This is a genomic window from Microcoleus sp. MOSTC5 (genome assembly GCF_036701825.1).
Lineage (GTDB): Bacteria > Cyanobacteriota > Cyanobacteriia > Cyanobacteriales > Microcoleaceae > Microcoleus > Microcoleus asticus.
Map to the genome: position 1 here is coordinate 1 of NZ_JAUBRK010000021.1, position 57671 is coordinate 57671.

The window sequence follows — 57671 nt, forward strand, 5'->3', positions numbered from 1 at the left end:
AGAGGTACTGGAATAAAAACTAATCCTCCTATTTTTAAAATCTTAAAGCCTCCCAAGCCTTAAGTAAACCGTATTGACCTATAATCCGCATTCAAAATTTTGAAAACAGCCAAAAAATCTGCCTCGCGTCCTACCAATCTACAGTCTATAGATAGAGTTCAACCCAACTAATTGTTACTAATATCGAAAACGACTGATGTGTGAGGAAACTTCATGAAGACAGAGATATCCGCAGTCTGGGTAAAGATGGAGAGCATGATCGACGGCTTGATTATCATGTTGCCCAATATTGTGCTGGCGTTAATTGTCTTTGCAATCTTTTTCTGTGTGGGCGGGGCAATTAAGAGAGCGGTCAGGCGGGTAACCCGCAACCACCACCAAGCACGAAATTTGGGGTTGGTGTTAGGACGGTTGGCGCAGGGTACGATCGTTCTAGTTGGTCTGTTTGTTGCGCTTTCGATTATAATTCCCACATTTAAAGCTGGGGATTTGATTCAATTGCTGGGAATTAGCGGGGTGGCGATAGGTTTTGCCTTTCGCGATATCTTGCAAAACTTCTTAGCCGGTATCCTAATTCTGTTGACTGAACCTTTCCGAATCGATGACCAGATTGTGTTTAAAAACTTTGAGGGAACGGTAGAAAATATTGAGACCCGCGCTACAACAATCCAAACTTATGATGGTCGTCGGATTGTCATTCCCAATGCCGAATTGTTTACGAATGCGGTGACAGTGAATACTGCTTTCGATAAACGCCGCACGGAATACGATTTTGGTATTGGTTACAACGACGATATTGACCGCGCCAAGCAGTTAATGCTGGAAGCATTGTACACCGTAAATGAAGTGTTGAAAGATCCTGCACCCGATGTGCTGGTGGTTCAGCTAGCAGAAAGTACCGTCAATATTCGCGTTCGATGGTGGATTGCTCCGCCGCGCCGAATTGACGATATGCGATCGCGCGACAAGGTAATTTGTGCTATTAAAAAAAAGCTTGTGGAAAACGGCATCGATTTGCCTTATCCCACGCGACAAATTTTGTTTCACGACCAAACCGAAGAAACAGATGGCGATCGCTCCCAGCAGCGCGAAGGATGGCCTGCGGGTAAAAGTAAAGTTCCGAAACCTCGCAGTATGGGCGGATCTGTGGGAAAACTGGTCCAAGGGCGATCGCAACTTGACGACAACGGAAAATCTTAACAGCATCACCAGTCATGAAAAATATCAAGTTGAGAAAACGGCGTTGCTGAATACAGGTATGAATTCAAGATTTCCCAATGGCTATAGGCCCGCTTGAGGGTGAGTTTTGTAACATCAAGCGAAAAGGTGATTCATACCATGAATCAGCAACGCCACAAATTGGTTGTTTGAGGCAAGCGAGCTCAAAGTCTATCCAACAGGAGGCTGTGGAGTAATCGCTACAGAATTACAATCAAGCAATTAGTGAGCAGCAGGTGCTTTGGCTCCAGCGCCTCCCTTGCCTAGAAACAGCAGCAATGGCAGTGAGCAGAGAAAGACAATGCCGACAAAGCGAAAAATGTCTGCGTAGGATAGAACGGCTGCCTGCGTATTGACTAATTGGGAGAGCGCGGCGAGGGCTTGCTGTTGGGCAGTTGCGGCATCAGAACCGCGACTCTGAAAAAAACCAGTGAGTGCGCTGAGCCGTTCAGTTGTTTCTGGATCGTAAGGCGTTAACTTTGCCAACAAAATCGCTCGATGAAAAGCCTCTCGTCGAGCCAGTAATGAGGTCAGAATGGCAATGCCAATACTACCGCCGAGCTGACGAGTCAAGTTATAGAAGCCAGAGCCAGCCGATACATCTTCTTTGGGGATGGAACCCAATGTTGCCAAACTCAGGGGCAGGAACATCAAAACCGTAGTTGCACCGCGCCAGATTAGGGGCCAAAACAAATCATCAGTTCCGGTTTGGGGCGTGATTTTTGCAAGCTCGAACATGACGGCTGCCGTTCCACCAGCTCCCAGCGCAATTAAAATGCGGGCATCCACCTTAGTCGAAATTTTGCCCAGTAAAACCATGATGATGGCGGACGCTAAAGCTCCAGGAGCGAGTAGAAATCCGGTTTGCGTTGCCGAAAAGTGCAGCACGCCTTGAGCAAACAGCGGTACAGCAAACAAGGCTCCGTACAACCCCATGCCCAAAATACCAGAGTAAAGGCTACCGGCTGCCAGGGATTTATGCCGCAGAACCCGCAAGTCAACTGCTGGTGCTTTTGTGCTGAGTTCTCGCCAGATGAACAGAAACAGCCCCACAACCGCCACAAACGCCAGAAGCGCAATGAAACCCGATTCAAACCAGTTTTCTTTTTCCCCTTCTTCCAAAAATGCTTGCAAACTACCTACCGCAATACACAGCAGTACAATTCCTGTCCAGTCCACTTTCTGCTGGCTCCGTCCGTGTTGCTTCGAGTCAGGTCGGAGAAACACGACCGCCATGATGACAGCCACAATGCCGACAGGCAAATTGATAAAGAAGATCCAGCGCCAGCCTAATGTATCGGTCAGATAGCCGCCTAGCGTGGGACCAATAGCCGGGCCTGCAATCACCCCAACTCCAAACACCGCCTGCGCTAACCCCTGTTCCGCAGGGGGAAAAGTTTCAAACAGAATCGCTTGCGCTTTTGCCAACAGTCCGCCTCCGCAAAAGCCTTGAAGAATTCGAGCTACCACCAGCACCGGCAGGTTGATGGATAGACCGCATAACATCGAGGCGGCTGTGAACCCGATCATTGAAAAGACAAAGTAGGTTTTCTTGCCGAAAAAGTCCCCCAACCAAGCAGAGAGCGGAATCATCACAACGTTGGCGATCGCGTAACCCGTTACGACCCAAGCAATTTCGGTCACAGTTGCGCCTAATGTCGCCTGCATATCTGTTAAAGCAACGTTCACAATGCTGGTATCAATGACTTCTAGAATGGCTCCCAGAGAAGCCGTCAGGGCGATCGCCCACTTGAGCGGTCCCTGCACGTACCCGGCTGCATCGCTGGCAGATTGTTTCAATTTTTTTAATGGTTTTGCTCGCTTTTGTTGAGCGTTTTGTCGAGCGTTTTGCTGGTCTTGAAGCTCAGACTCTTCCAAATCAATAGAATCCGGTTCAGTTGCATGACTCTGTATTTGAGGGCGTTCCATCTTTAGTCTCTATTTCTGCGATCGCTCACGGCAGGTGCTTCGCACCACCGCAACGGGTTAGGGTGCTTCAATCGGAAAATGCCAAGTTCAGACGAAAATTGTCAGGAACTTTCATTCTGGAGACGGAGTACGACTTACAGAAGACGCTGCTGTGCTGACTCCCCGCACAAATAAATCCACGCACCCTTCGATGTATTGCTTACGGCTGTAGCCCCGGTTTACTTGAGAAACATGGCGGCGAATCATACCAGACAGCAGCATTCCAGTCAGTTGATCCGCTGCCAGCGGCAGGTCAACATTCGGACGAATACTGCCGCGTTCAACACAGGTTTGTAGGTAGGAAATTAGTTTTTCACGCAGCGGTAAAAATGATTGCTGAAGCACCTCCAGTGCTTCTGTCGGATGCCGGTGAGCTTCCCCAATAAACATCCGAAATAGAGCTTCGTACTCCTCCAGCGTATCGTCGTGGAGCTTTGCATAATGCAGGAGATCGCGGCGCAGGTCATAAGTCCATTCGTCTTGATGCGCCAACGCCTCCGTCCGCAATGCTGTAATGTGGCGGGCAACCGCACTCAACACTTGCTCTTTGCTCTGAAAGCGGCGAAACAAAGTGACTTCACTCACATCTGCAACACGAGCAATTTCGCGAGTTGTCGCTCCAACGTAGCCTTCTGTAGAGAAAACTTCAATCGCAGCTTTCACCAGGCGATCGCGGGTTTCTGCTGCACTTCGATTCGTTCTACTCATCTCAATTAATGTAAGCACTAACTTACATATTCTAGATCGCCAAAGGGCTGTAGCTTCAGCAGAAAGACGGATTTTTGAAACACAGGAGGGTGGGATTTACGCTTATATGCCGGGAAACTCGGAAAAATCGTCGCGCAAGGGAACTAGAGATCGCAGCAAGAAACCCGGTTTCTAGGGTAAAGCCGAGAGGTAGAGTTGAGGGGAGTGTTGCCACTCCACCCCTCTGTTTCGGAACCGTGCTTACGATTGTTCACCGCAGAGGTTGAGGGGTGACTATTCCGTCAAAAGCCTTACCTGTAGCCCAGGAGCGAAACTCGCAGCTCAAAAAAGACGGGCTAAAATTCACTCATTCGCCCTATTCACTAATTCTGTGCGTGCCGAGCGGTGCGATCGCGCGCACAGAATTTTAGAGTTCTGATTGCCAGTCTGAATATACATATCGGCAATCTATCAGAGTACGTTTTAATTTAAGCCTTTTTAGGTGTTCTAATATTGCTTGAACATCTTGAGATGAAGCAGGTTTCACAGCAAACTGCTGTACTCTTTTGTGAAAGATTGCATAGTACCCCTGATCACCGCTATTATTTTCATCTAAATCAACCTATTTGACATATAGTTCCTCACGAACAGCTTTTAATAATCGCAAGCATTGCTTCTTTCTTGATACGTCTTGCTTTCGCAAGGCAGCCTCAATAGCTCCTGTTTGTGTCGTCACAGCCGGAAGTTCGCCATAGTAAACCAAGCGCTGACTCAGGAATATCTGACCGATCTAAATTATCGAATTAAATTTGTTGGTAATTCGCTTAATATTTCTGATTTCACACTGAAGTTTAGGCAGCTCGTAAAACATGATGCTACGGCTCAGTTATCCGCGAATGAGAATTGTTTGAGAGCAGGCATTCTGGTTTTGGCGTTGCTGATTCATGGTATGAATCACCTTTTCGCTTGATGTTACAAAACTCACCCTCAAGCGGGCCTATAGCCATGGGGAAATCGTGAATTCATCCCTGTATTCAGCAACGCCGAGAAAACTTTGGGGTTCGCTGCACTGGATCGTGCAACCGGAATTTATATTAATCATCGAGCGATCGAAGGAGTAACAAACCAGGATTGATGTGATGCCTAATTTTCAAGCAAAAACCACAGTCCGATTGCCGTAAACTAAAACACGATTTTGTAAATGATATCGCACGGCTCTTGCTAAAACAACCCTTTCTAAATCTTTACCTTTGCGAACCAAATCGGACACTTCATCGCGGTGACTGACGCGCACAACATCTTGTTCGATAATCGGGCCCGCATCTAAATCGGGTGTAACGTAGTGGGCTGTTGCACCGATAATTTTCACCCCTCTTTCATAAGCCCTTTCGTAGGGATTTGCACCCACAAACGCGGGCAAAAATGAATGGTGAATATTAATCAGATTGGGAAATGCGATCGTAAAGTCTTGACTCAAGATTTGCATATATTTCGCCAAAACTACTAAATCAATCTTATACTTCTTAAGAATTTCTAACTGTTGTGCTTCTTGAATAGTTTTATTGTCTTTAGTAATGGGAATATACTCAAAGTCGATACCGTATTGTGCGGCAATGGGCTTTAAATTTTGATGGTTGCTGATAATCAGGGGGATTTCACCTCTGATTTCTTGCGATCGCTGTCGCCAAATCAAGTCTAATAAACAGTGTTCTTGACGGCTTACAAAAATGGCAATCCGCCGAATTTGATGGGAAAAATGCAATTGCCAATTAGCTTCTAAATCCTTGGCAATTTCACTAAAAGCAGGTGTTATTTGTTCGGTGGTTAAGTCAAAATCATCTAATTGCCATTCTAGTCGGCTCAGAAATAATCCGGCGGTAAAATCTGTATGGTGATCTGCGTGGATGATATTGCCGTTGTGGGATGCGATAAAGTTAGCAAGTAAGGCGACGAGTCCTTTGCGATCGGGACAGGCAATTAACAGGGTTGCAGTAGGCTTAGTCATAATATAATGACAAAATTGTCTCGCTGACTCGAGCAAGAACAAGTTATCTCACAGGGGTTTATTGATACGTTTAGGGGCGGGCTAGATGCCCACCTCACAAGAGATTTTAACTAAGAGTGGAACAGGCATCTTGCCTGTTTCGATGGGCTTACGGGCGGGCAAGATGCCCGCCCCACAAGAGATTTTAACTAAGAGTGGAACAGGCATCTTGCCTGTTTCGATCTTCCCTCTTCCTTCTTCTAAAATCCCATCGCCCCAGCTACTGCATCCAAAGTCGGAGCAATGCCGCTTTTAAACTGATTGTTGCTGTGATTAATTGCCGTATCCGGGTCTTTCAAACCGTTACCAGTCAACACGCAAACTACCGTCGCCCCAGTCGGAACTTGGTCTTTTACCTTCAGCAAGCCGGCCACAGAAGCTGCACTCGCCGGTTCGCAGAAAATCCCTTCCTGTGATGCTAACAAACGGTAAGCGTCGAGAATTTCGGCATCGGTGACTGCTGCAAAACTGCCGCGGCTGGCTTCGGAAGCTGCGATCGCCTGTTTCCAGCTAGCGGGGTTGCCGATCCGAATCGCCGTCGCCAGGGTTTCCGGGTTCGCCACGGGCTGTCCCGTCACCAAAGGTGCAGCCCCAGCGGCTTGAAATCCCATCATCCGCGGCAGGCGCGAACATTTTTTTGCTTGATGGTATTGACAAAAACCCATCCAGTATGCTGTGATGTTTCCGGCATTTCCCACGGGAATGCACAGCCAGTCGGGCGCATCGCCCAAAGCGTCCACCACTTCAAAAGCGCCGGTTTTCTGGCCTTCCAAGCGGTAAGGATTGACAGAGTTTACCAATGTCACCGGATAATTGACAGCCATTTCGCGGACAATTTCTAAGGCTCGATCGAAATTTCCCCCAATCGAAATTACTTCCGCACCGTAAAGCAAAGCTTGCGCCAGCTTGCCCAAAGCCACGTAACCTTCGGGAATCAACACGAAAGCTCGCATTCCCCCGCGTCTGGCGTAGGCGGCCGCCGAGGCCGAAGTATTGCCGGTACTGGCGCAAATTACTGCCTCCGCACCAGCTTCCTTTGCCTTGGAAATCGCCATTGTCATCCCCCGGTCTTTGAAACTACCAGTGGGGTTGAGGCCGTCGTATTTGACCAAGACGCGCACGTCTCGACCGATGAGAGAGGCGATCGCAGGTGCTGGAATCAGAGGAGTATTGCCTTCTTGGAGCGTCACTACCGGCGTGGTTTCCGTCACCGGCAGGTAGGGGCGATAAGCTTCGATCAAGCCGGGCCAGCCGTAGCGTTTCGGCTCGGCTGCGCGGGCAGCGGAGTTAGCAGCAGAGTCAGTAGCAGGTAGAATCAGGGTCACGATGTCAATGGTTTTAGGCAATGGCCAAGGAATTTACACTAATTTTAGCTCGATCGGTTAATTTGATGTTTAATACGATCGGTTCAGGTTAAAGTAACTTAATGGTGTGAATGTGTAGATATGTCTACCCAATTACTAATGTCAAATAATTCATCCACTCTTTCCCGGCCTCAAGTTACCGCGAGCAATCCCGAAATGGCTAGTTCTTCTACCCTATCGACCACTTTTGCCCGCAAAGTAGATTCGGTGAAGTGCCCCTACCAAGCCGACCAGCAAGTTAAGTTCCTGCACTTGCAAGCGGAAATCGAATCCTTGCTGCTGGAAGTGCAAAGCCTCAAACAGCAACGCTCGATCGCTGGCTTGTCGGCTCTCGACCCCATTTCTGGCAGCAACAGCAATTAGCAGACAACAGTCGCTAATGCTAACTGTGCTGCCCCTGTGTTATAGAAACAAAGGTTTTGCTACCCGCAGTATTTTTTGCCGAAAGTGCCAGAAATTCCTAACTGCGGATAGCGATCGCTAGCATTTGCTAAAACGCGCTTGCCTACTGCTCAACTCGTCTGCCACAAGCTGGCAACGAGCTGACATTTTACTGCGCTTTTTCATTGCGCTAATTTGTTAAGCCATGCTCATAGCATACGGAGAATCGAAATCAGTTTATGACAGCATCGATCGAAAAACCACTAAATTTGATATCCGCAAGTGACACTTCCAACCTGCGCCTCAAAGATATTCTCAAAACCCTGCCGCGGGAAGTATTCGTCAAAAACCCCCGCAAAGCTTGGACAAAAGTTATTGTCAACGTTTTGCTAGTTGCTGTCGGTTATTGGGGCATAGCAGTCTCTCCTTGGTTTCTACTACCCCTGATGTGGATTTTCACAGGAACCGGATTAACCGGTTTTTTTGTGATCGGTCACGACTGCGGTCACCGGTCATTTGCTAACCGCCGCTGGGTTAACGATTTAGTCGGACATCTCGCCTTTTTGCCGTTAATTTTCCCGTTTCACGCATGGCGGCACGGACACAATTATCACCACAAGCACACCAACAAAATTGGCGAAGATAATGCTTGGCAACCCATGACAGCGGAAGACTACGCTGCTGCTCCCAAGGCTTTACAAATAGCTTATAGTTTAATTTTCGGTCGGATGTGGTGGATCGGCTCGATCGCCCACTGGGCAAAAGTGCACTTTATGTGGTGGCGCTTCAAAGGCCAACAAAAACAAGAACAAGTTCGGTTTTCTGTGTTAGTGGTTTTAATCGGTGCTGCGATCGGATTCCCGATTTTAATTGCAACCACAGGCATTTGGGGATTTGTCAAATTTTGGTTGATGCCCTGGCTGGTTTACCATTTCTGGATGAGCACTTTTACGATCGTTCACCACACAGCACCAGACATTTCTTTTAAAGAACCGGAAGAATGGAACGAAGCCCAATCGCAACTATCGGGAACAGTTCACTGCGATTATCCTCGCTGGGTAGAGTTTCTGTGCCACGACATTAACGTCCACGTTCCCCATCACCTTTCAACTGCTATTCCCTGGTACAATTTGCGCCTCGCCCACAGCAGCTTAAAGGAAAATTGGCAAGATCATCTCTACGAAACAGAATTTTCTTGGTCTTTAATGAAGCGGATTGCCGACAACTGTCACTTGTACAATCCCGCTGGCGGCTATCAAACATTGCAGGAATTTAACGCTAAAACAAAGTAAGTTTTAAACGCGATAAATGCCCGAAAAACCCGGTTTGTCAAACACAACCGGGTTTTTCGATATTACACTCCGTAGCCTTTGTCAGGGACGGAATGCGCGCCCTACTGTCAATATCACAATCCGTACCATTATTAAATCAGTCATTCCCAATCTAAAATCTAAAATCTAAAATCTAAAATCGAATGACTTTCAATCCCAATAACTGTCGCAACGAAAGCGAAGTAGAAAGCAAACTCATTGTCAGCTATCTGCTACCAAAGTTAGGCTATACGCCCGACACTTGGCACCAAGAAATAGCATTTGGGAATATTCGTCTAGACTTCCTCTCATTTGCCACGCAAGTTATCCCCATAGTTGTCGATGCAGACTCGCCGATGAGTGTAGTTATGGAGGCTAAACATCCGAAGGAAAATTTAGACCGCCACCTGCGAAAACTCAATCGCTATTTAACAAGTTTGAGCATCCGCTACGGCCTCATAACTAACGGTAAAGAAATTAGAATTTATGCAAGAATCGCCGATGATATTCAGCTAGTATTTAAGTGTGCTGGACAAGACTTAGAAACTAGAATTGAGGAAATTATAGCTTTAATTGGCAGAAATACTTTAAAACCTATAAAAAATCCTGATAATCTCGAACTGGAAGATAATAAAATTAATTTAGTTAGTCCTGAGTTAATTAGCGAAGTCCCAGTAAAGCAAAACAATCCCGCCCCCGCAGAACGGGAGCAAAGCCAAATCTCTGAACTGGAACAATTACCTGAAAATTATCCAGTTAAGCCTCAAGTTAAATCCGATGTAACCGTTCCCCAAAAAACTCAAAATACGATGAAAATCATTGCAGTTTACCACAATAAAGGCGGCGTTGGCAAAACTACAACAGTAGTCAATTTAGCTGCGGCGCTAAGCAAGAAAGGTAATAGAGTCTTGGTAATCGACTTAGACAGTCAGGCAAATACAACCTTTGCGACAGGTTTAGTAAAATTTGAGGATGAAGAACAAGATGATTTGAAAGATAATAATATTCTTCAAGTTTTGCAATCAGAAGACTTTTTCTCGATCGAAGAAGTAGCTCGCAAGTCTAATTTTTGCAATCCCGAAATAGATGTGATTCCTTCCCACATTGATTTAATGCAATATGAAACGGAACTCAATCAACTAGATTACAGCCGCATGATTTTAATTCAGAAACTAGCAGAAGTACAGGATAAATATGATATTGTACTGATCGATACGCCACCATCTTTGAATTTTTATGCTAGAGTTGCCCTAATTGCGGCGGATTATTTAATTATTCCTTCTGACTTAAAACCTTTTGCAAATCAAGGACTGATTAATGTCAAGGATTTTATTAAAAAAGTTAATGGATTCAAAAAACAAATTGGCAAGAAACCTCTAGAAGTTTTAGGCGTACTCTCTTGCAAAATCTCAACTAATAGTAAATTTGTACAGTACAGTTTGCCCAAGCGGAGGGAGGCAATTCCCAAACGCTACGGCTTTGAAATCATGGACAGCGTAATTTACGAGAGAGACGATTTAGCAAAGTGTGCAGAACAATTTCAAATCGTGGGAAATATGGAAATCGCCGATCCTATTTCAGTGCTAGACTTTAAGCCTGATTGCATCGCATCCCAAGAATTTGAAATGCTAGCACTCGAAGTTTTGGAAAAAATAGGTAAAAACTAATGAAAAAATTATCTCCGTCACTGGTTGCAGTTAAAAAAATTACATCCGCAGTACCCCGTTCCAATTTTGCAGACCCTGATTTGGATAAATTAGCGAGACTGATTTTAGAGTCAGGAGGATTGATTAATCCGATAATTGTCCGCCGAAACGGTATGGATGCTTACGAAATAGTAGACGGAGATTTTGAATACTATGCGGCGGCGAGAGCAAAGGAAATAGATGCTCCCAAAGGCGAGACAATCGGAGCATTCATCCTGGAAGAAGAAAATGAAGAACTTCTCCTCAAACAACTTGAAATTCTCAGAAAAACCGCAATCACTGAGAATCAAAGTGTAACTGTGGTTCCGCAACAGTCCTCCAGCTTTGAACAGCGACTGACAAATATTGAAAGTAGATTGGAAAACAGAATTAATGAATTGAAAGCCGAGTATATGCGGGAAAAACAGGCGCTGATAGAGAGGGTTAAAGAAGTTGAAAGCCGCATTCCCAAACCTGTTCCGCTGTTGGAAGCACTCAACACTCAAGATAAATTCAAATTGGCTACAAATTTGAAAAATGCTGGCATGAAAGCTCAAATAATAGAACAAATCATCAAAGAGCGAGATTTGGAGCAGTTTGCATCTTTTGAAAATGTGTTGGAACGCATTAAAGGGTTAGGGGAGAAAACAATGATTAAGCTTATTGACAAGTGGCAAAAATATTTATAAGCTTTCAGCCATCTCAATTGCATTTTTGGGGCGCTCAAAGCCCACCCGACAAAAGTTGAAAAACCCGATATGACTCGGCGGTTGAAACCCATCCTACACAAACTTTCGTCCCTCTCGCTTGAGACTAAAGAATAAGGGCGATATTAAAGCTGGCTTTCGTATAAATCGCAATTGCGCTCGCAACTCGCAACGCCAGCCCGATCGCCCTGACGCAAAAAAAAGTAAAGATGAGTAAAGCAGTGTATCATTGGTGCCCCACAGCCAGTTAAACTCATCACAGTCGCTTTTTTTAGGAATTGCAGTAACTTTTGGCTATCGCCCGGGCTGTCACCGCACAGGTACAGCAGCAAGGCGATATCTCCCCAGATAACCGAGTTCGATCGCAGTTTTGGTAAATTGCTTGTGGCGCACCCGACAATTAGAGTTCTTGGGTTAGTTCAGCAGCACTTAAAATTGAGGCTGTAAAGTACAAATATACATAAATACATACACACCAGATTTAAATGACAAAAGGGGACTTGTAACAAGATGGATCGATCGTCCGATCAAAACCGAATAGTTGAATATTTGCGGATTAAGCCAATTAGTCACAGTCAGATTTACACTTCCCAAATTGCAGTACCAGAGCCTCAGAGGGGGGAAATTCCCCGCAAACGCCGCGAAGATCTCAGGAGAAGTCTCATCGAACAAGGCAGCAACTTGATTCCTTTAATTGTGCGCCGCACTGAAGCTTACAGCAATGAAGAAGAATATGAAGTTGTCTGCGGCTCAGATTGGTGTATTGTTGCTAAAGAACTCGGCATCGAGCAAATGTGGGCTTGGGTATTTGAAATGACCGACGAGGAGGTAGCTGTTGCTCAAGCAGAAATGGAACATTTAGCTCCGCAACCGACTCATAAAGCTGCACAAATTGAGACTCTACTGCAACAATTTGAGCTATCATTTCAAAAAAAGGTAGAGAGTTTAACAAAACAAATAGAACAATCTGTTAAAAAAAATGAAGAACTACTAAAAAAGCACGTAAAAGCTCTAACTGAACAGAACTTGGAGCGCAACCAAATAGAACAGATTAAGCATTTGCTCGAACAAGTGGAAAAAGCATTTCATGAAAAGGTAGATAAAATGGCTAAAAAAATTGAACAATCGAGCAGCAACCGTCCGCCAACATCGGCGGTTATTTCTGAGGTAAATCTTGAAGCCGCTTTGAGACAGTTGGATGAACTGGAAAAACTGCTGTCAAGAAAACTAGAACGCACAGTCCAAACCATTAATCAGTTTGTTTCTGACGCCATTGAAGACGTAGAAAATGACCTAAAAAATCAAATTGAAACGCTCCGCCGCCAACTCGGAGGCGCAGCGACGCACTCAGAAATACAGCCCGAGGCAGAACCTAAAACGCCGTCAAAAACACAGTCCAAGAAGCAGTCGAAAGCACAGCAGAAACCTCAGCTACCGCAGTTGCAGTTGGAGTTGCCGTTTCCGTCCCCAACGGAAGACTACGAAACTCTTTCGCTGAGGGGCTTGAAGGCGATCGGCAAAGACCGGAAAATTCGGGGCTACGCGCGCATGAAACGACCGGAAATTTTGGCTGCTCTCAGGGAAGCTGACGGCCAATAAAGCGGTAATTGCTAATAGTTAAAGACTAATTGTTCGGTGTTCGATCGCATTTTTGGGCAAAAAGTGCGATCGGGCTTTCAGAATAGTCCTCAGCAGAGATATGAAAAGCTTGCTAAAATAGACAGACAACCTCTTACTCCTCAGCCAGCAGCCATGTCCGCAACCGCAGAATTAGCTACTACCCAAGAAATACCAGAACAAGAGATACCAGAAAATGTTATCTTTCCTTCAGGCGATTTATACAGTGACGAACCTCCGGTGGAAACAGAACTGCATCTCCGACAAATAATCCTACTCCTCAACTGTCTAGAATGGCTGTGGCGAGATAGAAATGATTTCTATGCTGCTGGAAACCTCACCATTTATTACAGTCCCAAGCAACTCAAATCGAAAGACTTCCGGGGTCCAGACTTTTTTGTGGTACTCGGAACAGAACGAAAAACTCGGAAAAGCTGGGTAGTTTGGGATGAAGAGGGAAAGTACCCCAATATTATCGTAGAAATCCTGTCTCCCAAAACAGCGGATGTAGACAAAAACTTTAAGAAACAACTATATCAAGATACTTTTCGCACTCACGACTACTTTTGGTTTGATCCAGAAACTTTAGAATTAGCTGGGTTTCATTTAGTTGACGGGGAATATGAAGCAATCGCACCGAACGAATTCGGGCATCTGCGGAGTCAGCAGCTCGATTTGAGTCTCGGAATTTGTGGCGGAAAATTGCGTTTCTTTACAGCAGAAGGAGAGCTTGTCCCTACTCCTGAAGAGGTTGCAGAAAGGGAGACTCAACGAGCCGACGGAGAGGCTCAACGAGCCGGACAAGAAGCTCAACGAGCCGAGCGCCTGGCCGCGAAACTGCGAGAATTAAATATTGATCCCGATACAATTTAGTGCACCCCCTACTCACAAAAACACGGTTTACTGCCGCGTGTATCGGTGCTTCACCCCAATCGGAAAATACTCCGCATCGCCCGTCTCCGTTAATGTCACCACAGGTAACTGATATTCGGGCGGAACGTAATTAGCAAATTCGCTATTTAGCCGCCGCAATTGCGCGAGAATTGAAGATGCGATCGCCTGCTTCATCTCCTCGTCGCCCTCCACCCCCGCTGCTAATTCCACAACCACCGATAAAAACCGATTTTGATCCGCATCTTCCTTGACTTGCAGTACAAATTTTCCCGTCACCCATTCCCGAATAATCGGAACTTCTAAACCTATGGTGACGTTTTCCGGGTAAATGTTAGCACCGAAGTAGGAAACGGTAAAGTGCGATCGCCCAAATACATAGACAAATGGCAAGCAGCGAATTCCTCTGGGGAACTCAGAAACTTTCATACCTGCTTCTTGCTGCAAACGTGCCACAGGGTTAAATCCCCATTCTGCCAAAAAATTGAGCATGGCTTCGTAACAAATTAAACCGCCGTTATCCGAGATGTGATAGCGTATTAGCGGGATGCCGTTGTCGCCAGAAAATAACAGCGTGCCGTCTTTATTCACTTCAAAAAAGCGGCTTTTCGGATCGTACTGCACCAGCGTTGGCAACCGCGATTCCCCGAATAAATTGCGTGCTGCTTCGGGATTGTTTGCTAAAAAGCGGCGGATGCAAATGCTCAGCGGTGTCTCGTTGGCCAAAACGCCCGCATCGGCAGTACCGTAAAGGCTCGCAGAGTTGTAATATAGATTGTCAGAATGAGTACGATCGCTAACCAAACTCCGCCATTCTTCGCTAAACACTTCCCCCGCAAACACCATCTTAATTCGATATTTTTGCCACTCCACACCCCCAGCAATTCCGCTATCAATCACATCTTTGATAAACGGCGGATATCCCAACAAGACTACTTGCTCGAAATGCTCCCCAAGTTCCTGCACAACTCGGAATATCTCAGCCTTATTATTCCCAGGCGTCACAACTGTAACTGGATAGCCTTTACTCGCTAGATAGCGGCAGCAATTTGCCGTGTACATTCCGCCTACCCAAGTCCCCAACGCAAAGCAAATGACAGCTAAAGTTGAGCGATTGTCGGCGGAAAAACTGTCGTGAAATATTTGTTCAAAACGAGCGGCAATTTGCAACTCGTCGCTGATAAAACGCGGCCAAAATGTCGGGTTTCCTGTCGAACCAGATGAAACAGCAATGAAATCGCAAGTTTCTAATTTGCCCTGATAGCACAACTGAGGTAGCGGGTGACAGCGTAAATAATTCTCTTTGGTAATTAGCGGCAATTTTTGGAAGTCTTCAAAGGTTTGAATTGAGGCGGGATTGATGTTGAGTGCAGCTAGGAAAGTCTGGTAAGCTGGTACTGTGGCCGCGACTCTTTGAAAAAGCGCGATCGCCCCCGCTTCGGCAACTCGATTCTGCTGGTGTTGCAATCGTTCCTCAAGCGGCGCCCTCAAAAACTCTTCAAACGCCCCAATTGCTCGCTGCCGCTGTTCTGGCTGCATGATTTGCTCCTTAAAATGGGTATTTTGCACCTCGATCGCTCAAGATTCAATTAGTAGCGCTAACGACCCGATCGCACATTGGGCTGGACACTAAAAATTTGAACACACTTTGAGGTCGAGCGAATCGAAAAGATGGCGCAGTAGATAAACTTCAATACCACGAAACCGCTTTTTTAACAATAACCACAGGGGATAGGCAAGCTGCCGATCGACTAATAAACACAGACACACTATGTCAAGATTAATTCAGCGATCGCCCAAAATCCTCAGTCTCAGTCAAGCGTGAAAATCCGACGCAGCAAGTTCCAATGAACAATCCCATCTACCCCGGCATAACTCTCAACAATCACTACCGCATCGTCCGCGAATTGGGACACGGAGGCTTCGGGCGCACCTACCTGGCTGAAGATGCCCACCGATTTAACGAACCCTGCGTTTTAAAAGAATTTGCGCCCCAAGTACACGGAAGTTACGCTTTACAAAAATCCGAGGAACTGTTCGAGCGGGAAGCGGGAGTGCTCTACAAGCTGCAACACAATCAAATCCCGCGCTTCCGCGAACTCTTCCGCGTCAGTATCAGCGATCGAGGCTACCTATTTCTCGTTCAAGACTACGTTCCCGGTCAAACTTACCGCTTCCTGCTGGACGCCCGCAAGCGTCAGGGTTTGCGGTTCATAGAGGCAGAAATCAATCAACTGCTGCTCCAGATTTTGCCCGTGCTCGAATACATTCACTCTTTGGGAGTGATTCACCGCGACATCTCCCCGGACAACCTGATTCTGCGGAGTTCTGACGGGATGCCGGTGCTGATCGACTTCGGCGGAGTAAAACAACTTGCCGCCACCGTAGAGTCTCTGTTCGCTGAGGCTAACGGCACTCCCGCCCCCGCGACTCGCATCGGCAAGCTCGGCTATGCTCCCGTCGAACAAATGCAGATGGGCATCGTCTATCCCCAAAGCGATTTGTACGCTCTGGCGGCGACGGTTTTAGTGTTGCTGACGGGGAAGGAACCGCATCAGTTGCTCGACAGCCAGACGCTCAATTGGAACTGGCGGGCGGAATGTTCTCTGTCTCCGAATTTGTCCCTGGTGCTGGATAAAATGCTTGCTCAACAGCCGAGCCAGCGTTACTCCTCGGCTCGCGAGGTAATGCTCGCTCTCTCCGGCAATCCGCCTTTACAGCCGCCTTTGCCACCAGCCCCGGATTTTGGACCCACGCAGCCACCGGAGCACTCGCCTATACCCGTGCCCGCCCCCACGCCAAAGCTGCCGGGAACTCCGGTGCGTGCTGCTATTGGCAATCAACAAAAGATGCCTGCTTGGAAAATGGTTTTGTTCGTGGTGGCGGTGCTCTCAAGTATGGGGGGAGTTGGCTGGTTTGCGGGCAATTATTTGTTAAATCTGCAATCTAAAGTGCAGAAAATTCCCCAGAGTCCGAGCCCGAAGCAGCAGCAAGAAGATGCTTTGCAAGATCGCTTTGTAAAGCTCAAAATTGACGATCGATTCTATAGCGGTTACGTCAACCTTGTGGACGAGACTTTTTATGCCAAATACCCGGAATTGGGCGGACGGCTGTTAAAAGAAGGCGATGACGATCGCCAGTGGCGCGAAAGGTGGCAGAAAATCGGCGACGAGTTGCTCGACAAGCTGGAAAACCTCAGCAGCGACGCTAGAGCGCGGTTGGGCACTTACGACACCGCCGATATCGATCGCTGGAAAACTGAGGTTAACAAGCTGAATTTGAGCAGTCGGGCTTTGTACGATTTGGCTGATGCCAAGTTCTTTTATTGGTTTCCACAACAGCCGCGCGATCGCAATATCATCGGTTTGCCGATCGGACAAATTTGGCAAGCAATTACCGCCGACGCCCTCGCATCTTTGCAAGCAGGAGCAACTGTCGAAAGCGTTGAATTTGACCGCCTATCGAACAGCAAAAGCCTCACAGGCAATCTCAAACCCGGAGAAGGGAAAGCTTACATTGCCCGGTTCGCTCAAAATCAAACTTTGCGCGTGAATTTGCAAGCACCGCGCAAATCTACTCTGCTGTCAATTTATACTCCGGGGCGGACCAAGGGCGCGCGAGCTTTGCTGCAAGATGCAGATGGGCTTAGTTGGTCGGGATTGCTGGATGATGCTGGTTATTATGAATTCGTGGTCGTTTCTCAGGCATCTGAGCCGATCGCTTACGAGTTGAACCTGACTGCGGAATAACTGCTATTGACCGAAAGCATCCAGGATACAAGCCCCCGGATTCATCCGTCCAGAAATAAAAAACCTGTATCCGATGAAACTTGCCCCCCGAATTTATCCGTGGGGTCAATCGAAAATCTAAAATCTAAAATCTAAAATCTAAAATCGATTGACGCTCTCGATCGACCCAGGCAATAATAAGGTAATACCAATCACGTAAGTTTTCCGTTTCAAACAAAGAATATGCTGAGATTCGCGATCGTAGCTTTAGTAACTTTAGGATTAGTATTGGTGACTGCACTAGGTTTACATCCCGCCAATGCGACAGTCAGCACTCCCGAATTTTATGCTTGGAACTTTGCCTCTGTAGGCAGTAGCGAGCTTGTTTGTAAAAAGACGGTGGTAGTTCCGCAAGACCTAATCATTCCGTCATCTATGCAGGCTGTCAGTATCACTTCTGCAATTGTAGATGAAAAATATTGCGCGAATTCCACTAAGCCTGTGAATTAAAACAGTGCATAATTATGATGTCCAGTTATACAACCATAATTAAGATCTCGGTCAGTCGATTTTAGATTTTAGATTTTAGATTTTAGATTTTAGATTTTAGATTTTAGATTTACTTCACAGATGAATCTGAATCTGGGAGCTTAAACTAGGGTCTAAAATTTTGATCTCTCCACGAGTGTTGCTGTTGGCAAGTATCCGTTTTTGGGGTGAGGAGGCAGCCTCCTGATTCATCCATCGAGAGGAAACCAAAGTCCTAATTACAAACAAGGGCTAATTATGAGCAATTAACCGGACATCATATAAGTGATTGCCTGAGTGATTGCGGCTATCCGCGCAGTGACAGTGTTGGTGGCATTCTTTTATGAGAAACTACAGTTATTTTATAAGAAAAGTTTATCAAACGAGTCGGGCGGAACATTTTTATGCTATTGAAAGATATCGAAGTCTTCCCTATTTGGGCAGTTATTTTATTGTGACTTAAGAACCGAGGGAAAAATTTCAGCCATTTGGCTAATTATTTATTGGCTAATTGGCCGAATTACTAATTCGTTAGTTTGAGTATGCTAAAGTTAGTCAGGTTCAGATATATAGTGCCATCTGTTATCTAATTATCATGCTCAAAATTTTGGTGATTGAAGACGACGAATTAATCCGGGAAACTCTTCTGCAACTCCTGGAATCTCACAGCTACCGGGTCATTGCGGCCGAAAACGGTCGAGCTGGGGTGCAGATGGCACTTTCGGAGATACCTGATTTAATTTTGTGCGATGTCCAGATGCCGGAACTCGACGGTTATGACGTGTTGCGGACTCTGCGGCAAAACTCGCTAGCTGCAACAATTCCATTTATTTTCCTCACGGCTCAAAGTGATAAAACCGATTTTCGTCGGGGGATGGATTTGGGGGCAGACGATTACCTGACAAAACCGTTTACCAAGGCTGAATTGCTGGGAGCGATTGCTTCTCGCGTCTTGAAACGGCAAACTATTACTCAACCGCTGACAGTCGCGCTTCACCAAGCAGAAGCCAGACTCAAAGATTTAGTTAACGACTCGACCAAGGTTACGACTCTATCTCCTGAAAAGTTTGCTCTCGAAGCTTTGCTGCGCCATGCTTTGGCACAAGGTGAGTTTCAGGTATACTATCAGCCCCAGGTGAATATTGCTACCGGCAAAGTTATCGGCGCCGAAGCTTTAGTGCGCTGGCAAAATCCCGATCGAGGAATAATTTCTCCCTGCGAATTTATTCCCTTAGCAGAAGAAACAGGTTTAATTATTCAGATTGGCGAGTGGGTACTGCTTTCAGCTTGCGCTCAAGCCGCTAGTTGGCTGGCTGCGGGGTTTTCGCCCTTTACAATATCAGTAAACTTGTCGGCCCGGCAGTTGTCCGACCCGGAACTCAAGGCGCGAATCGTTCAAATATTGGAAACTACAGGCTTGGAGCCTGCTAATTTAGAATTAGAAATGACCGAAAGCGCTTTGGTAGAAAATGCGACAGTAGCAGGCGCTACTTTAAACCAACTTAAAGCTCTAGGAATTCGGATTGCTATTGACGACTTCGGTACCGGTTACGCTACTTTAGGATATCTCAAGCAATTTGCTTTTGACAGTTTAAAGATCGATCGAATTTTCGTCCGTAATGCCAATGAAGATACTCAAAATGCTGCTATTACTACAGCAGTAATTTTACTGGGTCATAGTTTGAATATGACAGTAATTGCTGAGGGAGTAGAAACAGAAGCAGAACTAGATTTTTTGAAACAACATCAGTGCGATATCATGCAGGGGTATCTGTTCAGCCGCCCCGAACCAGCAGCGATAATTGAAAGTATGTTGGTTGCTGACCCGGGTTTTTTCGCGCAGCCCCCAGCAGCACCTGCTCGCGTTGTCCCTTTTGTACCTGTGTCCGAACCAGAAAAATCTAAAAACCTTTCAATGTCGGCTCTAGGAATAGTTTAAGTATCACCAAGATTTCTGTATAATACAAAAAAATTCTTTTTTTTACCTTGTATTTTATGCATAAAAGTTGAGGTTCTATCATAAAAAGTTGTAGTTTTTTTGGAGAGATGAATTTAAGAAGGAAATTTTAGCCCAACATTCCTTAACTTCTTCCCATTTTATGCGATCGCGCCCGTAATTCGACTATTGGAGCAATTGTGGCGTTTTGAAATTGCGAGCTTTTATCAAGTTCCAGCAGGTAAACTAATTGAAGTTCCTACATTGGGAGCCGCAGTTTCAAGAACTGTCCAACTGGATTTGGTGCAAGCCTTTCATGGAAAGAATATTAGTAGTTGACGACGAAGCAGACTGTCAAATAGTCTTAGCAATGTACCTCGAAAGCCAGGGATACCGGGTTGAATGCGCTAATTCCGGGCTTGAGGCGCTCTCGATTTTTGAGAATGCCCCCCCAGATTTGGTAATTTCAGATGTCATGATGCCGGAAATGGACGGGTTTGAGTTTTGCCGCCGCTTGCGAACTACACGTTTGGGAAAGTTGGTGCCGTTTATATTTTTGTCAGGTCAAGGCGAGATTGAGTCAAAAGTTGAAGGTCACTCGATCGGCGCTGACGATTATCTGGTAAAACCTTTTCATTCTGAAGAAATCTTAGCTAAGGTGAAGGCGCAGTTAGAGCGCTCTCACCGCATTCACGCCGAGATTGTGCGACTCCTTCAAACTTCTACCGCTAGGGCGGTGGAGCCAAAAGTTGTGGCAGTATTGCCAGCACCTGCACCTTTGCCTTTAACACCAGCCGAGGAAAGAGTTTTTTGGGAAGTTATTCAGGGTTATACTAACAAACAAATTAGCGATCGGCTGTTTATTAGCCCCCGAACTGTGCAAGCTCATTTAGGCAGCATTTTCAGCAAATTACAGCTAGAAAATCGGGCTCAGCTTGTGAGATTTGCCCTAGAAAACGGATACAAACCACCGCAAACTTAGCTCAGCTCTGATAATGTCCGGCCAATTACTTACGATATGTCCCAAGAGAACGGAACGAAGTGAAGTTAAGCAATCCCAGGGGCTTAAGATTGCTTGCGTCTGCTGTCGTAAACTTTGCAATGACTGGCATTTAGGCGGACATGATATAAACCTAGGGCGCGCCAGCCAGTCAAAAACTCCCCTAGCTGCCAGATTAATCGCGGCTGACGCACTCAGCGGGCCGATTATTCCAAATTCAAAACACAATAAGGAAAATTAGTTATCACGCAAACCCCCGGCCCCAAATTCGTACCCCGCAAGTTGGCACGTTCCAAATCAGCCTGGCGCACGTTATTAGCCGCATCGATATTTGTACCGCTCAATTGAGCCCTAGGAAGCCGAGTATTTGACAAAATAGCATTCTGCAAATTAGTATCGCGCACATCCGCGAAAGACATATCCGCTCCGCTTAAATTCGCACGGTTTAAATTAACCCTAAACAGCAGCGATCGCCTCAAATCGGCATTCGACAAATTAGCTTGTAACAGATAAGCTTCACCCAGATTCGCATTAAAAAGTTTAGCACCGCGCAAATCAGCACTCGTCAGATTCGCTCGCCCCAAAAAAGCATTAGACAAATCCGCATTTCGCAGATTAGCACCATTCAATTCAGCACCGTACATCTCGGCGTTGATTAAATTAGCGTTAGACAAATTAGCATCACTTAAATCCGCTTCTAACAAATTAGCTTCATAGAGATTTGCTCCGCTTAAATCGGCTCCTCTTAAATTAGCTCTGTACAAGCTAGCCTTGAATAAATCAGCATTTCTCAAGTCACAGCCTTCGCATTCATTACTTTCCAGCAATTGCCTGACATGATCTGGATTTTGAGCTTTAACGGGAGCTGCCAGCCAAAACAAAGCTAAACTTGCCGTTACAGTTGCCAAGATTTTAAGTTTCACAAACAAACCTCACTGCTACTTCGGATTAATTATACTAGCAAACTGTAGAAGTTAAACCCATGTCCTTCTCTCTTTTCTCTTGCTCTGCGTTCTCGGCGCCCTCTGCGGTAAATCCTCAAAAAACTGATTCGCAGCCAAGGATTTAGACCTGCTTGCAGCAAGGCGGGCTTTGCCCGCCCTACTTAACTTAATTAAGCCTCATCTAAAGCAGCAACACCAGGCAATTCCTTACCTTCGAGCAGTTCCAAACTAGCACCGCCACCAGTGGAAATGTGGCTCATTTGTTCGCCTAAATTCAACTGTTCCACAGCCGCCACCGAGTCACCCCCACCGATAATTGTGGTAGTACCAGTTTTAGTAAGTCCAGCCAAAGAATGAGCAATACCTTCAGTTCCAGCAGCAAACTTCTCCATCTCAAACACGCCCATCGGCCCGTTCCAGATTACCGTTTTGCAATCGGCCAAAGCATCTTGGAAAGTTTTTACTGAATCCGGGCCGATATCCAAACCCATCCAACCTTCCGGGATGCTTTCTACAGGAACAGTTTGAGTGTTAGCCGCCGCATCAAACTTATCAGCAACTACCACATCAGTAGGTAACAGAAAAGTAACTCCCCGTTCCTTCGCCTTCTCTTCCAAAGACTTAGCCAATTCCAGCTTGTCATCTTCCACCAAAGACTTGCCAACGTTCAAGCCGCGAGCTTTGTAGAACGTGAAAACCATGCCGCCGCCCAACAGCAGTTTGTCGCACTTTTCGAGCAGTTTTTCAATGACTCCAATCTTGCTAGAAACCTTAGAACCGCCGATAATAGCAGCTAAAGGACGCTGGGGATTGTCGATCGCACTGCCGAGATATTGCAGTTCCTTCTCCATCAAAAATCCAGCCACAGAAGGACTCAGATACTTAGTAACGCCCTCAGTAGAAGCGTGAGCCCGGTGAGCCGTACCAAAAGCATCATTGACATACAAATCAGCCACAGAAGCTAACTTCTTAGCAAATTCTGGGTCGTTTGCCTCCTCCTCTGGGTAGAAGCGCACATTTTCCAGCAAAAGCACATCGCCATCTTGCATCGCCTCGACTGTAGCAGCGACTTCATCGCCGATGCAGTCGTCAGTCTTTTTGACCTCTTTCCCCAACAATTCCGACAGCCGCTTAGCAACCGGAGTCAAGCGCAACTTCTCCGTCACACCCTTGGGACGCCCGAAGTGGCTGCACAAAATGACCTTAGCACCCTTGGACGCTAAATCTTGAATTGTCGGCAGAGCAGCCCGGATGCGAGTATCATCGGTGATACTGCCGTTGTCGAGCGGCACGTTAAAGTCCGCCCGCACCAATACCCGTTTGCCCGATAAGTCCGATGCCGATAAATTTGCTACAGTTTTTTTGGTCACAGGATTAACCTCCTAATATGTGTGTTTTTGTCTAATTCCGTTGAAATGGCGGCACTTGTCACTTGCACTTGGGGCCTCGGACGCATTCAACCGCGTCCGTACAAAAAACGGAAGATGAAACAAACGGCACTGATTGGCTCAACGTAAACATTTTATCGGAGTCCGCGTCCGGGAGATGCGCACTATGTTCAAGACTGTCTTATTTCCTGTCGATCAAAGCCGAGAAGCCCGCGAAGCCGCGGAAAAGGTTGTCAATATTGTGAAAACCTACACTTCTCGTTTAGTTATTCTTTCGGTAGTCGAACCCCCAGCCGAGGAGGGTGCCACCCCACCGTCAGAGGTGATGAGTTCCCCGGAAGCAGTCGCCAAACTGCTGTCTGAGGCCCAATTGATGTTTTCCCAGCAGGGAATCGAAGCTGAAATCATTGAGCGAGAAGGCAAACCGGCTTTCACGATTTGTGATGTGGCTGACGAAATTGGGGCCGATTTGATTGTGATGGGCTGTCGGGGGATGGGTTTAACCGATGATGGGGCGTCTGACAGCGTTACCAATCGGGTGATCAATCTGTCTCCTTGTGCAGTGTTGATTGTGCCTTAAGGAAGGAAGGAAGAAGGAAGAAGGAAGAAGGAAGAAGGAAGAAGGAAGAAGGAAGAAAGAAAACTCTTTCTTATTACTTATTTCCAGTAGTGTAAGTTAGATGCCCAACAGCTTACTTCTGCCATTTTCCTGATTCCCTCCTTCCTTCGTGCCCTTAAATCCGTTACACTCATCCGTTCCCTGATTATTTCTTGATTCTTCCCTCTTCCTTCTTCCTTCTTCCCTCTTCCTTCTTCCCTCTTCCTTCTTCCTTCTTCCTTCTTCCTTCTTCCCTCTTCCTTCTTCCTTCTTCCTTCCTATTATGAAAATTCACTGGTATCCCGGTCACATTGCCAAAGCTGAACGGGCATTAAAAGAACAGTTAAAGCGGGTAGATGTGGTGCTCGAAGTCCGAGATGCCCGCATTCCATTAGCTACTTACCACCCCCAAATGCCGAGTTGGGTGGGCGGCAAGGCGCGAGTATTGGTCATTAACCGCATGGATATGATTGCGCCTCGCGCGCGCGAGGCGTGGGAAACATGGTTTGAGGCCCAGGGGGAAACTGCGTATTTTACTAATGCCGAGCACGGTCAAGGAGTAGACGCTGTGGCGGATGCCGTGCAGAATGCTGGGGTGCAGCTAAATAAAAGAAGGTTCGATCGAGGTATGCTGCCCCGTCCAGTCCGCGCAGTGGTGATGGGCTTTCCAAATGTCGGAAAATCTGCTTTAATTAATCGCCTGTTAGGGCGGAGAGTGGTGGACAGTGCCCGCAGAGCTGGAGTAACTAAATCGCTCCGATGGATTCGCATTTCTGACGAAATTGAATTATTAGACGCCCCCGGAGTGATTCCCACTCGCATTAACAATCAAGAAAATGCCATAAAATTAGCTATTTGCGAAGATATTGGCGAGGCAGCTTACGACAATCAGGTAGTAGCGGCAGCGATGGTAGATTTGCTCCAAGGGCTGGAGGCGGCTGATGAGACGTTGATATCACTATCTGGTTTCAAATCCAGGTATAAATTAGATGCAGCCTCTAGTAATGGTGAAGATTATTTGCACGAGGTAGCAAAAGACAAGTATAAAGGAGATGTCGAACGAACGGCGCGGCAAATGTTAAACGATTTTAGAACGGGTGTGTTGGGTCAGCTTACTTTGGAGTTGCCACCGGCTTGATCGGACTCGTGCCATACAACTAATCAGGAATGGTATTAAAGAGGGATTTGCTGGCGCTACTAATTTGAACTTCGTCTCCTATCTGTAATATTTTTCCGGCTGCTTGACCCGAGACTCGCATACTAACTATCAGTCGATTAAAGTGATTTAAAGACCCTCTCTTTACCAAGTCAGGCATGATTTCCTCCTGCTTGGCTTTTAGTAGATTTTGAAAATTTGTATCGGCTGCTTTCGGGGCATAATATGGCGGACATCGGATACAGGGGTGACCGAGATTAATAGCTTCAAATATTACAGTCCCTATTTTCAACGTCACTAATTCATTGGCTTCTGGGAAAAGTTGGTCTTCCCAAAAAGCCGGGACATCTCCTATTTCAATATTAGCTCGCAAGCGATGGCGCATTTCGTTAACGGAAACTCTCGGAAACCAAGATGCAACTTCGGCAATTGTTTCGGTACTTATTATGCTTGGCCCGGGCGCAGCGGTATCGTCGGGAAAGCCTGTCAGCAAGTTTTCCATTAACTTGACGGGGAAACCGAAGTAGTTGCTCAACCAATATTCTATCCCTGGGCGTTCTCTATCTACATGAAAAAAAATTTCTTGTTCGGTGTCTTGTATTTTCAGACCGGCCATTCTCTTTTGGATGTCAAAGGATAAGCGCAGAAAATGGACTCCGCTGTTGCGCTTAGTGTTAACAAGTTCTCCTGCTTCATCGCAGATTGCAAAAGAGCGATCGCCTTCTAGAGCTCCGCTGGCAAGAATAGTTGCTTGACTGACAGCTATGCCGTCAAGGGACTTGACCGGATAGATATGGATACTGGCGACGTAAGACATTTCGATCCATTGATAAATAATTGTAGTTTTACAATAGTCCCGACTGTTTTTAGTTCGTAGTCTGAAACCAGCGATTTTCCGTTGGTAGCGAACTTGCCGAATCGCCTTGAAACCCTTTTTCTACGGTTGGCAATCAAAAACTGTCCGAAGTATTGGTTTGAGATACATTTTAGCATCCCCTGCCTGCAGAAGGATGACCGCAGTTGCCTTTAGGAAATAAAATCTGAAATAGAAAGGGGCAAATTTTTGGAATTTTTAAGTTTAAATTTTGCTGTAGCTACTTGTAAAAAAAAAGTAAAGAAATAGGGTTCAGCTTGTGGTATATCTTATGCTATAAAACACCCAAAATTAAACCGAGTTGCAATCAATGACAGAAAGCGGAAGAAGAGGTATGATTTCGCGACGCAATTTAATGTTGAAGGCTGGTACAGGGATGCTGGCGGCAAGCTTTGCACCAGTGCTTTTGCAAGCTCAACCCGCAAAGGCAGAAGCAATCTCTGACATTACTCCCGACGGTGCTCTCAAGAAATTGATGGAGGGGAATCAACGCTACATTGAGCAAAAACGGACATTTCCCGACCAAGCTCGATCGCGAATTGTAGAAGTAGCAGAGGGTCAACATCCGTTTGCAACCATCCTGGCTTGTTCTGATTCGCGGGTTGCGCCCGAAATTATTTTCGACCAAGGATTAGGGGATTTGTTTGATATCCGAGTAGCTGGAAATTTTCTCGACGATGTGGTTCTCGGCAATATGGAATATGCCGCAGTAGAATTAGGCGTGCCGCTATTAGTAATTCTGGGTCACGAACGCTGCGGTGCTGTTAAAGCAGCTTTAGATGGCAAAGCTGTGCCGGGTCACATTAGCACTTTGGTGGCGGCGATTAAACCCGCAGTTGATACCACAAAAGGTGTCCAAGGCGATGCCTGGGATAACGCAGTCAGAGCTAATGTGAAAATCAATGTAAATAAGTTACAATCCTCGTCGCCTATTTTAGCTGAAGCAGTCAAAGCGGGCAAGCTTAAAGTTGTTGGGGGCCGCTACGATTTGGATAGCGGCAAAGTAGAGATAATTGCTTGATTTTGCTGGTGGCATCTCATATCTTGGGATATTTTTTAAAGAACAGGCTTTCCGGCCTGTTCCACAATCCGAGAATTTGATTGTGGGGTGGGCATCCTGCCCGCCCATAAAAGCCATAATTTCAGTTACATTAAACCCATTTCTTGCAGTCCCCGGCGCAGGCGTTCTGCTTCAAAGGGGCGGCGCTGTTCGTGAAGGGCGATCGCTCTTTTGAATTCGGCTAAACTCTCTGGCATTTTGCCAATTTTCAGCAGCGCTACTGCCAAGTTTTGATGAGCTTCGGCGTGTTCGGGAGCGATTTTAATGGCTTGTCGGTAATAGGCGATCGCATCTGCTAAATTTCCGGCTGCCTTCAGCGTCAGTCCTAAATTGTAGTGACCTGTGGCAAAACTGGGGTCAATTTTTAAAGCTGCTTTGTAAGCTTTTTCAGCCGATTTCAAATCTCCTTCATCTTTGAGCAAATTGCCCAAGTTATTGTAAGCGCCCAACTTGAGCGCCGGAATCACATCTGTATTAATTGCCGCTTGATAGTGTTCTTTGGCTTTAACAAATTGCTGCTGCTGGCGATAAGCAATTCCCAAATGATAGTTAAGTTCGTAAACAATAGAATCATCAATTGCCGCAGCAGCCAAGCCCCTAGTTAATAAATCTATTCCCCGCCCAATTTGCCCTATTTCTACATACAAAGCGCCTAATTTGCTACAAGCATAAGCATCGTTTGGATAATAAGCGATGTAGCGTTCCATTGCTGCTTGAGCTTTTTGGAATTTACTTTTTGCTGCGATCGCATCTTTTTGATAACCAGAGTGCCAAATCGCCACATTGGGGAGAGAAGCTATTTTCCATGTTGGTTCCCTGTGCAAAATCTCAGCCACGCTGTCGTCTACCATTGCGTGGTAAGGGCGAGAGAATCGGATGTCGGGGCGATTGCGAAACAATCGAGACACTAGGGAATAGGGAGATTGAGAGGCACCGATTTCTTGGCGGATGAGATTTATTAGGAGCAGCCGATCGCTCTGAATGCCCTCCTTAATTTGAGGTAAAATCTGCGGTACCAAAACCTCGTCGGCATCCAACACCAAAATCCAGTCGCCCTGGGCGTGCTTCAGACACTCGTTGCGCGCCGCTGCGAAGTCGTCGCACCATTCAAAGTCATAAACCCTCGCGCCATATCCTCGGGCAATTTCACGGGTGCGATCGCCCGATCCCGTATCCACCACCACTATTTCGTCCACAACACCCTTAACGCTGTCCAAAGTCCGCGACAGTGTTGCCTCTTCATTCTTCACAATCATGCACAGAGTCAGATCCATCGGGCGCAAACTTTCCTCGTTTCACAAAATTATTGTAATTTTTTTACCAGTAAAACACAAAAAGTCCCAGAAAAAATTCTCCTATTTCCTTTTTGCCTTGAGCATAAGTACCTTTCTTCCCTCGAAAAAGTGGGTTAACTCTTTTGAGGTATTAAAAAGCCTCAAACTCGGACGATTCCTCAGAAATCCTACCACTTTCGATTCTTCCCTACGGTAGAGGTAAGGACGGGAGAGCAGTTGTTATTCTAAGAACATAAGACAGAGAACGAAAAAAGTTAAGCATTCAGGAGAAACGGAAATGGGAATTATTGCTTGGATTGTTTTAGGACTGATTGCCGGTGCGATCGCCAAAGCCATTTATCCGGGAACTCAAGGCGGCGGTTTTCTGGCCACAACAGGTTTAGGAATTGTGGGTGCGCTAGTAGGAGGTTATCTAGGTCAAGTCTTGCTCGGGACGAGCGGGGGAGCTTCCTTCGGAGTAATATCTCTACCCAGCATAGCTTTTGCAGTTGTAGGTGCGATCGTGGTACTTTTCATCTGGGGATTGTTAACTCAGCGTGCTGCATAACAAATATTGCCAATTCCCAGTCGATCGACTTTTAGGGTATTCATAAACCCGGTTTCTAGAAGAAACCGGGTTTTTCAGTGGTTTGTAGGGTGCTTCAGCCTACTCATACCAAATCCGCGTTAAAAACCGCGATCGGACTCAGCATTTGAAACCGATCGAGAGTCAAACTTTCGCCAGAGATCGCATCTTGGACCATTCTCAAGAACAGGCAAGATGCCTGTTCCACAAAGACCGAGTTTTGTTGTGGGGCGGGCAGGAGAGCCCGCCCGCAAAAGGCTTATTGAGAATGGTGCAAAATCTCAGTGCGAGCAGAGGGGGACTGAAGAATAAAGGGGTAAAAATCCCGGATTTGGTATCAATTAATTAATCAATCCGCAAATTGAAAGGCAAGCGAACATAAATCCCCTGCGGGTCGTTCATCGACCCGATCGCAGCCAATTCATCCTGCATTTTTTTAACTTCAGCAGTCAGTGGGTCGAGTTTGGTGGCTGGTTTCAAAACGCGAACGCCTGAAAGTCTTTCCAAAATTCGCTCCTCGAAACTGCGGCGTTTTGGATATTCTTCCAACTGCCAATTGTCGCCGAGTTTAGCTTGCTTAGCCGCCTCTTTGACAGCATCTTCAAGGCCGCCAATTTCATCGACTAAGCCCAACTGTTTCGCAGCCGTACCAGACCACACTCTGCCTTGAGCAATTTCTTGTACCTTGTTTTTCGGCAGTTTGCGGGAGTCGGCGACTTTAGTAATAAATCGATCGTAAATGCGATCGACTATTCTCTGAATATTCGCCAATTCTTGAGGATTTTTCGGGCGGGAAACCGTGTTAGTATCCGCAAAGCGGCCGGTTTTCACAACGTCCCAAGTCAGGCCGTTGTTAGCAGCCAACTTTTGGGCGTTGAACAGCATTCCAAAAACGCCGATAGAACCCGTAATCGTATTCGGTTCGGCAAAAATGCGGCTGGAACCCATCGCAATCCAATAGCCGCCGGAAGCTGCTAAATTGCCCATCGAAACGATAACTGGTTTCTTTTTGCCCGTCAGCATAACTTCGCGCCCGATGACTTCGGCCGCCGTCGCGCTGCCTCCGGGACTGTTGACTCGCAAAACTACTGCTTTTACGTCGTCATCTTCTCTGATTTTCCGCATTTCTAGAGCGATGCGATCGCCTCCTACTTGAGTCGGGCCCCCTTCCCCGTCTACAATCTCTCCCTCGGCGTAAAGTATAGCAATTTGGTTTTTCTTGTCAGCGCGAGTTGAGTTTTTATCGTCAGCAATTCTGGCGTAGTTTTTCAAACTAATTTGCTTGAAAGATTTGTGTTCGCGATCGGTTCCTGTCAGTTTTTTAAGTTCGCTCGCAATTTCGTCAAAGTATACAACTTTATCAACTAACTTGCTTTTGAGGGCTTCGTCAGCCATCAAGGTTCCGCCCTTATCTGCAACCGCTTGCAGTTGGGGAACGGTCACTTTACGGTTCGGCCCGACAGTTTTCAGGTATTCTCCCCACATATCTCCGAGCAACTTTTGAGTTTGCTGGCGATTTTCGGGACTCATTTTTGTGAGCAAAAACGGCTCAACGGCTGACTTGTATTTGCCGACACGAGTCACTTGAACTCCCAAACCGTATTTCTCCAAAGCACCGGTGAAAAACATTGCCTGACTGCTAAAACCGTTGAGTTCCAAAGCCCCGTAAGGATTGATTGCAATTGTATTAGCAACGGAACCGAGGTAATAATCTCGCTCGCTCCAGTCCATCTGGTAAGCAAAAATGGGTTTTTTGGCATCTCGGAAACGCTGCAATGCCGATCGAACTTCTTTGAGATTGGCAAACCCGCTGCTGCTCGAATCCGAGCTGCCTTCGAGATAAATGCCAACTATTTTCGGGTCTTTCTTCGCAGATTCGATCGCGTCTAAAACAGTCCGCAGCGTCACTGTATCGCCGGAATCTTCCGAAAGCACTTCTTCAATCGCCGCGCCAGTGCTGCGGCTCGGTTTGCTGTCGGTGATATTTAAAGAAAGGTCTAATACCAATACAGACTTATCTTTAACTTGCGGGCCTGAATCTTTAGACGACGATGCCGCCAGACCAATTAGCAGTACCAGTCCCCCTAATCCTATGCTGCCCAGCAGCAACAATCCGAGGAAGGTTCCCAGCAAACTTGCACAGGTATATTTTAGGAAATCTTTCATTAGATAATTGGTAATTGGTAATTGGTAATTGGTAATTGGTAATTAGTAATTGGTAATTGTAATTGGTAATTGGTAATTGGTAATTGTAATTGGTAGCAACTCACAAATAACAAATAACAACTCACCACTGCCAACTGCCAACTGCCAACTGCCAACTGACTCACTTTTATCTTAACCTTTCCAAAACCCCAGAATATTTTAACTCATCCAAGTTAGCGCAGCCCGTACAGAACATCACGGTGGCGATTTCTGCAATTAAAACCTCAGCTAGAAGGCCTGCGGCTGATTCCGATTCCGCTGCGGCTTCTAGAAACGGCCGCGCCAGTCCCGCAATATCCGCGCCGAGGGCGAGAGCCTTCGCTGCATCCAACCCATTCTGCAAGCCTCCAGAGGCAATCAGAGGAACATCCGGCGCTACGGCGCGGGTGCTGACAATGCACTCGGCTGTCGGTATTCCCCAGTCGGCAAAGGTTGCGCCCAACCTGCGCTGCTTGCTATCTTTAGCTCGCTTTCCTTCTATTTTTGCCCAAGAAGTGCCTCCGGCCCCGGCAATGTCGATCGCACCTACCCCCGCGGCGAGCAATTTCTTTGCCATCTTCCCTGAAATACCGTTGCCGACTTCTTTAGCAATAACTGGTACTGGTAATTTATCGCACAATTTGGCTATTTTATCTAGGAGTCCTTTAAAGTTAGTATCGCCTTCGGTTTGAACGCACTCTTGCAGCGGATTTAGATGCAAAATTAGGGCATCTGCTTCGATAATATCAACAAGTTTTTGGCACTCTTCCCAACCGTAACTGTAGTTTAATTGAACTGCTCCGATATTGGCAAATAGCAGAATATCTGGAGCGCGGCGCCGGACGGCAAATGTAGGAGCTAGTTGAGGTTTTTCTACGATGATTCGCTGGGAACCAACTCCCATTGCCAGTTTGTATTCTTGAGCAACATCGGCGAGGCGATAATTGATTGTCTGGGCTAATTCTGTGCCGCCGGTCATTGAGGAAATTAGCAGGGGAACGGCTAGTTTTTTGCCGAGAAATGTGGAGGTTAAATCGATTTCAGTGCGATCGAGTTCTGGCAAACAGCAGTGAGCAAAACGGTAGCGTTCAAGGCCGCTGGTAGTTTCGCGAAATTGTACGTCTTCTTCGAGGCAGATCCGCAGGTGGTCTGCTTTGCGGGTTTCGGTTTGCGACGGGGAGGTTAGCGGCAAGTTCACAGTAGCTATTTGGGGAAAGATTTGTGATTTGGGAATATAGCAATTTTATTTCATTTTTGAATTTTTTAATGAACCGCAGAGGGCGCAGAGGAAAAGAAAAGAGATATGTTCGCAAATTCTGCAATGGTTGCTGTATTATCCAGGAACGGTCAGCGCCTTTCCATTATCTGAAGGTTTCAACTTCAGCAAAAAAGGAACTGCTTTTTGCACCCATGCTTTGACTGACGTGTAACTTGCCGCATTTTCTCCGAAAGAAATTTCCAGCATATCCGTATGAATTATCCCCGGATTCAAAGGAACCGCCGCCATACCTCCGGGCAATTCTTGAGCGAGCGATCGCGTAAGTCCTTCTATCGCCCACTTAGAAGCGCAATAGGGCGCAACTTCCGGCGAAGTTGACCTTCCCCAACCAGAACTCAAGTTGACAATTATGCCGCTTTTTCGAGCAATCATTGCCGGGACAAAATGGCGAATTACATTAGCAGTACCTTTAATATTAACATCAATTACCTGCGAAAATTCTTCGTTACTAACATTCCAAAGAGGGGCGAGATGATTAGTTACACCTGCATTGTTAATTAGCAAATCTGGGGGCGAGTAGTTGGCCAGTATTTCTGTGGCCCAAGCTTTTACGCGATCGTCGTTGGCGACATCCAAACAAGTAAAATTGTGGGGCGAACTATATTTTTGGTTGAGCTTTTCCACTGCTTCGGAAGAACGGGCGCATCCCAAAACTGTATGTCCCAATTCAATAAACTTTTCGGTCAGGGCAAGACCAAGACCGCGACTGACTCCGGTAATTACAATTAATTTTGTCATAGATTTGCTGAATTTTGAGATTAAGTAATACAATACATATTTACTGGTCTGTTGACAAATCGATCGCAGGGGGAAAGCATGAAAGTAAAAGCAGCAGTTGCTCGCAGTGCCGGCAAACCTTTGAGCATTGAAACGGTTGATCTAGATGGGCCGCAGGCTGGAGAGGTGTTGGTGGAAATTAAAGCCACTGGTGTTTGTCACACTGACGCTTACACTCTTTCTGGCGCCGATCCTGAAGGTTTGTTTCCTGCTATCTTAGGCCACGAGGGAGCCGGGATAGTCGCAGAAGTTGGGGCGGGAGTAACGAGTGTCAAAGTGGGCGATCGAGTAATTCCTCTCTACACTCCCGAATGCCGCAACTGCGAATATTGTTTGAGCGGCAAAACTAATCTCTGTCAAGCAATTCGCGTGACTCAAGGTCAGGGAGTGATGCCCGACGGCACGAGCAGGTTTTCTATAGACGGACAGAAACTTTACCATTACATGGGAACTTCTACCTTCGCCAATTATACAGTATTGCCGGAAATTGCAGTAGCAAAAATTCGCGAAGATGCTCCTTTTGATAAAGTTTGTTTGATCGGTTGCGGCGTAACAACTGGCATCGGCGCTGTCATAAATACTGCGAAAGTAGAGCCTGGTTCTAATGTGGTAGTTTTCGGTTTGGGCGGCGTGGGTTTGAATGTAATTCAAGCGGCTCGAATGGTAGGAGCTAACATGATTGTCGGCGTAGACATGAATCCCAACAAGCGAGAGATGGCGGAAAAATTCGGCATGACTCACTTTGTCAATCCCCGCGAAGTGGAAGGCGATTTAGTGCCTTATTTGGTAGATTTAACCAAAGGCGGAGCTGATTACAGTTTTGAATGTATCGGCAACATTAATGTGATGCGTCAAGCTTTGGAATGTTGCCACAAAGGTTGGGGCGTGAGCGTAATAGTCGGGGTAGCGGGAGCAGGTCAAGAAATTAGCACCCGCCCGTTTCAGCTAGTAACTGGCAGAGTCTGGAAAGGTACGGCTTTCGGGGGGGCAAAAGGCAGAACTGATGTTCCTAAGATTGTTGATTGGTACATGGACGGTAAAATTGATATTGATAGTTTGGTATCTCGGGTAATGCCGATCGAACAAATTAACGAAGCTTTTGATTTAATGCACAAAGGCGAAGTAATTCGCACAGTTTTGACTTTTTGAAGGAAGAAGTTCGGCAACGGATGTAATACAGATTAATTCCCAATTTCCAATTATGCTCTCTGAATCCCTAAAACTGCAAAAAGAATATAAAAGTTTCGGCGGCCAACTAGGCTTTTACAGTCATCAATCCTCCGCTTGCAACAGCGAGATGAAATTCGCGGTTTATCAGCCGCCGCAAGCTTTATCTCAACCCGTACCAGTTTTGTATTTCCTATCAGGTTTAACCTGCACGGAAGAGAACTTTATGGCAAAAGCGGGGGCGCAGCAATTTGCGGCAAAATATGGGTTAATGCTGGTTGCGCCCGACACTAGCCCGCGCAATACTGGTATTCCTGGGGAAGATGACGATTGGGATTTAGGAAGTGGTGCAGGTTTTTATGTTGATGCGACAGCCACACCTTGGAATTCTCACTATCGAATGTACAGTTATGTGGTTGATGAATTGCCGAATTTAATCGCCGAAAATTTTCCAGCGCTACCGGAAAAACAGGGAATTTTCGGTCATTCGATGGGCGGACACGGGGCGTTAATTTGCGCTTTGAAAAATGGCTCGCGCTATCTTTCGGTTTCCGCTTTTGCGCCTATTTCCGCGCCAATGCGCTGCCCTTGGGGACAAAAAGCTTTTGCAAACTACCTCGGCAGCGACCAAGAGATTTGGAGGGCTTGGGATGCTAGCGAATTGGTTGTGGCAGCACCATATAACCGCCCGATTCTGATTGACTGCGGGACGGCTGATTCGTTTCTTACTGACGGGCAGTTGTTGCCGGAAGTGTTCGCGGAAGCTTGTGCAAAAGCGGGACAGCCGCTAACTTTAAGGATGCAGGAAGGTTACGATCACAGCTATTATTTTATAGCTAGTTTTATGGAGGAGCACATTCGGCATCACGCTGCTGTTTTGTGCGGGTAGTTCCTAGCAGGAAGCAGGCAAGATGCCTGCTCCACAACAACTGGTTCTTAGGCTCTGCCTGGGAACCGATATCCAGAGGCTCTGCCTCGAATGGCTGCCATTAAATGTGGAGGCAGAGCCTCCCGATCTGCTTTACCAGGCTCTGCCTGGTAACGAGTGAACTCGCTTCTACGACAGGTATTTTCGGTTAATTAAGATCGATCGGAAATACCCAGTCTTTATACTTGCTGTCGCGATTTTCGATAATCCCGGTTAGTTTGTCCAAAATCTTTTCGGTGATGGGTCGGTTTTTGGACAATTGATAGTTTTCTACTCGGTTAATTGGCGTAATTTTGGCTGCGGTTCCGCAGAGGAAAATTTCGTCTGCAATCAACAGTTCCGATCTATCAACGGGTCTTTCTGTGACTTCAATTCCTAAGTCTCTGGCGATAGTTATAACGCTGTCTCTGGTAATTCCTTCGAGAATATCTTGCTCGAAACCGGGAGTAATTAATTTACCGTTTCTGGCGACAAATATGTTCATTCCTGAAGCTTCGCTGACTTTTCCCTGAGTGTTCATCATAATTGCTTCGTCGAAGCCGGATTCTACTGCTTCTGTTTTGGCTAAAGCTGAGGTGATGTAAGCGCCGCTAATTTTACCTCTTAAGGGCAAACTGCGGTCTTCTTGGCGGTACCAAGAGCTAATTCTACAGTTGACTCCTTGTTTGGGCAAATAGTCTGAGAGTTCTAATCCGTAAACAAAAAAGTCGGTTTCTACGTTGTGCAGTCGGGGGGCAATTCCCAAACTGGATGTGTAGACGAAAGGGCGGATATAAAATGATTTTGTTGGCTGGTTTTTATGGACAAAATCAATGATTATTTGTTGGATTTTGCTAGCTGGCAAATCGCAGTGGAGGAAGCTGGCACTTTGACTTAATCTTTGACAGTGGCGGTCTAATCTAAATAGCAAGATTCGATCGGCATTTTGGGGGTCGGGAATTCCCCGCAACCCGCCTAAAACTCCGGTTCCGTAGTGCAGTGCGTGGGTGGCTATGGAAATTTTGGCGTCGGTAAATGGGAGAAATTGGTTTTGAAAGTAGGCAATTGGCAGAAAACTATCCATGATTCAAGCTGGCGATGAGTTTTGCAGTCCGCGAGGAATGGTGAATTTGGTTATATTACCATAAGTTATACCATTTTAGATTTGAGATTAAAGAATTGAAGAATTGGAAATGACTGATTCGATATAATTTTGGATCGCGCACAGTTGCATTGTTTTTTTAACTGGGATTATTATCTGGTTATATCTATTTATAAAATAATATCAAGAGCGGTCTGTTTGGTTGATAATTGTTTTGAGGAAAAGTGCGATCGACTACAAACAAAAATCAACTAAAGGGCAACTATGGCACGCAAATGTTTCATCATTGAAATGGGGATGGGTATAGACCAGCACGGGCAGGAACCGACTGTAGCCTGTGCAAGGGCTGTACGGAATGCGATCGCCAATAATGCTCTCCTAGGCGTCTGGGAAGTGGCAGGTTTGAGCGACCCCAATCAGATGATTGTTGAGGTTAAGGTGGCAGTTCCTTACCCGGAACAAGTGCGCGCCGAAGAGGTGTTGGCCGTACTCCCTTTCGGCAGCAAAACTCTGATTGTGGAACAAGGGGGCATGATTGTGGCAGGCAGGGCGATCGCCTCTCTGAATGATAAAAATGATGAAATGCTAATCGCTGTGGCGGCTGTGAGTGTTTTTGTGGACACTCAGGATTAACTAATTTTTTGTTGTTTGAATAAATCGCCCGATCGCACTTCTTTGTTTCCGCGATCGGGTGATCGTACGCCTGTCTGTTAAAAAATGATTAATTTAGACTATCTTGTAGAGTACCCCGGAGAGTTCGCATGAAATACGGTATAAAATCTGAGGGTTTGAGGCATCTTACAATAGGTCTGTTGCACGCTAAGGTTTATTTGCGCCTACCTACTTAATTTTGAAGTTTTAATTGATAATTTTTAATTTCTCAGGCGGCCGGGTATGTAAGCAATCCAGCAAAACCCTACGATTAATAACAGCCAGGTTGCTGTAATATTGTTGCCCAACAAGCTGCGGAGAAAATCTTCCATTGTTCTCAAAAATTATAGGGTTTAAAAGAATTTATTGCTCTTCCCTCTCGGAACACAAAAGGTAGAGTCCGATAGCCTAAAACGCGATCGGACTCTACCTCTTCTACTTCATATTATGGCTGGCTGGTATCTGCCAACATTTGGTTAACCATTTGCAAGTGCGCCTGAAGGTTCGGCAACTTCTGGGTAGCCCAAGCCTTCAACTCGGGATCTTGTCCCTGTTGAGATTGAGCCTGAAACAGAGCAATAGCCTGATTGTGGCTGTCGATCATCGCCTGCTTGTAAGCAGTGTCAAAACTTCTACCGGAGAGTCCCGAAAATCGATCGGTCAAAGCTTTGTTCTGGCTGCTCATTTCGGTTGGCAGTTCTACGCCTTTTTGCATTGCTAACTGCATCAGTTCTTGATTTGCCTGCGTGTGTTCATCAACCATTTCTTGGCCGTACTGTTTCACACCAGCACTAGAACCGCGCTGCACTGCCAATCTGCCGAGCTGCACTTCCAGCATACCAGTTTGAGCTGCTTGCATAACAAATGTTCTGTCTCTGCTGCTGAGAGAATTAGGCGAAGTTTCGCCACCTCTTGGACTGTTGGGAGAACGGCCCGGATTGTTGTTGCTGGGGGTATTTGGACTGTTGGGAGAACGGCCCGGATTGTTGTTGCTGGGGGTATTTGGGCCGTTGGGAGAACTACCGTCGGGACTGTTGTTGCTGGGGGTATTTGGACTGTTGGGAGAACGGCCGGGATTGTTGTTGCTGGGGGTATTTGGACTGTTGGGAGAACCACCGCCGGGACTGTTATTGTTGTTGGGATCGCTAACAGGAGAGTCAGGAGGATTAAGATTGTTGGAATCGTTTTGAGCAAGATCGAAAACTCGATCGCCCGACTGGCTCAAGCCGTGAGTCTGGCGGTTTAATTCTGCGAATCCGGGCACAGCTATCAAGGAACTAACGCCGGCAATTCCGGCAACAGTAACCAATTTTTTGAACAAAGTTTTGCGATTGAGTGAAGTCATGAATTTCTAAGCCTCTAAGTTTTCAAAATTACGTAAAGCGAAGCTATCGGGTAGGGAATCGCCCGAAACTAGCGAGGAGACTGTGTACTGCCTTTCCGAAACAAGTTGATCAAACCAAACGCGCCCAAGGCTCCCAGCCACCCCAAATTGTTGGGGCTCTCGCGCCGAGCACTCAAAACTCCAGAATTAGTATCAGCCGGCGTCGATGTATTACCGGTTGTACCCGTTGTACCCGTTGTACCAGTGCCACTCGTACCGGTTGTACCCGTTGTGTCTGTACCGGTTGTACCAGTTGTACCCGTTGTGTCTGTACCTGTTGTACCGCTTGTACCCGTACCTGTCGTACCTGTTGTACCGCTTGTACCCGTTGTACCGGTTGTACCCGTTGTGTCCGTACCGGTTGTACCGCTTGTACCCGTACCTGTCGTACCGCTTGTACCCGTTGTGTCCGTACCTGTCGTACCGGTTGTACCCGTTGTGCCACTTGTACCAGTTGAACCGGTTGTACCCGTTGTGTCCGTACCTGTCGTACCGCTTGTACCGCTTGTACCGGTTGTACCCGTTGTACCCGTACCTGTCGTACCGGTTGTACCGCTTGTACCCGTGCCACTCGTACCCGTTGTATCCGTGCCAGTCGTACCCGTTGTACCCGTTGTACCCGTTGTATCCGTGCCAGTCGTACCCGTGCCAGTCGTACCAGTCGTACCGCTTGTACCCGTACCAGTCGTACCGCTTGTACCGCTTGTACCCGTACCAGTCGTACCGCTTGTACCGCTTGTACCCGTTGTACCCGTTGTACCCGTTGTACCCGTTGTACCCGTTGTACCCGTTGTACCCGTTGTGTCCGTGCCACTCAAACCGCTTGTACCGCTTGTACCCGTGCCAGTTGTACCCGTTGTACCCGTGCCAGTCGTACCCGTACCGGTTGTACCCGTGCCAGTCGTACCTGTGGTACCGCTTGTGCCAGTCGTACCTGTGGTACCGCTTGTGCCAGTACCGCTTGTCCCAGTACCGCCTCCAGTACCGCCGCCAGCACCGCCACCAGCACCGCCGCCTCCCGACTGGGCTGAAGCAGGCACTGCTAACGAAACCGTTGCTAAACCTAAAGTACAAGCGCTTGCTAAAACAACTTTCAACAACTTAGAAGATTTCATGGTAATGCTTGCTTTTGTGTAGAGTCCTGCGATCGCTTGTGATGCCAAAACCGCAGGGTCAAATTGACAGCGTAACGTGCAACTTTTCTAACCTGTGCTGCGGGATAATGAAGGTAATGGAGCCAATTTAGTCCCGTTTCCTCGATTATTTTTCCCTGATACATTAGACCGCAGCGTTAATAGTTTATAAGCTATTACGTATCGTTCAAGTGCGCCATTCATCTTTAGGAACATTTGGCAAAATGGCGTTTTATTTCAGGTGGTAGATGATATCTGATTGGGCGGCCGACTAGCTAAATCAAAACTTGCACGCGGGGGATATAAACCGGGTTTATCTGAAAAATTTTGGGTTGAGTAACGAGACATATACCAATCAAGCGGGTTTCTCAGACAAGCGCCCGGCTCTTCCTATAAATTTTCCCCGGCTGCTGGTGCTTTGAGGCAGAAATTCTTGATTTTCTCTCCGTCAATTTTGGCTTAGCGCTCCGCCAGATGAGTTAGTTTAAAATTTTTTTGCTCGCTATTTTTCCTTAACTTGCTGCTGGCAATTTGGGCACTCGCAGAATACCGCTCAAACTTTCCCAGGAAACTAAATTATCTCAAAAAGCCCGATCTACCGCTGATAGTCCCAGACGGCCTACAACCCTGCAACAGCAAAGCTTTTGACTGGCCTTTGAGTTGCGTAAAACAGGAATGCGAACTGAGGGATATCCGAGTCGAACCCGGGCGACATTAAATTAACCAGCGGCGGCGCACTCGTCAGAATAGCTTGTGAGTGCGATCGGGCAAACTCTGATATAGTAAAGCCAAAACTATGCCAGAGAGCGCTTGTTCTCTAACACATTTTCCAAGGAGACATCAACTATGCTGCATCGAATTCTTGCCCGAAGTCGCTATCTAATGTTAATCGCTGTATTAGGCTGTTTTGCAGCCTCTGTGACGCTTTTAATCTACGGTGCCCTGGAAACCGTCATTACCATCGGCTACACAGCTACAGCATCCGTTTCCAGCGAAAACTCGAAACAACTGATTCTGTCTTGCATCGAAGTTGTAGATTTGTTTCTCCTCGCCACAGTATTTTACATTACTGCACTCGGACTTTACGAGCTGTTTATTGACGAGCGCATCAAAGTACCACACTGGCTGGAGATTCACACAATCGACGACCTAAAAACCAAACTCACTAGCGTGATTGTAGTAGTGTTGAGTGTATTGTTTCTCTCTGAGGTAGTTAAATGGAACGGCGCGACAAACATCTTTCCCTTGGGAGCGGGTATCGCTTTAGTAATCGCTGCGCTGACGTATTTTCTAAATTCGCAAGTAAAAAAGCCGAAGTCAGATTAATGGCTGTTTGAGCAGGGAAATTAGCCAAATCCCGCTGAACCAGCAACGGCAATCTAATTGCATTATTACCTCACAATAAAGTTAATGTTACATCTGCCTTCGGACTGATAAAAATGCAATTTTAAACTTGCTTTTAGAGAGAGGAGGTAGTTGCTTCGAGTATATAAGATAGAATTTATGTTTGATAATAGGAAACCATTATGCCAGAACAACAATTTGATACCCTACCTTCAGAAGCACAAGAACTACCCGAAGGAGCGCAGCATATTTTTCAGGCTGCTTTTAAGAGCGCTAGCGAAGATGGAATGAGCCAAGATGCTGCTACTCGCGTGGCTTGGAACAGCGTAAAATCTGAATATGTTCAAGGCGAAGGTGGCACGTGGCATCACAAGGGCGACGATACTAACCAAACTCGCAAATCTGTACAGTCTGGTGGCAATTAGTTATCAGCCATTAGTAATATCGTGTCCGCTAACATAACCCCTATATGCGGTGTAGTGAGGGCTTCCTTCCTCAATTTTTGATGAGAACGAAGAGTCCTCACTACCAACCAATTGCAGTGACGTTATTCTAGCGGGCATGATATCATCAGTCATTAGTAAAGCAGTCATCACTTGTGGTTAATGCTTTACGTTGATAGCTGTGGGAATCGCGGTCGTACAGAAGTTAATGCAGGGTGTTAATCGGCTGGGGCATATCCCATTGCAATTCCGCTAAAACGAGCAAGCTAAATACCATTACGGCTCCCGTAAATAGGAAATACCAACCGCCCGTGTGAGGCAAAATTAAAATCCCCAACACGTGAAATAAACTGGTAGCTAAAAGCGCGCGCGATCGCACTTCCCATCCCGTCCAAAAATAGCCGATTCCGCTCATTCCAAACCACAGGGGACAGAGATTCGCCAACACTTTTCCCCAGCTCAATAAAATGGTCTAGTCGGTTAGCAGCAATGCTAATAACATCAGTATTACCCAACCGTAAAGCACCCAAGTCAGGCCTTATATTTTAACCCAATAGTATGTCATGCTTACCATTGCTGCTGTACCTACGAGGCTGAGTGTTGACCGCAAACCTACTTGCAGCATCCAACTCACAGGAAAAAATTGTGCTGTGCCGAAGATGGGTATTAAGAGCAAGATCCACAGCAGGCAAGCTAGAGCGAGGCAAGTATAAAATTTTGAATAAAATAGATATTTGCTAAGGGGAAACTGAAGGTGCCAAAGCCCTTCTCAATCCTAAACGGCGTTAATTTGTTTGGGTCGTAGAGGTAAAACTGAATAATTTAAGAAGGTTATGTTTGACAAGATTAAAATTAATAATTAGTGGCTCATTTACCTACTCTTTTAAGAGTAATCGATATTAAGATAATTGCTATCTGCCAAACGGATTAATTTTGTAAATTTGACGATATATCGGCAGTAAGAGTTATTTAATTGCAATGTAAAACCGGAAGAGTTCGATTATAAAAATTTAGAAAATAGCTCTTGCGACAGATTGCTGGAATATTAATTATTCGATACTTTGAAAATAGTCAACTTTGTTACAGAATTTATGCTCACTTCATCCCATCCTCTGAAACAGGTATTCCACTGCCCGGAAGAATCTGATTTTTACGCGCACTGCTTGGAAACTTTAGTGTTAAATGCCAGCGACAATTCTCGACTTATCGTAGAGTTTGGTTCAGGAGAGGGAAGTCCTGTTATTAAGTCTTTGCTGAGAACTGATTTTGATGGCACAATACAGGGATTTGAGCTAAATAATGTAGCTTGGAAAATTGCTCAGTCTCAAATTAAGGAATATGAACTGAGCGAAAAATACACCGTCAACAATTGCTCTTTTTTTGATTCGCCTTTATACCAGTCGGCGGATTGTGTAATCTCAAATCCGCCTTACTTGCCAGCGGTGGATGATAAGATTTACCAGCCGCTGTTGCACGGCGGGAGTGATGGTTCTACAATTGCTAAGAAACTTTTATCCTTGGGCTGCGATGAAGTTTTGCTGATGGTTTCTAGCTATTCTAATCCTGTGGGTTTGATCGATTATGCCTTGGATCGAGGCTACTCGGTTGCAAATTTTGAGATTGCACCTTTAACTTTTGGCTATTATAGTTCGGAACCCAAGGTGAAAAGCGCGATCGCCAGTCTGCGAGAACAGGGCATGGCTTTTTATTCGGAAAATATCTATCTGCTGGCTGGAGTTTTGTTTAAGAAACAGGAAAAGTCGCAAAGAGATTTGTCGATCGAGCTAATTCAGTTAATGACAGCATTTTAAAATACATCGCTGGTAGGGTGCCTCTGAGATGTTGCACCATTGTCAGCAACAGGCAAGATGCCTGTTCCACAAGAAATACACTCTTTGTGGAACAGGCATCTTGCCTGTTCCTAAAAGGCTTATTGAAAACGCTGCAATATCTAGGGTGCATCAGTCTTTGATGCACCCTAGATAGCCGTTAATTCCGTTCTGTGGCTTGGATCGATCGCACCACAGCAGCCGCAGCCCGATCGCCGATCGACTTCTCCTGATCGTACCCCAACACCAGCTCCCACGCCTCCTGCGGGTATTTATCAACCAGCGGGATCGCCACTTCATCCAACATCCAGCGCCCGTGACGCTCATCTTCTTTGATGTGCAGTTCCCAATAACCCATCGCAGCCTGCGAAAGACCCAGACGCTGGGCCGCAGCTAAATAATTGCGGTAAGCGACGGGCCCCGCCACCTCAAAATAAGTGAGTCCGCCGTTGTAACGCAGAAAATGGCGCTTGCGTTCCGTCAGCAGAAAGTTGTGATTGATGCTTGCGAGCACTTCCCAAGGCACTAAATCGAAGTACGCTTCCGGTTCCGTACTCATCCCGAATTCTGCCAGCATTTGAGCAAAAAAGGTCGAGTGCTTGCGGGGAAGGCGACCGCCGCCGTATTCTTCAATCAGCACCCGCGTCAGCGTTGACTGAATTTCGTTGCCAGCACCGCCGAGGATGCGAGAAAGGCGGCTGGCTTCCACTAAACCGTCGAAAGAGGCGATCGCCAGCAGGTGTTTGTATCCCTCTTCAGTCATCTGTTCCCGCTGGTAGCGATCGAGCTCAGTTAGCGGAGGATCGACATCGGCGGCCGCGCGATCGCGCAGGGCTTGCTTGACATCCGGCAATTTTTGCAGCGCTGCAACGTCGATTTGCGCCAGTTCCCACTGCTGCCAAGGTTCCTCAATGCGATCGCGCACGGAACGCAAATAGTGCGATCGCTCGTTGTTGTAGCGGCGCAAATCGTCGTACCAAAACAAGTTGAGGCGGTTGATACGGTAAAGCACGCGCTGCAAGAAGCGGTGAGCGGCCTCATCGCCCGGTTCCTGTTGGTAAGCTGCTTGAATTGCGTAGGCGATCGCGCTTTCAAAATCGCTGACAAGTAACGGTTTTGCCGCCACCGTCTTGTCTAAATCTTCGACTTCTAGCAAATTGACAAATTGTCGATCGGCTGCTTCGTAATTTGGGAGTGCGGGTTGCTTTTTGGGAAGACTCGCCGAGTCGGAAGAAGGAAGTATCTCTAGGGTGTTTTGCATGGAATAAAGTTATGCTAACTCTAATTATTGTGGTGCCTGCCCAAACAGCTAACCGTTGCAGATTGCTGAGGATTATGGCTAATTAATTTCAATATAGCGAATCAGTCAGCCGCATACACCCTTCCATTGATAGAGATTTGACCGCTACGGTCTCATACCCTTTTCAGCTTGTGAGTAAAGGTAGCAACGTTTATGGAAATTGGTATTAACTGATATCAGGCTTCCTTCTCAATCACCTGTTTAGCAACGGGCAAGATGCCCGTTCCACAAAAACTAAATTTTCTTGTGGAACGGGCAAGATGCCCGTTCTTGAAAAATAAATTTTCTTGTGGAACGGGCATCTTGCCCGTTCTTGAGACTGGTACAACCTATGACTATCAACCTAGGCGATCGCGAAAATACTCCTCATACAAATTGCATCTTGGACTGCAATAATTGCCCTCCTGTTTCACCAAGCCCATACTGTTTAATTTAAACGCCAATTCTAGCTTCAATCTGACTGGCTTTGACACACTCGAAACCTCTCTCATCGCCTCGATTAATTCTGGATATTTTTCTAAATTCCACAAATGCCTGCGCAAATGGTCGCTGTAAATTCCTGCCTCCGCTGTCGCCGATTTCAGCAAGTGATTTAAAGTCACATCTTGACGGGCAATGCGATACATCGCCAGCCGCACTAAATAGGGATGTCCTCCCACTAGCGCCATCATTTCTGCAACTTCTGTATGACTCCAATTGATTCCGTGTCGCGCTGCTAAGTCTTGCACTTGCTGCGAATTAAACTCCAGCAATTCAATCGGTAAACCCACATTAAACGGCGATTTATTCACATCCAGCGGGATATAAACTTCTGTCGAATGCACCACAATCAAACGAAATTTTTTCCAAATATCTCGCCGTTTTGCTTCTTCGTGTAAAGCTCGCAATAACCCAAAAAAATCGTCGGCAATTTCCGGCGATTCAAACAGGCGATCGCTCTCATCCAAGCCTAAGGTCAGAGGTTTTGAGGATTCTGACAGCAAATACTGTTCAAAATAAGCTTTACAGCACTGATTGCTGCCAATCAAATCCGCTAACTCCCAACACTTCGGCAACTGCTCTAGCATTCCTAACTCTTGACCGATGCTAGCACAAAACCACTGCAAAAATGTATCGGAATTAGCGAATATTTTCCGATTTGCTAGCTGAAAACTCAGCGCTACCGTGCGAGAACCTTGCACTTCTGCATGATGCAAAATCCTCGCCATCAAGGAAGTTTTGCCCATTTGTCTCGGTGCTTTTATGCGGATCAGCGCTCCCGGTTGGGCGATCGTCTCGTAACAGCGGGATTCGATCGGAGGGCGAGCGATATAAAAACGAGAAGCTATTTCAACTTGTCCTCCCGGCAATTCTGGCGGCGCGGCTGGCAGGGGTTGAATTATTGACTGTTTTGTGCTACTAATTGCGTTCCATTGTACAGCTAATTCATAGTCGGCAGTTAACGATGTGCGACCTTCTTTGATGATATTTAAAATTTCTGATAATAACTTAAATGAGTCGCCAACACCGCGCCACAGCCAGGGCTGAATTCCTGCTAAATAGCTGAGTAAATCAAAGGAAAGCGGTGTGTTTAATTCAACGCAAATCGGTAAAATAGCGGGTTTTTGAGCCGTTAAATTGTGCAATTCCTTGGCTAGCTGCACTTGTTCCACTATCATTTCGCTAGCGGCAGATTCTTTGGAAATCAGTAACAGCAAATAATCGCAACGCTTTAAATATGAGCGTGAGTCGCTGCTGTTGTTAATAAAAAAGACTTCGTGGCCTGCCGCACTCAAAGCTTGGTGTAACTGCTGGGAAAGGGTGTTGTGTGAGGTCGATCGGGCGTTGGCGAAGCCCTGGAAGAGGATCGCCACTTTTGCCCTCACAAGCAGTATCTCCTCTGGCTCTGAATTCGCCTCAAAATCGGCTAAATCGCGCCATTCCTGCCCCAATCCGCGACAAATTTCGATGAAATTGGCATAATCCACAGGTTTGCCATTCAGAAAATGGCTGACAGTAGATTGGGCCATGCCTAAATCCTCAGCCAGAATTTTCTGACTGGGAAAGCCATTTCTCAGGAGACAGGATTTAACTGCGCGAATGCACTCTTCGCGCACCCTTAGCGATCGTGGCATTGCTTATCACAATCGAGACACTGAAACCATCATAAATGCCAACCGTCCCTAAAGTCGATGAAAAGTCGATGAAAAGTCGATGATTTTTCAAATAACTCAGTCCCCAACTCAAATAGCCACCTGATTAGATTAGAAATAACAAGGTTGAATCCCATCAAAACGAGGTAAAAGCATTGTGTATTCTATCCTAATTTTGCCGCTGGCTTCAGCCACTAATCAACCAGGTTTCGCCTTCACCCCGCCCCTATTCTGGTTGCTGCTGGGAGTTGTGCTTAGTGCGTTCGAGCTATTAATCATCAAAACTCAGCCCCAAAAATACAGGTTTTACCTGCTAATGATGGGAACTTCCGCTTTAATTGAATCCTTTATTTTGTGGAGAGGATCGGTAGCATTTGATTTTAGTTGGGCGAACATAATGTATGAAGATTTTGACTGGCAAATCTTCTACTGGATGGGGATAGCCCTCGCGCTGAGCATCTGGATTCGACCAATTTTTATTGTTCGCAAAAAGTTTGTCATTCCCGAAGCAACCGAAGCGACAACAATCTGCGAAATTTTCCCCGGAGAAACCGGAATGGTTATTTATGAAGGGGCTTCGTGGAAAGCTCGCAATGAAGATTCCCAAGGGGCGATCGCACCCAGACAAAAAGTTTACGTTTTGCGCCGCGAAGGAAACACGCTGATTGTTGTACCTGACAGATTAATTCACATCAACGGCTAAACATTGGCAGCAACCTCAATTCATCTTTAGTTCACACCTTAAAATTACCAGGAGATTCACTATGTATCAGTATTTTTTGATGGTGTTGTTTGCAATCACCGGAGTATCCTTAGCCAACAGCGTTAAAATCGTCCGTCAAGGAGATGAGGCTTTAGTTGAAATTTTCGGAAAGTACGATCGCAAGAAACTCGAACCAGGTTTGACTTTTTTGATTCCCTTTGTCGAAACAGTCGCCTATAAACAAACTCTGCGCGAGCAAATTTTAAGACTGCCACCGCAAGAATGTACGACGCGCGATCGCGTTGCCGTCACCGTTGAATTTATTGTGTACTGGCGAATAATTGACTTAGAAAAAGCGTCTTACAAGGTGCAGAATCTCAAGGAAGCGATGTTAAATATGCTGATTCTTTCAATTCGGACTCACATTGCGACATTAGCTCTGGAGGAACTTTACACGGCTCGCAATGAAATCAATAATGCTTTAGTGGAGGAGTTGGATACAACGACAGATCCTTGGGGTGTGAAGTTTACGAGAGTGGAATTGCGCGATTTTGCGATCGGCAGTAAAGTCATTAAGCCAACATCAATTAGCCGTAAAGAAGTAGAACACCTGCGAGCTTAAGGATTGGTATTACCTCATTTTCTTCGTTACCAGGCTCTGCCTGGTAACGCAGATCCAGAGGCTCTGCTTCGCCGACTTTAATCCGCATTGTATATAGCATTTAAAGAGACAAGACCATGACTAAATATCAAGAATCAAGTATTAGCAATTCAGCTTATAACGGTTGCGGATGCTTATTGCTTTTAATGGGCATTGGAGTAATGGGCGCGATCGCTCTGCCATCATTTCTGAATGCTAGCAATAAACCCATAATTTCAGAAGCAAAACAGTATGTTGGCTCTATGAGCCGAGGTCAGCAAGCCTATTTTGCAGAAAAAAATGCTTTTTCCAGTTCTGTTAAGGCTTTGGAAATTGGCATTAAAACAGAGACAACAAATTACAAGTATTCAGTTCGCGCCACTAAGAAAGCAGCATTTAGTTATGGAGTATCCAAGGATAAACAACTTAAAAGTTATGTCGGCGGTGTGTTTCTTGTTCCTGCTAAAAACTTTGAGCCAAATGCTGCTAAAGAGGAAATAACTACAACCTCCATATTGTGCAGAGCTGATTTTCCCGGTACAATTAAACCAGCCGAACCCACCTATGAAAATGGTAAGATTGCTTGCGGTAAAGGCACGACACAAGTGACCAAATAATCTAAGTATAGGCAAGATAAAGTCCTTACTACAAACAGAGAGGATACAATACCATGAGTTAACAATATTATAAGCCAGCTAGCATTGCATATAATGGTTAACATTTTTAAAAGCTCTACTGCTGGAGACTTCAGGGTTCACCTCAAAATGTTGATAACAAGGCTCCTGCTAATGAAAAAACCAGTATAACTATCATCTGTGAAGCTGAAAAACGAGGGATTATTAAACCGCAGTTACCCAAGCTAGAAAAAGGCTACCCTGTCTGCGGTAAGGGAACAAAGGAAGTCACGAAATAGGGACTTTAACCTGGAAACTTGGGTAAAAATACCAACAATGAGGATATAATACCATGAGTCAAGAAAATTCTAAGTCAGATAGAAATTCACCTATTTATGCTGGTTGCGGATGTTTAGTGCTTTTGATGTTTCTTGGGCCAATAATGGCTGCTTTCGTTCTTCCATCATTCTTGAACAGCGCCCATAAAGCAAAGCAATCTGAAGCAAAAGTGTATGTTAGCTCAATGAACAAAGCTGAGCAAGCGGAATTTTTAGACAGAGGTAGTTTTTCCAATTCAGTGGAAGCACTGGGGATTGGCATTAAAACTGAAACAACAAACTACAAATATTCAATTCGCGCAACCAACCAAGCAGTATTTAATTATGGAGTCTCCAAGGAAGAACTTAAAAGTTGTATCGGCGGTGTCTTTGTAGTTCCTGCTAAAGAAGTTAATGCCAAGGCTGCTAAAGATAAAATGACAACAGCATCCATCTTGTGCCAAGCTGATTCGGCTGGTACAAGCCAACCAGCCGAACCCACCTATGAAAATGGTAAGATTGCTTGCGGTAAAGGCACAACAGAAGTGACCAAATAATTTAACTCTAGGCAATATAATGACAGTCGATTACCAATATCAAATCGGCGGCAGTCTCCCGCAAAATGCACCTACTTATGTAGTGCGACAAGCTGACTCAGAACTTTATCAAGCCCTAAAAGCCGGAGAGTTTTGCTACGTGCTCAATTCCCGACAAATGGGCAAATCCAGTTTGCTGGTGCGAACTGTACAAAAGCTCTCCGCTGATGGCATTGCCTGTGCTACGATCGACCTTTCGGACATTGGCAACCAGCAAATCTCTCTAGATAAGTGGTACGGCGGCGTCGCTTACAAACTTTTGTGCAGTTTCAACCTGTTTAACCCAGTCGAGTTTATGACTTGGTGGCGGGAGAGAGAGTTGATGTCGCCGGTGCAGCGCTTAGGAGAGTTAATTGAAGAATTACTGCTGGTCAAAATTTCTCAAAACCTGGTCATTTTTATTGATGAAATTGATAGCGTTCTGAGTTTCCAAGAACCGCTAGACGATTTCTTTGCATTAATTAGATGTTGTTACAATAAACGCGCTCACAATTCAGAATACCAGCGCATTACATTTGCTTTACTGGGAGTGGCTACGCCATCGGATTTAATTAGCGATGCAACTCGCACGCCCTTTAATATCGGTTTAGCTATTGAATTGCACGGTTTTAATTTACAGGAAGCTCTGCCTTTAGCAAAAGGGTTTGAGGGAAAAGTAGACAATCCTCAAGAGGTTTTAAAAGAGATTTTGGACTGGACTGGAGGGCAACCATTTCTGACTCAAAAGCTTTGCAAGCTGATTTTGCACAGTGTAAAAAGCTTAGCGTCGGCTTCTATTATATCAGATTCAACGGATGAAAGCAAAACTGAAATTTTTACTACACATCAATTATTAATTCGCGATATCGTGCAATCTCATATTATTGATAATTGGGAATCGTCCGATGAACCAGTACACATCAAAACAATTCGCGATCGCCTTCTCAGAAGTCAGCACCGCGCCAGTAGGTTATTAGGACTATACCAGAAAATATTGCCACTTTCAGAACCCCCCGATTGTAGGGGCGGTGCCCCCGTACCCGCCCTGGTAGGGGGAATCTGGGCGGATGATACTCCCGAACAAACAGAATTGCGACTGAGCGGATTAGTAGTAAAACGAGCCGGAAAATTAACCGTATCCAACCGCATTTACGCAGCTATATTCAACCAAAACTGGGTAGAAAAAGCACTCGGCGACTTGCGCCCCTATGCCGAATCTTTAACAGCATGGATAGCTACAAATTGTCAAGACGAATCTCGATTATTGCGCGGTCAAGCACTGGAAGATGCGCGAAACTGGGCGGCAAATAAAAGCTTGAGCACCCAAGATTATCAATTTTTAAATGCGAGTCAAGAAGCGGAATTTGCTAAGTTCCGCTGTCAAGAAAAACAGCATCAAGCTGAAATAGAACAACTGCGTCGCGAAAAAAGATTACTAGAGGAACTAAGCGAAGCACAAAAGCAGAAAAAAGTGATTGCAATTAAACTTTGGCGCGAGCAACAACTGAGAGTGCAAACAGTTACAGGAGCAGCAACAATACTAATATTAATTCTGATAGCAGCCTTTTGGGTTAAACCGTCAATCGAAGAAAGAAACAACAAAATTCTCACTCTCAGTTTGCTATCAGAAACGCTCTTGGCTGCCGATAAAAAAGATGAAGCTTTGGTAGAAAGCATTAGAGCTGTTACAGAAATGAAAGGATCGCTCGGAGTGAGTTCAGATATTCAGATGCGAGTGGCGATCGCCCTCGAACAGGCAGTTTACAGCTTTCGGGAACGCTGCCGCTTGCAGAGTCAAGCCAGTACCCTTGCTTTCGCGAGTTTCAGTCCCGACAGTCAAACAATTGTGACGGCTACCGATGATAATTATATCAAACTTTGGCAAACTAAGGGAACTTTACAAGCAACATTAACTGGCCATACTGATAAAATTAGAAATGCCATCTTCAATCCTAGCGGTCAGCTCATTGTCTCAGCCAGCGACGACAAAACTCTCAAAATTTGGCAAAAAAATGGCAAATTAATTCATAATTTAAAAGGACACAGCGGTCAAGTAACAAGTGTCTCTTTTAGTCTAGATGGTAATATTATTGCTTCAACCAGTGTCGATGGAACTGTGAAACTATGGAAAATCAACGGTGAAGAATTGTCAAGTTTTCAAGTAGAGCGAGGTTGGATAACCAGCACGAGTTTTAGCCCAGACGGTCAGATAATTGCTGCGGCTGGCACTGATGGCACTGTTAAACTTTGGAGTTTGAGCAAGATTAATGAAAAGTTGCAAAAACAGGAGTCAATCGAAGCAATCACCGATATCAAATTGTTCCGAACTTTACAGATTGAAAGTGATAAAATTATGAGTGTAACTTTCAGTCCAGACGGAGCAATGCTGGCGGCGGGAAGTGCTGGGGGAACTGCGAGAATTTGGAGCAAAGACGGCACACCCCTAAGTATTTTAAAGCATACAAGTGGATTGACAAATATCAGCTTTAGTCCCGACAGCCAAATGTTGCTATCTGCAAGCACAGACAAAATGGTGAGGCTGTGGAATATTGACGGTACATTGCTCAAAACTTTAAAAGGTAACAAGGATGCTGTTTGGAGTGCGAGTTTTAGTCCAGACGGCAAGGCGATCGCAAGTGCTAGTGCTGACGGTACGGTGATGCTGTGGAATCTCAATCTTGACGATTTGCTGGTGCAGGGCTGCAATGTCGCCCGCAATTATTTTCAGACAAATCCGATCGCAAATCCAAACAATCGCCACCTCTGCGATGGGATTGGAACTCAGTCGGAACTCACGCAAAAAAAACCGGGTTAAGAGTCAAAATCTTGAGTTTGGCAGCAAAGTATCTAGGCAGAAACTGGCTTTTTGACCAAGAATTTCTTGATTGTACCCGCCACGTGATTTATTCGTGGAATCAATCCAAAATCTAAAATCTAAAATCCTCAAGCCCCCGCATTTATCCGTGGGGTCAATCTAAAATCTAAAATCTAAAATCTAAAATCGATTGACCGCCCCTGCGTCTAGGGCTGATATGGTTACAATTGGTAGCAGCTAATAGGTAATAGGTAAGCCCGATCGGTGTATTCAACTCTAGAACAAAAGTACCAGCGCCTGCAAAAAGACTTAACGGGCGGAGTCATCGCCCTGGGCGGCATTTTATGCACGGGTACTCTCTGGTATTGGCAGGTGGAAAAATGGTCTTTGCTCGATGCCGCTTACATGACTGTATTTACCCTAGCAACTGTGGGCTACGGTGAACTTCAGCCCCTCGGGAAACGCGGGCGAATGTTTACCATATGCCTGATTTTGATGGGCGTGATTGTGATTGGTTTCATCGTCAACCGCTTTACAGAAGCGCTGATTGAAGGATATTTTCAAGAAGGAGCAAGAATTAGGCAGCAGCGGCGATTGGTAGATTCTTTGATCGGGCATTACATTATCTGCGGTTTTGGGCGCACTGGCCGCCAAATTGCCTTGGAATTTCAGGCTGAATATATCTCTTTTGTGGTGATAGATTCGGCGGTGCAGTCGGTTGAGGCAGCTTTGGCGCTGGGGTACACGGCTGTCCAAGGAGACGCGACTCTGGACGAAACTTTGGTGAATGTGGGGATCGATCGCGCAATTTGCATAGTAGCAGCTTTGCCTTCGGATGCCGAGAATTTATACACTGTCATGTCGGCGAAAACTCTGAATCCCAAGGTGCGGGCGATCGCCCGCGCCACCACAGAAGAAGCCGTAAAGAAGTTGCAGCGAGGCGGCGCCGATGCCGTCGTATCCCCCTACATTAGCGGCGGAAAGCGGATGGCGGCGGCGGCTTTGCGGCCTCAAGTTATGGATTTTTTAGATGTTGTTTTGACGGGCACCGATAGTTCTTTTTACATGGAGGAATTTTTGATCGATCCCAATAGTTGTGTCTACGTCGGGCAAACTTTGAGAAATGCCAAGTTGCGATCGCAATCGGGGGCGTTGGTGTTAGCAGTGCGGCGCGCTGGCGGGACTTTGATTGTGGGGCCTACCGGAGAAACTGCGATCGAAGGGGGAGATATGCTGATTTGTTTGGGCACCGCCGAACAACTGCGAACTCTCAATCAAATCCTCAGTCCCCTGAGTTTTCGTCTCCCCCGGCCTCCCAAGTAGAAGTAGTACGATCAATCGCAGTTTAAACCCGCCGCTGCTGCTGTCGGAAATTCGATCGGCACAAAAGTAACGCCAAACTGCTCCTGAGAACACTTGACAATATGCACTAATATCGGACTAAAATTTTTGCGCGAGCCCGTTTTGTCAAACTGAATTGTTCCGGTGGCTCCGGTGACGCTAAAATCTGGATTGGCAATAGTTTTTTGCATCCCTTCGCGGCTGGGTTGCTGCTGCTCTTCTATGGCTTGAATCAGCGTCTTAGTCGCATCGTAGGTTAATGCAGTTCGGTGACTGACATTTCCTTCCCAAAGCTTGCGAGTATCCTCAAGGAATTTGCGGTCGGGAGATTTTAAATGATGCCAAGAAACTGCGACCGCCATTTTCTCAAAAGACGGTAACTTAGCAGCAGCTTCTAAGGTGTTTTGACTGTATATTCCCCCGGTTCCGACTACCCAATTGCGGTCGAGATTGGCTTGGAAAAGTGCCATCGCATTCTTGATGGCGATCGGGCCGTGACTCGGACTTAAAACGATCGTTGTTTTCTCTGTTTGCCTGACTTCTTGTATGGCTTTTTTAACATCAAAATCGCTTTTTGACAGATCGAATTCGGTGATTTTTGCAATATTTCCTCCCCGTTCTCTAAACTGTTTTCTGAATTCTTCCCAAAAAGAGGAAGTGGATTCGCTGCTGGTGCTGTAGAAACCCGCTGCTGTGGTTTGACCTTTTTTTTCAATCAGATATTTCACGAATACTTCAACACTAACTTTAGTCCGAGGCACAGTCCTAAAGAAAAATTTTCTGGGTTTTTCTGTGGCTGCTTCGGTCGTACTGCCGGGGGAAATTAATACTAAATGATTTTGGTTGTAAATATCGACTGTATGGGCTGTCATTGCGTTAGTGTAGTGACCGATCGCGCCCAAAACACCGCCCAGTTTGACTAGGGAATTAGCGCGGGCGATCGACTCATCTTTTAGATTGGCATCGTCAGCAATTATGACTTGTAAGCCTTTTCCTTTAATAGCTTGATTTTCTTGAAAGTCTAAACCGTTTAGGTTGCGATCTATCTCTGAATTGAATAATTTTAAATTAACTTCCGTTTGCGCTTGAGCAACTCCCCGCAAGATTTCTTTAGGCAAGTCGAGTTCGGCTCTACCTTGTTCGTTTGTGCGAACGGGAACGATTACGGCGATCGTGTAATAATCTGCTTTTTTAGCCTTTAATAAGGCATTATTCATGTAAATTAAAGTTTCTGGATCTTTGCGTTCTTCTTCATGCCACGACCTTTTAAAGTAATTAAATGCTTCCCGATAATTAGATTTTGCAAATTCATTAACTCCGTCTTGCTTTAATCGAGGAGTCGAGGATTTTAGGAGAGATTCTTCGCCGCAGCTTAAAGCATCACCTTGCACTAAAAGACAAGTTTTTTGGGTAAAAATGTTGTGGAGAAAAAGGGCGATCGCACATCCGGCAATAATTCCGGCAATTCCCCACAGCGGCCGGCGAAAGTGCGATATAGAAAATCCCTTGGGTGGCGGCGGTGGCGGCGGTGGTGGCGGTGGTGGCGGGGCGATCAAATCCTGCAAAACATCAGCAACAGATTGGTAGCGATCTGGGAAGTTGTAACGTACCATTCTGTTTAAAGTCTTTTCCATTTCGGCGCTAATCTGTACCATAGATCGATCTGGAGTCGAGTAGCGCCAAACGATATCGCCCTGATGGGAATCTGTCAAGAAATCTTGAGCAGGAGACAAGCCCGTGAGGCCTTGAATAGCGACAATACCTACAGAGTAAATATCGCTACAAAATTGAGGATTGCCAGCCAATTGCTCGGCAGGTGCGTATCCTCGCGTATAAATAGTTCGACTGATAGTCTCTCCCGAACCAGTTCGTTCTAAGGAACTGATTTCTTTGACCGCACCAAAATCAATCAAAACTATTCTTCCATCGCAATCGCGCCGAATTAAGTTAGAAGGAGTGATATCGCGGTGAATGACATTGTGTTCGTGAACAAAAGCGATAACTAGCAAGATATCCTGAAAAAAATTAATTACTTGCTTTTGAGTCCATTGAGTAGTTGGAGCGAATTCTTGGCTCAGCGGATGTCCTTCAATGTATTCTTGAATTAAATAAAAATTGTCATTTTCTTGAAAGCTATCGAATAACTGTGGAATCTGCGGGTGTACGCCCAATTGGTGCAAAGCTCGAACTTCTATTTCAAATCGCTGCTGTGCTTCTGGTAAGAGTTGCGGATCGCTTGGCTGCCTAATTTCCTTAACAACGCGCAGGGGGTTATCGGGTATGTCTAAATCCATAGCTGTATATGTCCTACCAAACCCTCCCCGACCTAATTCACTGACAATTTGGTAACGTTGGTGCAGGATATCTCCTGATTGCAGGTACATAAATTTTTCGCTATTTTTTAACTAGCTGCGATCGTTAAAATTGATTGTGCCGCATTATTACAGCGATTTCGGTTAAGTTTTTGTTAAGTTTTAGAAACACTAGCGATCGGCAAAGTAATTACAAATTGTGTTACCTTTCCTCTTGAGCAATTTACCTTAATTTTGCCTTGACGTTTGGCAAGGATTTGACAAGCAATAGCCAGCCCCAATCTAGTATTTTTGCCGATAGACAAAATCCGCAATGCCATAGGTTTGCAGCATCGGACTTCAGTCCTTATTAAAATCCGAGGACTTTAGTCCTGACTAAAAACCCTAAAAATTGGTAATCAAATAGCTTCTTAGTGAAGACTTCAGTCCTCCTTAAAATCCGCGATAAAACAGGTTCGTAGTGAGGACTTCAGTCCGCATTAAAATCTGAGGACTTGCATTCCTAACTAAAATAGACAAACCATAGACAAGTCATGGAAAAAACAAAGGTTCTACAGCATTCATAAACTGTAGAACCATTGAAAATATGTGTTTTATTGCAAGCCGATGGTGGGATTTGAACCCACGACCGTTCGATTACGAATCGAATACTCTACCCCTGAGCTACATCGGCACAGACAATTTTGAATTTTAGCACAACCTAAGGGAAAAAAGCAACGAGTTGTAGAATTTAATTCAAAACTCCACAACTCCTAACTCAGAACTTGTTAAACGGCCAGTTCCCCGTCGGTTGAGCCGCCTCTGGCCCCGGAATAAACTAAACCCCGCTGCATATCCAGAGTCAGCATAGTTCCGTCCCGAATTACCCGCGTGGCATTCTGCACGCCCACCATCACCGGCACGCCCAACCGCAAACCGATAATCGCGGCGTGAGAAGTCAAACTATCCTCCTCTGTCACCACACCTGCGGCTTTCCGAATCATGTCCACAAAAGCGACGCTGGTGTGCTCTACTACCAAAATTTCTCCAGCGTGGAAATTGCCTACATCCGCAGCAGTGCGAGCAACCCTTGCCATGCCGCTCACCGAACCCAAACCGACACCGGTGCCTTTGCCTAAAACCGCTGTCACTACCTCAACTTTAATCAAATCCGTCGATCCGGCAACCCCTTGCAGAGTACCGGCGGTCATCACCACTAAATCTCCGTCGCACACTAACTCTTTTTCCTGGGCGACAGTCATCGCAGATTGAAATGTCTGGCCGGTGGAGGGCAAATCCAGCACGAGCAAGGGTTTGACTCCCCATACTAATTGCAGTTGTCTGGCTACGTCTACGTGAGGAGTAACTGCCAAAATCGGAGTTTTCGGTCGGAATTTCGAGACATTTCGGGCTGTAGCGCCGGTTTTGGTCAGCGTCATGATGGCGGCCGCGTTCAACTGTTCGGAGATTTGGCTGACTGCTTGACTGATGCCGTTGGGGATCGATCGACCAATATCTTCTACATTCCTAATATTGCCGCTAATTCCTTCCCTCTCCATCCGCACCGCAATTCTCGCCATCGTCGCTACCGCTTCGACAGGGAACTTGCCGACAGCCGTTTCATTCGAGAGCATCACCGCATCAGTTCCGTCGAGAATCGCGTTCGCCACGTCGGAAATTTCGGCGCGGGTGGGACGGGGATTACCTACCATGCTGTCGAGCATCTGGGTAGCGGTAATTACCGGAATCCCCATGCGGTTGGAAGTAGCAATCAACCGCTTTTGCAAAATCGGCACATC

At 46.1% G+C, this 57671-nt stretch carries 50 protein-coding genes and 1 tRNA gene (1 of these 51 running past the window's edge); 28 read left to right on the plus strand and 23 right to left on the minus strand.

Annotated features, from left to right (window positions below):
- Positions 1-213: 213 nt before the first annotated feature.
- Positions 214-1200: a mechanosensitive ion channel family protein gene (locus tag QUA54_RS13480; RefSeq protein WP_333415033.1), complete on the plus strand. Its 987-nt coding sequence runs from the start codon at positions 214-216 to the stop codon at positions 1198-1200.
- A 240-nt stretch (positions 1201-1440) separates the two neighbouring features.
- Here the strand turns inward: QUA54_RS13480 and QUA54_RS13485 are convergent, their stop codons facing one another.
- Positions 1441-3147: a DHA2 family efflux MFS transporter permease subunit gene (locus QUA54_RS13485; protein ID WP_333415034.1), complete on the minus strand. Its 1707-nt coding sequence runs from the start codon at positions 3145-3147 to the stop codon at positions 1441-1443.
- A gap of 111 nt (positions 3148-3258) precedes the next feature.
- On the minus strand, positions 3259-3894 hold the full coding sequence (locus QUA54_RS13490; RefSeq protein WP_333415035.1) for a TetR/AcrR family transcriptional regulator: 636 nt from the start codon (positions 3892-3894) through the stop codon (positions 3259-3261).
- Positions 3895-4163: 269 nt separating this feature from the next.
- Between QUA54_RS13490 and QUA54_RS13495 the strand changes: the two genes are divergently transcribed.
- A complete protein-coding gene (locus QUA54_RS13495; protein ID WP_333415036.1) occupies positions 4164-4304 on the plus strand; it encodes a hypothetical protein in 141 nt (46 codons plus the stop codon).
- A gap of 719 nt (positions 4305-5023) precedes the next feature.
- Here the strand turns inward: QUA54_RS13495 and purU are convergent.
- Together purU and thrC are read right to left on the minus strand one after the other, a co-directional pair.
- Positions 5024-5878 (minus strand): formyltetrahydrofolate deformylase, encoded by an 855-nt coding sequence (gene purU, locus QUA54_RS13500; protein WP_333415037.1) that lies wholly within the window; start codon positions 5876-5878, stop codon positions 5024-5026.
- A 239-nt stretch (positions 5879-6117) separates the two neighbouring features.
- Positions 6118-7242 (minus strand): threonine synthase, encoded by a 1125-nt coding sequence (thrC, locus tag QUA54_RS13505; protein ID WP_333189047.1) that lies wholly within the window; start codon positions 7240-7242, stop codon positions 6118-6120.
- A gap of 138 nt (positions 7243-7380) precedes the next feature.
- On the opposite strand from thrC, the gene QUA54_RS13510 reads away from it, so the two are divergent.
- The 6 genes from QUA54_RS13510 to QUA54_RS13535 all read left to right on the plus strand — a co-directional run bounded on the left by QUA54_RS13510 (position 7381) and on the right by QUA54_RS13535 (position 13854).
- Entirely contained in the window at positions 7381-7644 is a 264-nt protein-coding gene (locus QUA54_RS13510; protein WP_246276764.1) for a hypothetical protein, read from the plus strand.
- Positions 7645-7901: 257 nt separating this feature from the next.
- Positions 7902-8954 carry a fatty acid desaturase gene (locus tag QUA54_RS13515; protein ID WP_333201099.1) on the plus strand — a complete coding sequence of 351 codons (1053 nt, stop codon included), beginning with the start codon at positions 7902-7904 and terminating at the stop codon, positions 8952-8954.
- 182 nt (positions 8955-9136) lie between these two features.
- Positions 9137-10639 (plus strand): AAA family ATPase, encoded by a 1503-nt coding sequence (locus QUA54_RS13520; protein ID WP_333415038.1) that lies wholly within the window; start codon positions 9137-9139, stop codon positions 10637-10639.
- Positions 10639-11346 (plus strand): ParB N-terminal domain-containing protein, encoded by a 708-nt coding sequence (locus QUA54_RS13525; RefSeq protein ID WP_333415039.1) that lies wholly within the window; start codon positions 10639-10641, stop codon positions 11344-11346. The genes QUA54_RS13520 and QUA54_RS13525 overlap by 1 nt, the downstream gene beginning before the upstream one ends.
- Before the next feature lie 528 nt (positions 11347-11874).
- On the plus strand, positions 11875-12963 hold the full coding sequence (locus QUA54_RS13530; RefSeq protein WP_333415040.1) for a Rho termination factor (modular protein): 1089 nt from the start codon (positions 11875-11877) through the stop codon (positions 12961-12963).
- A 153-nt stretch (positions 12964-13116) separates the two neighbouring features.
- Entirely contained in the window at positions 13117-13854 is a 738-nt protein-coding gene (locus QUA54_RS13535) for a Uma2 family endonuclease (RefSeq protein WP_333415103.1), read from the plus strand.
- 27 nt (positions 13855-13881) lie between these two features.
- Here QUA54_RS13535 and QUA54_RS13540 read toward each other — a convergent pair whose 3' ends face one another.
- The gene (locus tag QUA54_RS13540) at positions 13882-15411 is read right to left on the minus strand and encodes a phenylacetate--CoA ligase family protein (protein WP_333415041.1); all 1530 of its coding nucleotides are present in this window, start codon (positions 15409-15411) and stop codon (positions 13882-13884) included.
- Positions 15412-15719: 308 nt separating this feature from the next.
- On the opposite strand from QUA54_RS13540, the gene QUA54_RS13545 reads away from it, so the two are divergent.
- The 4 genes from QUA54_RS13545 to QUA54_RS13560 all read left to right on the plus strand — a co-directional run bounded on the left by QUA54_RS13545 (position 15720) and on the right by QUA54_RS13560 (position 21046).
- A complete protein-coding gene (locus tag QUA54_RS13545) occupies positions 15720-17621 on the plus strand; it encodes a serine/threonine-protein kinase (protein ID WP_333415042.1) in 1902 nt (633 codons plus the stop codon).
- Between the two features lie 222 nt (positions 17622-17843).
- On the plus strand, positions 17844-18110 hold the full coding sequence (locus QUA54_RS13550; RefSeq protein WP_172187795.1) for a hypothetical protein: 267 nt from the start codon (positions 17844-17846) through the stop codon (positions 18108-18110).
- Between the two features lie 613 nt (positions 18111-18723).
- Entirely contained in the window at positions 18724-20067 is a 1344-nt protein-coding gene (locus QUA54_RS13555) for an EAL domain-containing response regulator (RefSeq protein WP_333415043.1), read from the plus strand.
- A 247-nt stretch (positions 20068-20314) separates the two neighbouring features.
- Entirely contained in the window at positions 20315-21046 is a 732-nt protein-coding gene (locus QUA54_RS13560; protein ID WP_445301555.1) for a response regulator transcription factor, read from the plus strand.
- A gap of 224 nt (positions 21047-21270) precedes the next feature.
- Here QUA54_RS13560 and QUA54_RS13565 read toward each other — a convergent pair whose 3' ends face one another.
- Together QUA54_RS13565 and QUA54_RS13570 are read right to left on the minus strand one after the other, a co-directional pair.
- Positions 21271-21987: a pentapeptide repeat-containing protein gene (locus tag QUA54_RS13565; protein ID WP_172187799.1), complete on the minus strand. Its 717-nt coding sequence runs from the start codon at positions 21985-21987 to the stop codon at positions 21271-21273.
- 191 nt (positions 21988-22178) lie between these two features.
- The gene (locus QUA54_RS13570) at positions 22179-23378 is read right to left on the minus strand and encodes a phosphoglycerate kinase (RefSeq protein ID WP_333189066.1); all 1200 of its coding nucleotides are present in this window, start codon (positions 23376-23378) and stop codon (positions 22179-22181) included.
- Positions 23379-23562: 184 nt separating this feature from the next.
- On the opposite strand from QUA54_RS13570, the gene QUA54_RS13575 reads away from it, so the two are divergent.
- Positions 23563-23976 (plus strand): universal stress protein, encoded by a 414-nt coding sequence (locus tag QUA54_RS13575; RefSeq protein ID WP_172187804.1) that lies wholly within the window; start codon positions 23563-23565, stop codon positions 23974-23976.
- Positions 23977-24160: 184 nt separating this feature from the next.
- Here the strand turns inward: QUA54_RS13575 and QUA54_RS13580 are convergent, their stop codons facing one another.
- Complete coding sequence (locus QUA54_RS13580) at positions 24161-24289, minus strand: hypothetical protein (RefSeq protein WP_333415044.1); 129 nt, start codon at positions 24287-24289, stop codon at positions 24161-24163.
- On the opposite strand from QUA54_RS13580, the gene ylqF reads away from it, so the two are divergent.
- A complete protein-coding gene (ylqF, locus tag QUA54_RS13585) occupies positions 24278-25132 on the plus strand; it encodes a ribosome biogenesis GTPase YlqF (RefSeq protein WP_172187808.1) in 855 nt (284 codons plus the stop codon). The genes QUA54_RS13580 and ylqF overlap by 12 nt on opposite strands.
- Before the next feature lie 19 nt (positions 25133-25151).
- Here the strand turns inward: ylqF and QUA54_RS13590 are convergent, their stop codons facing one another.
- Complete coding sequence (locus QUA54_RS13590; protein ID WP_333415045.1) at positions 25152-25967, minus strand: MOSC N-terminal beta barrel domain-containing protein; 816 nt, start codon at positions 25965-25967, stop codon at positions 25152-25154.
- A gap of 367 nt (positions 25968-26334) precedes the next feature.
- Here QUA54_RS13590 and QUA54_RS13595 point away from each other — a divergent pair, with 367 nt between their 5' ends.
- Positions 26335-27045, plus strand: coding sequence for a carbonic anhydrase (locus QUA54_RS13595; RefSeq protein WP_333415046.1), 711 nt, complete (start codon positions 26335-26337; stop codon positions 27043-27045).
- A gap of 125 nt (positions 27046-27170) precedes the next feature.
- Here QUA54_RS13595 and QUA54_RS13600 read toward each other — a convergent pair whose 3' ends face one another.
- Entirely contained in the window at positions 27171-28358 is a 1188-nt protein-coding gene (locus tag QUA54_RS13600; RefSeq protein ID WP_333415047.1) for a glycosyltransferase, read from the minus strand.
- Between the two features lie 298 nt (positions 28359-28656).
- On the opposite strand from QUA54_RS13600, the gene QUA54_RS13605 reads away from it, so the two are divergent.
- The gene (locus QUA54_RS13605; RefSeq protein ID WP_172187816.1) at positions 28657-28926 is read left to right on the plus strand and encodes a GlsB/YeaQ/YmgE family stress response membrane protein; all 270 of its coding nucleotides are present in this window, start codon (positions 28657-28659) and stop codon (positions 28924-28926) included.
- A gap of 363 nt (positions 28927-29289) precedes the next feature.
- Here the strand turns inward: QUA54_RS13605 and sppA are convergent, their stop codons facing one another.
- The 4 genes from sppA to QUA54_RS13625 all read right to left on the minus strand — a co-directional run bounded on the left by sppA (position 29290) and on the right by QUA54_RS13625 (position 33145).
- The gene (sppA, locus tag QUA54_RS13610) at positions 29290-31110 is read right to left on the minus strand and encodes a signal peptide peptidase SppA (RefSeq protein ID WP_333415048.1); all 1821 of its coding nucleotides are present in this window, start codon (positions 31108-31110) and stop codon (positions 29290-29292) included.
- Entirely contained in the window at positions 31110-31274 is a 165-nt protein-coding gene (locus QUA54_RS13615; RefSeq protein WP_333189074.1) for a hypothetical protein, read from the minus strand. The genes sppA and QUA54_RS13615 overlap by 1 nt, the downstream gene beginning before the upstream one ends.
- A 2-nt stretch (positions 31275-31276) precedes the next feature.
- On the minus strand, positions 31277-32326 hold the full coding sequence (fni, locus tag QUA54_RS13620; protein ID WP_333415049.1) for a type 2 isopentenyl-diphosphate Delta-isomerase: 1050 nt from the start codon (positions 32324-32326) through the stop codon (positions 31277-31279).
- 135 nt (positions 32327-32461) lie between these two features.
- Complete coding sequence (locus QUA54_RS13625) at positions 32462-33145, minus strand: SDR family NAD(P)-dependent oxidoreductase (RefSeq protein WP_333415050.1); 684 nt, start codon at positions 33143-33145, stop codon at positions 32462-32464.
- Positions 33146-33223: 78 nt separating this feature from the next.
- On the opposite strand from QUA54_RS13625, the gene QUA54_RS13630 reads away from it, so the two are divergent.
- Both QUA54_RS13630 and fghA read left to right on the plus strand, forming a co-directional pair.
- Positions 33224-34333 carry an S-(hydroxymethyl)glutathione dehydrogenase/class III alcohol dehydrogenase gene (locus QUA54_RS13630; RefSeq protein WP_333199114.1) on the plus strand — a complete coding sequence of 370 codons (1110 nt, stop codon included), beginning with the start codon at positions 33224-33226 and terminating at the stop codon, positions 34331-34333.
- Between the two features lie 52 nt (positions 34334-34385).
- Positions 34386-35240 carry an S-formylglutathione hydrolase gene (gene fghA / locus QUA54_RS13635; protein ID WP_333415051.1) on the plus strand — a complete coding sequence of 285 codons (855 nt, stop codon included), beginning with the start codon at positions 34386-34388 and terminating at the stop codon, positions 35238-35240.
- A gap of 187 nt (positions 35241-35427) precedes the next feature.
- Here fghA and QUA54_RS13640 read toward each other — a convergent pair whose 3' ends face one another.
- Positions 35428-36342: a branched-chain amino acid transaminase gene (locus QUA54_RS13640; RefSeq protein ID WP_333415052.1), complete on the minus strand. Its 915-nt coding sequence runs from the start codon at positions 36340-36342 to the stop codon at positions 35428-35430.
- A gap of 282 nt (positions 36343-36624) precedes the next feature.
- On the opposite strand from QUA54_RS13640, the gene QUA54_RS13645 reads away from it, so the two are divergent.
- Positions 36625-36993, plus strand: coding sequence for a Lin0512 family protein (locus QUA54_RS13645; protein ID WP_333189080.1), 369 nt, complete (start codon positions 36625-36627; stop codon positions 36991-36993).
- Between the two features lie 463 nt (positions 36994-37456).
- Here the strand turns inward: QUA54_RS13645 and QUA54_RS13650 are convergent, their stop codons facing one another.
- Together QUA54_RS13650 and QUA54_RS13655 are read right to left on the minus strand one after the other, a co-directional pair.
- Positions 37457-38356, minus strand: a complete 900-nt coding sequence (locus QUA54_RS13650; protein WP_333415053.1) for a DUF4142 domain-containing protein — start codon at positions 38354-38356, stop codon at positions 37457-37459.
- Positions 38357-38424: 68 nt separating this feature from the next.
- Positions 38425-39510 (minus strand): hypothetical protein, encoded by a 1086-nt coding sequence (locus QUA54_RS13655; protein WP_333415054.1) that lies wholly within the window; start codon positions 39508-39510, stop codon positions 38425-38427.
- 864 nt (positions 39511-40374) lie between these two features.
- Between QUA54_RS13655 and QUA54_RS13660 the strand changes: the two genes are divergently transcribed.
- Both QUA54_RS13660 and QUA54_RS13665 read left to right on the plus strand, forming a co-directional pair.
- Positions 40375-40854: a YqhA family protein gene (locus QUA54_RS13660; protein WP_333415055.1), complete on the plus strand. Its 480-nt coding sequence runs from the start codon at positions 40375-40377 to the stop codon at positions 40852-40854.
- 200 nt (positions 40855-41054) lie between these two features.
- Positions 41055-41297 carry a ChaB family protein gene (locus tag QUA54_RS13665; protein ID WP_333189083.1) on the plus strand — a complete coding sequence of 81 codons (243 nt, stop codon included), beginning with the start codon at positions 41055-41057 and terminating at the stop codon, positions 41295-41297.
- A gap of 223 nt (positions 41298-41520) precedes the next feature.
- Here the strand turns inward: QUA54_RS13665 and QUA54_RS13670 are convergent, their stop codons facing one another.
- The gene (locus QUA54_RS13670) at positions 41521-41778 is read right to left on the minus strand and encodes a hypothetical protein (RefSeq protein ID WP_333415056.1); all 258 of its coding nucleotides are present in this window, start codon (positions 41776-41778) and stop codon (positions 41521-41523) included.
- A gap of 628 nt (positions 41779-42406) precedes the next feature.
- On the opposite strand from QUA54_RS13670, the gene QUA54_RS13675 reads away from it, so the two are divergent.
- Complete coding sequence (locus tag QUA54_RS13675) at positions 42407-43126, plus strand: SAM-dependent methyltransferase (RefSeq protein ID WP_333415057.1); 720 nt, start codon at positions 42407-42409, stop codon at positions 43124-43126.
- 178 nt (positions 43127-43304) lie between these two features.
- On the opposite strand, the gene QUA54_RS13680 is transcribed toward QUA54_RS13675, so the two are convergent.
- The gene (locus QUA54_RS13680; RefSeq protein WP_333415058.1) at positions 43305-44405 is read right to left on the minus strand and encodes an iron-containing redox enzyme family protein; all 1101 of its coding nucleotides are present in this window, start codon (positions 44403-44405) and stop codon (positions 43305-43307) included.
- 377 nt (positions 44406-44782) lie between these two features.
- On the minus strand, positions 44783-46558 hold the full coding sequence (locus QUA54_RS13685; RefSeq protein WP_333415059.1) for an AAA-like domain-containing protein: 1776 nt from the start codon (positions 46556-46558) through the stop codon (positions 44783-44785).
- Positions 46559-46733: 175 nt separating this feature from the next.
- Between QUA54_RS13685 and QUA54_RS13690 the strand changes: the two genes are divergently transcribed.
- The 6 genes from QUA54_RS13690 to QUA54_RS13715 all read left to right on the plus strand — a co-directional run bounded on the left by QUA54_RS13690 (position 46734) and on the right by QUA54_RS13715 (position 53563).
- Positions 46734-47279, plus strand: coding sequence for an NfeD family protein (locus QUA54_RS13690; RefSeq protein ID WP_333415060.1), 546 nt, complete (start codon positions 46734-46736; stop codon positions 47277-47279).
- Between the two features lie 61 nt (positions 47280-47340).
- Positions 47341-47901, plus strand: a complete 561-nt coding sequence (locus QUA54_RS13695) for an SPFH domain-containing protein (RefSeq protein WP_333415061.1) — start codon at positions 47341-47343, stop codon at positions 47899-47901.
- Between the two features lie 116 nt (positions 47902-48017).
- A complete protein-coding gene (locus QUA54_RS13700) occupies positions 48018-48536 on the plus strand; it encodes a type IV pilin-like G/H family protein (protein ID WP_333415062.1) in 519 nt (172 codons plus the stop codon).
- 349 nt (positions 48537-48885) lie between these two features.
- Positions 48886-49407, plus strand: coding sequence for a type IV pilin-like G/H family protein (locus QUA54_RS13705; protein ID WP_333415063.1), 522 nt, complete (start codon positions 48886-48888; stop codon positions 49405-49407).
- 19 nt (positions 49408-49426) lie between these two features.
- The gene (locus QUA54_RS13710; protein ID WP_333415064.1) at positions 49427-52240 is read left to right on the plus strand and encodes an AAA-like domain-containing protein; all 2814 of its coding nucleotides are present in this window, start codon (positions 49427-49429) and stop codon (positions 52238-52240) included.
- 264 nt (positions 52241-52504) lie between these two features.
- Positions 52505-53563: a potassium channel protein gene (locus QUA54_RS13715; protein WP_333415065.1), complete on the plus strand. Its 1059-nt coding sequence runs from the start codon at positions 52505-52507 to the stop codon at positions 53561-53563.
- An 11-nt stretch (positions 53564-53574) separates the two neighbouring features.
- Here the strand turns inward: QUA54_RS13715 and QUA54_RS13720 are convergent, their stop codons facing one another.
- From QUA54_RS13720 to pyk, 3 genes are all read right to left on the minus strand, one after another.
- Positions 53575-55965, minus strand: a complete 2391-nt coding sequence (locus tag QUA54_RS13720; protein WP_333415066.1) for a protein kinase domain-containing protein — start codon at positions 55963-55965, stop codon at positions 53575-53577.
- Positions 55966-56494: 529 nt separating this feature from the next.
- Positions 56495-56566, minus strand: a tRNA-Thr gene (locus QUA54_RS13725).
- A gap of 94 nt (positions 56567-56660) precedes the next feature.
- Positions 56661-57671 carry the 3' portion of a pyruvate kinase gene (pyk, locus tag QUA54_RS13730; RefSeq protein ID WP_333415067.1) on the minus strand. 777 nt of this gene lie beyond the right edge of the window, so 1011 of the gene's 1788 nt are visible here — the last part of the coding sequence; the start codon falls outside the window, past its right edge; its stop codon occupies positions 56661-56663.

Bases quoted from the DNA above. Each gene is read 5' to 3' on its own strand.
- QUA54_RS13480 (WP_333415033.1), top strand. From the start codon at position 214: ATGAAGACAGAGATATCCGCAGTCTGGGTAAAGATGGAGAGCATGATC.
- QUA54_RS13485 (WP_333415034.1), bottom strand. From the start codon at position 3,147: ATGGAACGCCCTCAAATACAGAGTCATGCAACTGAACCGGATTCTATT.
- QUA54_RS13490 (WP_333415035.1), bottom strand. From the start codon at position 3,894: ATGAGTAGAACGAATCGAAGTGCAGCAGAAACCCGCGATCGCCTGGTG.
- purU (WP_333415037.1), bottom strand. From the start codon at position 5,878: ATGACTAAGCCTACTGCAACCCTGTTAATTGCCTGTCCCGATCGCAAA.
- QUA54_RS13510 (WP_246276764.1), top strand. From the start codon at position 7,381: ATGTCAAATAATTCATCCACTCTTTCCCGGCCTCAAGTTACCGCGAGC.
- QUA54_RS13515 (WP_333201099.1), top strand. From the start codon at position 7,902: ATGACAGCATCGATCGAAAAACCACTAAATTTGATATCCGCAAGTGAC.
- QUA54_RS13520 (WP_333415038.1), top strand. From the start codon at position 9,137: ATGACTTTCAATCCCAATAACTGTCGCAACGAAAGCGAAGTAGAAAGC.
- QUA54_RS13525 (WP_333415039.1), top strand. From the start codon at position 10,639: ATGAAAAAATTATCTCCGTCACTGGTTGCAGTTAAAAAAATTACATCC.
- QUA54_RS13530 (WP_333415040.1), top strand. From the start codon at position 11,875: ATGGATCGATCGTCCGATCAAAACCGAATAGTTGAATATTTGCGGATT.
- QUA54_RS13535 (WP_333415103.1), top strand. From the start codon at position 13,117: ATGTCCGCAACCGCAGAATTAGCTACTACCCAAGAAATACCAGAACAA.
- QUA54_RS13540 (WP_333415041.1), bottom strand. From the start codon at position 15,411: ATGCAGCCAGAACAGCGGCAGCGAGCAATTGGGGCGTTTGAAGAGTTT.
- QUA54_RS13545 (WP_333415042.1), top strand. From the start codon at position 15,720: ATGAACAATCCCATCTACCCCGGCATAACTCTCAACAATCACTACCGC.
- QUA54_RS13550 (WP_172187795.1), top strand. From the start codon at position 17,844: ATGCTGAGATTCGCGATCGTAGCTTTAGTAACTTTAGGATTAGTATTG.
- QUA54_RS13555 (WP_333415043.1), top strand. From the start codon at position 18,724: ATGCTCAAAATTTTGGTGATTGAAGACGACGAATTAATCCGGGAAACT.
- QUA54_RS13575 (WP_172187804.1), top strand. From the start codon at position 23,563: ATGTTCAAGACTGTCTTATTTCCTGTCGATCAAAGCCGAGAAGCCCGC.
- ylqF (WP_172187808.1), top strand. From the start codon at position 24,278: ATGAAAATTCACTGGTATCCCGGTCACATTGCCAAAGCTGAACGGGCA.
- QUA54_RS13590 (WP_333415045.1), bottom strand. From the start codon at position 25,967: ATGTCTTACGTCGCCAGTATCCATATCTATCCGGTCAAGTCCCTTGAC.
- QUA54_RS13595 (WP_333415046.1), top strand. From the start codon at position 26,335: ATGACAGAAAGCGGAAGAAGAGGTATGATTTCGCGACGCAATTTAATG.
- QUA54_RS13600 (WP_333415047.1), bottom strand. From the start codon at position 28,358: ATGGATCTGACTCTGTGCATGATTGTGAAGAATGAAGAGGCAACACTG.
- QUA54_RS13605 (WP_172187816.1), top strand. From the start codon at position 28,657: ATGGGAATTATTGCTTGGATTGTTTTAGGACTGATTGCCGGTGCGATC.
- sppA (WP_333415048.1), bottom strand. From the start codon at position 31,110: ATGAAAGATTTCCTAAAATATACCTGTGCAAGTTTGCTGGGAACCTTC.
- QUA54_RS13625 (WP_333415050.1), bottom strand. From the start codon at position 33,145: ATGACAAAATTAATTGTAATTACCGGAGTCAGTCGCGGTCTTGGTCTT.
- QUA54_RS13630 (WP_333199114.1), top strand. From the start codon at position 33,224: ATGAAAGTAAAAGCAGCAGTTGCTCGCAGTGCCGGCAAACCTTTGAGC.
- fghA (WP_333415051.1), top strand. From the start codon at position 34,386: ATGCTCTCTGAATCCCTAAAACTGCAAAAAGAATATAAAAGTTTCGGC.
- QUA54_RS13640 (WP_333415052.1), bottom strand. From the start codon at position 36,342: ATGGATAGTTTTCTGCCAATTGCCTACTTTCAAAACCAATTTCTCCCA.
- QUA54_RS13645 (WP_333189080.1), top strand. From the start codon at position 36,625: ATGGCACGCAAATGTTTCATCATTGAAATGGGGATGGGTATAGACCAG.
- QUA54_RS13650 (WP_333415053.1), bottom strand. From the start codon at position 38,356: ATGACTTCACTCAATCGCAAAACTTTGTTCAAAAAATTGGTTACTGTT.
- QUA54_RS13655 (WP_333415054.1), bottom strand. From the start codon at position 39,510: ATGAAATCTTCTAAGTTGTTGAAAGTTGTTTTAGCAAGCGCTTGTACT.
- QUA54_RS13660 (WP_333415055.1), top strand. From the start codon at position 40,375: ATGCTGCATCGAATTCTTGCCCGAAGTCGCTATCTAATGTTAATCGCT.
- QUA54_RS13665 (WP_333189083.1), top strand. From the start codon at position 41,055: ATGCCAGAACAACAATTTGATACCCTACCTTCAGAAGCACAAGAACTA.
- QUA54_RS13675 (WP_333415057.1), top strand. From the start codon at position 42,407: ATGCTCACTTCATCCCATCCTCTGAAACAGGTATTCCACTGCCCGGAA.
- QUA54_RS13680 (WP_333415058.1), bottom strand. From the start codon at position 44,405: ATGCAAAACACCCTAGAGATACTTCCTTCTTCCGACTCGGCGAGTCTT.
- QUA54_RS13685 (WP_333415059.1), bottom strand. From the start codon at position 46,558: ATGCCACGATCGCTAAGGGTGCGCGAAGAGTGCATTCGCGCAGTTAAA.
- QUA54_RS13695 (WP_333415061.1), top strand. From the start codon at position 47,341: ATGTATCAGTATTTTTTGATGGTGTTGTTTGCAATCACCGGAGTATCC.
- QUA54_RS13700 (WP_333415062.1), top strand. From the start codon at position 48,018: ATGACTAAATATCAAGAATCAAGTATTAGCAATTCAGCTTATAACGGT.
- QUA54_RS13705 (WP_333415063.1), top strand. From the start codon at position 48,886: ATGAGTCAAGAAAATTCTAAGTCAGATAGAAATTCACCTATTTATGCT.
- QUA54_RS13710 (WP_333415064.1), top strand. From the start codon at position 49,427: ATGACAGTCGATTACCAATATCAAATCGGCGGCAGTCTCCCGCAAAAT.
- QUA54_RS13720 (WP_333415066.1), bottom strand. From the start codon at position 55,965: ATGTACCTGCAATCAGGAGATATCCTGCACCAACGTTACCAAATTGTC.